Annotated in this window: 55 protein-coding genes, 1 pseudogene and 1 riboswitch (2 of these 57 only partly in view); of the genes and pseudogenes, 29 read left to right on the top strand and 27 right to left on the bottom strand. The window is 51.5% G+C overall.

Features of this window, described 5'->3' with window-relative positions; genetic code table 11:
* Both KT71_RS16890 and KT71_RS16885 read left to right on the top strand, forming a co-directional pair.
* Nucleotides 1-562, top strand: partial view of a hypothetical protein gene (locus KT71_RS16890; RefSeq protein ID WP_008294128.1) — the 3' portion only. 113 nt of this gene lie to the left of the window's left edge; the window shows 562 of its 675 coding nt (coding positions 114-675); its start codon lies beyond the left edge, outside the window; its stop codon occupies nt 560-562.
* A gap of 112 nt (nt 563-674) precedes the next feature.
* Nucleotides 675-1,592, top strand: coding sequence for a hypothetical protein (locus KT71_RS16885; RefSeq protein WP_008294129.1), 918 nt, complete (start codon nt 675-677; stop codon nt 1,590-1,592).
* Between the two features lie 165 nt (nt 1,593-1,757).
* On the opposite strand, the gene KT71_RS16880 is transcribed toward KT71_RS16885, so the two are convergent.
* The 5 genes from KT71_RS16880 to KT71_RS20635 all read right to left on the bottom strand — a co-directional run bounded on the left by KT71_RS16880 (nt 1,758) and on the right by KT71_RS20635 (nt 7,747).
* Nucleotides 1,758-2,969 (bottom strand): IS256 family transposase, encoded by a 1,212-nt coding sequence (locus KT71_RS16880; protein ID WP_008294130.1) that lies wholly within the window; start codon nt 2,967-2,969, stop codon nt 1,758-1,760.
* 339 nt (nt 2,970-3,308) lie between these two features.
* On the bottom strand, nt 3,309-4,601 hold the full coding sequence (locus KT71_RS16875) for an LlaJI family restriction endonuclease (protein ID WP_008294131.1): 1,293 nt from the start codon (nt 4,599-4,601) through the stop codon (nt 3,309-3,311).
* A gap of 60 nt (nt 4,602-4,661) precedes the next feature.
* Nucleotides 4,662-6,185, bottom strand: a complete 1,524-nt coding sequence (locus KT71_RS19860; protein ID WP_008294132.1) for an AAA family ATPase — start codon at nt 6,183-6,185, stop codon at nt 4,662-4,664.
* 82 nt (nt 6,186-6,267) lie between these two features.
* The gene (locus KT71_RS16865; protein WP_023660264.1) at nt 6,268-7,542 is read right to left on the bottom strand and encodes a DNA cytosine methyltransferase; all 1,275 of its coding nucleotides are present in this window, start codon (nt 7,540-7,542) and stop codon (nt 6,268-6,270) included.
* A 16-nt stretch (nt 7,543-7,558) separates the two neighbouring features.
* Entirely contained in the window at nt 7,559-7,747 is a 189-nt protein-coding gene (locus KT71_RS20635; protein WP_152025270.1) for a hypothetical protein, read from the bottom strand.
* Nucleotides 7,748-8,807: 1,060 nt separating this feature from the next.
* Nucleotides 8,808-8,917: riboswitch (SAM-I-IV-variant riboswitch) on the top strand.
* A gap of 2 nt (nt 8,918-8,919) precedes the next feature.
* On the opposite strand from KT71_RS20635, the gene KT71_RS16855 reads away from it, so the two are divergent.
* The 5 genes from KT71_RS16855 (at nt 8,920) to KT71_RS16835 (ending at nt 11,998) form a co-directional block, all read left to right on the top strand.
* Nucleotides 8,920-9,132 carry a hypothetical protein gene (locus KT71_RS16855; RefSeq protein ID WP_023660262.1) on the top strand — a complete coding sequence of 71 codons (213 nt, stop codon included), beginning with the start codon at nt 8,920-8,922 and terminating at the stop codon, nt 9,130-9,132.
* Between the two features lie 762 nt (nt 9,133-9,894).
* The gene (locus tag KT71_RS16845) at nt 9,895-10,242 is read left to right on the top strand and encodes a hypothetical protein (RefSeq protein WP_202962370.1); all 348 of its coding nucleotides are present in this window, start codon (nt 9,895-9,897) and stop codon (nt 10,240-10,242) included.
* A gap of 98 nt (nt 10,243-10,340) precedes the next feature.
* Nucleotides 10,341-10,499, top strand: a complete 159-nt coding sequence (locus tag KT71_RS20810) for a hypothetical protein (protein ID WP_023660259.1) — start codon at nt 10,341-10,343, stop codon at nt 10,497-10,499.
* A 237-nt stretch (nt 10,500-10,736) separates the two neighbouring features.
* Nucleotides 10,737-11,444, top strand: coding sequence for a hypothetical protein (locus KT71_RS16840; protein ID WP_008294139.1), 708 nt, complete (start codon nt 10,737-10,739; stop codon nt 11,442-11,444).
* Nucleotides 11,441-11,998, top strand: coding sequence for a hypothetical protein (locus KT71_RS16835; RefSeq protein WP_008294140.1), 558 nt, complete (start codon nt 11,441-11,443; stop codon nt 11,996-11,998). Before KT71_RS16840 ends, KT71_RS16835 begins: the two co-directional genes overlap by 4 nt.
* 41 nt (nt 11,999-12,039) lie before the next feature.
* Here KT71_RS16835 and KT71_RS16830 read toward each other — a convergent pair whose 3' ends face one another.
* Nucleotides 12,040-12,690, bottom strand: coding sequence for a HEPN domain-containing protein (locus KT71_RS16830; protein ID WP_008294141.1), 651 nt, complete (start codon nt 12,688-12,690; stop codon nt 12,040-12,042).
* Between the two features lie 103 nt (nt 12,691-12,793).
* Here KT71_RS16830 and KT71_RS16825 point away from each other — a divergent pair, with 103 nt between their 5' ends.
* From KT71_RS16825 to KT71_RS16785, 10 genes and pseudogenes are all read left to right on the top strand, one after another.
* Complete coding sequence (locus KT71_RS16825) at nt 12,794-13,051, top strand: hypothetical protein (RefSeq protein WP_008294142.1); 258 nt, start codon at nt 12,794-12,796, stop codon at nt 13,049-13,051.
* 184 nt (nt 13,052-13,235) lie between these two features.
* Nucleotides 13,236-14,222, top strand: a complete 987-nt coding sequence (locus KT71_RS16820; protein WP_008294143.1) for an ARPP-1 family domain-containing protein — start codon at nt 13,236-13,238, stop codon at nt 14,220-14,222.
* 49 nt (nt 14,223-14,271) lie between these two features.
* Nucleotides 14,272-14,733, top strand: coding sequence for a hypothetical protein (locus tag KT71_RS16815; protein ID WP_008294144.1), 462 nt, complete (start codon nt 14,272-14,274; stop codon nt 14,731-14,733).
* A gap of 51 nt (nt 14,734-14,784) precedes the next feature.
* Nucleotides 14,785-15,051, top strand: a complete 267-nt coding sequence (locus KT71_RS16810) for a hypothetical protein (protein WP_023660257.1) — start codon at nt 14,785-14,787, stop codon at nt 15,049-15,051.
* 308 nt (nt 15,052-15,359) lie between these two features.
* Entirely contained in the window at nt 15,360-16,028 is a 669-nt protein-coding gene (locus tag KT71_RS16805) for a PD-(D/E)XK nuclease family protein (protein WP_238549436.1), read from the top strand.
* Nucleotides 16,022-16,978, top strand: coding sequence for an ADP-ribosylglycohydrolase family protein (locus tag KT71_RS16800; protein ID WP_008294149.1), 957 nt, complete (start codon nt 16,022-16,024; stop codon nt 16,976-16,978). Before KT71_RS16805 ends, KT71_RS16800 begins: the two co-directional genes overlap by 7 nt.
* A gap of 116 nt (nt 16,979-17,094) precedes the next feature.
* Entirely contained in the window at nt 17,095-17,553 is a 459-nt protein-coding gene (locus tag KT71_RS16795; RefSeq protein WP_008294150.1) for a phosphatase domain-containing protein, read from the top strand.
* A gap of 412 nt (nt 17,554-17,965) precedes the next feature.
* Nucleotides 17,966-18,274: pseudogene (locus tag KT71_RS21460) on the top strand (DUF262 domain-containing protein); the annotation flags it as partial.
* A gap of 567 nt (nt 18,275-18,841) precedes the next feature.
* Nucleotides 18,842-20,512: a hypothetical protein gene (locus KT71_RS16790; RefSeq protein ID WP_008294151.1), complete on the top strand. Its 1,671-nt coding sequence runs from the start codon at nt 18,842-18,844 to the stop codon at nt 20,510-20,512.
* 281 nt (nt 20,513-20,793) lie between these two features.
* Nucleotides 20,794-22,647: an ATP-dependent nuclease gene (locus KT71_RS16785; RefSeq protein WP_008294152.1), complete on the top strand. Its 1,854-nt coding sequence runs from the start codon at nt 20,794-20,796 to the stop codon at nt 22,645-22,647.
* A 765-nt stretch (nt 22,648-23,412) separates the two neighbouring features.
* Here the strand turns inward: KT71_RS16785 and KT71_RS16780 are convergent.
* The 14 genes from KT71_RS16780 to KT71_RS19855 form a co-directional block, all read right to left on the bottom strand.
* Nucleotides 23,413-24,624, bottom strand: a complete 1,212-nt coding sequence (locus KT71_RS16780) for an IS256 family transposase (RefSeq protein ID WP_008294130.1) — start codon at nt 24,622-24,624, stop codon at nt 23,413-23,415.
* A 100-nt stretch (nt 24,625-24,724) separates the two neighbouring features.
* Complete coding sequence (locus KT71_RS20630) at nt 24,725-25,039, bottom strand: hypothetical protein (protein ID WP_023660251.1); 315 nt, start codon at nt 25,037-25,039, stop codon at nt 24,725-24,727.
* A 26-nt stretch (nt 25,040-25,065) separates the two neighbouring features.
* Nucleotides 25,066-25,599 (bottom strand): thermonuclease family protein, encoded by a 534-nt coding sequence (locus tag KT71_RS16775; protein WP_008294154.1) that lies wholly within the window; start codon nt 25,597-25,599, stop codon nt 25,066-25,068.
* 96 nt (nt 25,600-25,695) lie between these two features.
* Nucleotides 25,696-26,946 (bottom strand): hypothetical protein, encoded by a 1,251-nt coding sequence (locus KT71_RS16770; RefSeq protein ID WP_008294155.1) that lies wholly within the window; start codon nt 26,944-26,946, stop codon nt 25,696-25,698.
* Nucleotides 26,947-27,344: 398 nt separating this feature from the next.
* Complete coding sequence (locus KT71_RS16765; protein WP_023660250.1) at nt 27,345-28,952, bottom strand: hypothetical protein; 1,608 nt, start codon at nt 28,950-28,952, stop codon at nt 27,345-27,347.
* A 46-nt stretch (nt 28,953-28,998) separates the two neighbouring features.
* A complete protein-coding gene (locus KT71_RS16760; protein ID WP_008294157.1) occupies nt 28,999-30,093 on the bottom strand; it encodes a hypothetical protein in 1,095 nt (364 codons plus the stop codon).
* Nucleotides 30,094-30,220: 127 nt separating this feature from the next.
* A complete protein-coding gene (locus tag KT71_RS16755) occupies nt 30,221-33,616 on the bottom strand; it encodes a CHAT domain-containing protein (RefSeq protein ID WP_008294158.1) in 3,396 nt (1,131 codons plus the stop codon).
* Entirely contained in the window at nt 33,613-34,068 is a 456-nt protein-coding gene (locus tag KT71_RS16750; RefSeq protein ID WP_008294159.1) for a hypothetical protein, read from the bottom strand. Before KT71_RS16750 ends, KT71_RS16755 begins: the two co-directional genes overlap by 4 nt.
* Nucleotides 34,061-34,651, bottom strand: a complete 591-nt coding sequence (locus KT71_RS16745) for an RNA polymerase sigma factor (RefSeq protein WP_008294160.1) — start codon at nt 34,649-34,651, stop codon at nt 34,061-34,063. The genes KT71_RS16750 and KT71_RS16745 overlap by 8 nt, the downstream gene beginning before the upstream one ends.
* 185 nt (nt 34,652-34,836) lie before the next feature.
* Complete coding sequence (locus tag KT71_RS16740) at nt 34,837-35,127, bottom strand: hypothetical protein (RefSeq protein WP_023660249.1); 291 nt, start codon at nt 35,125-35,127, stop codon at nt 34,837-34,839.
* Nucleotides 35,128-35,508: 381 nt separating this feature from the next.
* Nucleotides 35,509-35,871, bottom strand: a complete 363-nt coding sequence (locus KT71_RS16735) for a hypothetical protein (RefSeq protein WP_008294162.1) — start codon at nt 35,869-35,871, stop codon at nt 35,509-35,511.
* Nucleotides 35,872-35,873: 2 nt separating this feature from the next.
* Nucleotides 35,874-36,662: a hypothetical protein gene (locus tag KT71_RS16730; RefSeq protein ID WP_008294163.1), complete on the bottom strand. Its 789-nt coding sequence runs from the start codon at nt 36,660-36,662 to the stop codon at nt 35,874-35,876.
* Nucleotides 36,659-37,426, bottom strand: a complete 768-nt coding sequence (locus tag KT71_RS16725) for a hypothetical protein (protein WP_008294164.1) — start codon at nt 37,424-37,426, stop codon at nt 36,659-36,661. Before KT71_RS16725 ends, KT71_RS16730 begins: the two co-directional genes overlap by 4 nt.
* Before the next feature lie 249 nt (nt 37,427-37,675).
* On the bottom strand, nt 37,676-38,608 hold the full coding sequence (locus KT71_RS19855) for a hypothetical protein (protein WP_008294165.1): 933 nt from the start codon (nt 38,606-38,608) through the stop codon (nt 37,676-37,678).
* Between the two features lie 824 nt (nt 38,609-39,432).
* Between KT71_RS19855 and KT71_RS16715 the strand changes: the two genes are divergently transcribed.
* Nucleotides 39,433-40,116, top strand: coding sequence for an IS6 family transposase (locus tag KT71_RS16715; protein ID WP_008294166.1), 684 nt, complete (start codon nt 39,433-39,435; stop codon nt 40,114-40,116).
* Nucleotides 40,117-40,425: 309 nt separating this feature from the next.
* Here KT71_RS16715 and KT71_RS16710 read toward each other — a convergent pair whose 3' ends face one another.
* The 3 genes from KT71_RS16710 to KT71_RS16700 are packed head-to-tail and all read right to left on the bottom strand — an operon-like array spanning nt 40,426 to nt 43,764.
* On the bottom strand, nt 40,426-41,424 hold the full coding sequence (locus tag KT71_RS16710; protein WP_084567015.1) for an IS110 family RNA-guided transposase: 999 nt from the start codon (nt 41,422-41,424) through the stop codon (nt 40,426-40,428).
* 12 nt (nt 41,425-41,436) lie between these two features.
* Entirely contained in the window at nt 41,437-42,714 is a 1,278-nt protein-coding gene (locus KT71_RS16705) for an ISL3 family transposase (RefSeq protein WP_023660030.1), read from the bottom strand.
* A 12-nt stretch (nt 42,715-42,726) separates the two neighbouring features.
* Nucleotides 42,727-43,764, bottom strand: a complete 1,038-nt coding sequence (locus tag KT71_RS16700) for a permease (protein WP_023660248.1) — start codon at nt 43,762-43,764, stop codon at nt 42,727-42,729.
* Nucleotides 43,765-43,869: 105 nt separating this feature from the next.
* On the opposite strand from KT71_RS16700, the gene KT71_RS16695 reads away from it, so the two are divergent.
* Nucleotides 43,870-44,184, top strand: coding sequence for an ArsR/SmtB family transcription factor (locus tag KT71_RS16695; RefSeq protein ID WP_008294170.1), 315 nt, complete (start codon nt 43,870-43,872; stop codon nt 44,182-44,184).
* 103 nt (nt 44,185-44,287) lie between these two features.
* On the opposite strand, the gene KT71_RS16690 is transcribed toward KT71_RS16695, so the two are convergent.
* Together KT71_RS16690 and KT71_RS20625 are read right to left on the bottom strand one after the other, a co-directional pair.
* Nucleotides 44,288-45,109 carry a multicopper oxidase domain-containing protein gene (locus KT71_RS16690; RefSeq protein ID WP_023660247.1) on the bottom strand — a complete coding sequence of 274 codons (822 nt, stop codon included), beginning with the start codon at nt 45,107-45,109 and terminating at the stop codon, nt 44,288-44,290.
* 72 nt (nt 45,110-45,181) lie between these two features.
* Nucleotides 45,182-45,541, bottom strand: coding sequence for a hypothetical protein (locus tag KT71_RS20625; protein ID WP_008294172.1), 360 nt, complete (start codon nt 45,539-45,541; stop codon nt 45,182-45,184).
* A gap of 347 nt (nt 45,542-45,888) precedes the next feature.
* Here KT71_RS20625 and KT71_RS16685 point away from each other — a divergent pair, with 347 nt between their 5' ends.
* The 7 genes from KT71_RS16685 (at nt 45,889) to KT71_RS21455 (ending at nt 51,933) form a co-directional block, all read left to right on the top strand.
* Complete coding sequence (locus KT71_RS16685; protein WP_023660246.1) at nt 45,889-46,668, top strand: outer membrane lipoprotein-sorting protein; 780 nt, start codon at nt 45,889-45,891, stop codon at nt 46,666-46,668.
* 2 nt (nt 46,669-46,670) lie between these two features.
* The gene (locus KT71_RS16680; RefSeq protein WP_023660245.1) at nt 46,671-47,891 is read left to right on the top strand and encodes an ABC transporter permease; all 1,221 of its coding nucleotides are present in this window, start codon (nt 46,671-46,673) and stop codon (nt 47,889-47,891) included.
* Nucleotides 47,891-49,114: an ABC transporter permease gene (locus KT71_RS16675; protein WP_023660244.1), complete on the top strand. Its 1,224-nt coding sequence runs from the start codon at nt 47,891-47,893 to the stop codon at nt 49,112-49,114. The genes KT71_RS16680 and KT71_RS16675 overlap by 1 nt, the downstream gene beginning before the upstream one ends.
* On the top strand, nt 49,107-49,838 hold the full coding sequence (locus tag KT71_RS16670) for an ABC transporter ATP-binding protein (RefSeq protein ID WP_008294176.1): 732 nt from the start codon (nt 49,107-49,109) through the stop codon (nt 49,836-49,838). The genes KT71_RS16675 and KT71_RS16670 overlap by 8 nt, the downstream gene beginning before the upstream one ends.
* Nucleotides 49,813-51,072 (top strand): hypothetical protein, encoded by a 1,260-nt coding sequence (locus KT71_RS20805; RefSeq protein ID WP_023660243.1) that lies wholly within the window; start codon nt 49,813-49,815, stop codon nt 51,070-51,072. The genes KT71_RS16670 and KT71_RS20805 overlap by 26 nt, the downstream gene beginning before the upstream one ends.
* An 11-nt stretch (nt 51,073-51,083) precedes the next feature.
* Nucleotides 51,084-51,680, top strand: coding sequence for a TetR/AcrR family transcriptional regulator (locus KT71_RS16660; RefSeq protein ID WP_008294178.1), 597 nt, complete (start codon nt 51,084-51,086; stop codon nt 51,678-51,680).
* A 103-nt stretch (nt 51,681-51,783) separates the two neighbouring features.
* Nucleotides 51,784-51,933 (top strand): helix-turn-helix domain-containing protein, encoded by a 150-nt coding sequence (locus KT71_RS21455; protein ID WP_084567013.1) that lies wholly within the window; start codon nt 51,784-51,786, stop codon nt 51,931-51,933.
* A gap of 42 nt (nt 51,934-51,975) precedes the next feature.
* Here KT71_RS21455 and KT71_RS16655 read toward each other — a convergent pair whose 3' ends face one another.
* Both KT71_RS16655 and KT71_RS16650 read right to left on the bottom strand, forming a co-directional pair.
* Entirely contained in the window at nt 51,976-53,253 is a 1,278-nt protein-coding gene (locus tag KT71_RS16655; RefSeq protein WP_023660242.1) for an ISL3 family transposase, read from the bottom strand.
* A gap of 12 nt (nt 53,254-53,265) precedes the next feature.
* Nucleotides 53,266-54,300, bottom strand: coding sequence for a permease (locus KT71_RS16650; RefSeq protein ID WP_000098298.1), 1,035 nt, complete (start codon nt 54,298-54,300; stop codon nt 53,266-53,268).
* A gap of 111 nt (nt 54,301-54,411) precedes the next feature.
* Here KT71_RS16650 and KT71_RS16645 point away from each other — a divergent pair, with 111 nt between their 5' ends.
* The 3 genes from KT71_RS16645 to KT71_RS16635 form a co-directional block, all read left to right on the top strand.
* A complete protein-coding gene (locus KT71_RS16645) occupies nt 54,412-54,726 on the top strand; it encodes an ArsR/SmtB family transcription factor (RefSeq protein ID WP_008294170.1) in 315 nt (104 codons plus the stop codon).
* Between the two features lie 220 nt (nt 54,727-54,946).
* Complete coding sequence (locus KT71_RS16640) at nt 54,947-56,149, top strand: efflux RND transporter periplasmic adaptor subunit (protein ID WP_008294933.1); 1,203 nt, start codon at nt 54,947-54,949, stop codon at nt 56,147-56,149.
* 19 nt (nt 56,150-56,168) lie between these two features.
* Nucleotides 56,169-57,671, top strand: the 5' portion of a protein-coding gene (locus tag KT71_RS16635) for an efflux RND transporter permease subunit (RefSeq protein ID WP_022960604.1). The gene runs 1,665 nt beyond the window's last position; the window shows 1,503 of its 3,168 coding nt (coding positions 1-1,503); the start codon lies at nt 56,169-56,171; the stop codon falls past the right edge of the window.

Raw genomic sequence — 57,671 nt, 5'->3', positions numbered from 1 at the left:
CATCTATACGAACATGGTCGACCGTTTCGATACGATGGTAGATTCGCTCATTTTAGACAATTGTAGAGAGAAGGGGTTCTTTGAGTCTTCACTATCCGATATGTCTGGCGTGGTAACGGAGTCCGATCTGGTTAAAATTTTAATCCAGGGCGACAATCTTCAGGAAGCGCTCGACGAAAAATTGAAAAGTGGGCTAAGAAATACACTTCTTCGAAACCGCCACTCGCGCAAGTTGACGGCCTTGTTCTTAGTGTTTCAGCCTGAAGTCAACTGTGTCGGGGTGCAGAGAGTTAATCCGCCAGATGGAAAAATCAAGGCAAAAGTAACGCCCCAAAACGCGGTAAAAATTCCATACTCTATCTCCGGTTATGCCGATTGGTTGTATTCACGCAGAAACTCAATTGTACATGGCGGTGGGACTAACCGTTTCTTAGAAAACGACAGGGCTCAGCTAAAGAAGCTGTACAAAAGAGAACCCGCGCAAACATTCAGCATAAAGCTTGGCTCTCTAACGGTAGCAGCGGCGTTTTATAAAGATGTTGTCGACTTGCTGGAAGCCTAACAAGGTTTTTAACTGCCGCGTTGCCTCGCATCGCTCGGACCTTCAAACCGGTGCGCGGTTCTCCGGTCCGTTACGGCAGCGTTACGTGTGAATATCGAACTACCTAAGAAACATGACGTTAATCATCACTGGCCATAACTTTGAGAGAGGATTTGCCTGGGGCGAGAAAGATCCTCCGCTCGAACCAAAAGGTCTTTTCATCGCTTCAGATAGCGCAATTACCGATTCAAATGGGAAAACCTTGCTTGGTGGCTTCAAGAAGGTTTACGCCATTCCAATTAGAGTATGGATGCCATACTTTATTGGACAACATTTTCATAACTATCAGTCAATCCACTATCAATCCGAGTGCTTCGTCGCCATTGCTGGTAGCACCCTCACGGCTCAGCATGTGGTTAACCTAATTACTGAGCATTTGGGCAATCTGCAGATAACGCACTTTCAACCTAGGGATGGAAAAAAGGAAGGCTATTGCGTCGTACGTCATTGTGCGGAAAACCCTTTGAAAATTCGCCCGGGAACAGATGCCTGGGATGAGGGTATGTTTACCGACAATGACCTTACTAATGTGGTGGAAGGTGTAGTAATTGATGAAGCCATCGAGCACTCAATAAATGTCGCCCTAAAATCCGCAAGAAAATACAAACTTGATGAAGATTCGTTTCGTCAAATGTACACGGAATTAGCGATCGGCTATCACTGTCCTAGCTCGCACGAGCACAAGCTTTTCGCTTATAAAAACAAGCACGAGTTGAATGAGGAAGGCGTGTACGAGGCATTTGCGCAGAAGGAAGAAGTTCTCCAAGGAAAAGTTGCAGTCTTAGGAATGGCTGCTAGGTTCAGCGATAGTGCTCAGCAGTGCTTTGATGAAGCATTGGTGTCCAGAAAGACTCCCGCACAAGCGATGTTTGAGTATCTCAATTTCGCAATTGATGAGGTTCGTTCAGAAGGTCCCTCTGCGATTGATAGGCCGTCAGTACTACGGCACTTTCAAGATGGAAAACTTAAAAGAGCAGATTTCCGCGCATGAAGAAACACATAACAAGCGAATCATGTCGCTGCCATTTCGGGAAGCTGGGACGTCTCACCGCTGTGCGGCGAGCCGCCCCATATTCTTGGCGGTAAATACCCCTTTGAATACCTACCTCTTGGTAGTGTAAATATTTTTTCGCACTTTTCTTTGGGACGGTGCCCCTCAAGCTGACTGCTGAGTTTCCATATCTTGCTGCCGCAACCAGTCCATCGACATGTACTTGCGGGTTCCCCATTTGGTGCTGGCGATGTGCCGCAGCCTAGCGCCGACCAGCATCACTGCTGACTCTCCGTCAGGGAATGCACCCACGACGCGCGTGCGGCGCCGTATCTCCCGCATGATGCGCTCCAGCGGGTTATTGGTGCGGATTTTTAGCCAGTGAGTCTGAGGGTAGCTGTAGAAGCCCAGCGTCTCGTCAATACAGCGCTCCACCAAGTCAGCGGCTTTCTGGAGCCGCATGGCTCTGAGTGATTCCACAACCTTCACCGCCTTGTCCTGCGCGGCCTCTCGACTCTCCTGAGCATGAATGGCTTTGAGCATGGCTGACACCTGCGGCATCTTCGCCCGTGGCACATGGCTGAAGACGTTTCGATAGAAGTGAACGGTGCAGCGTTGCCAGTCTGCTTCCGGGAAGTACTCTGCGGCTGATTCACTGAGCCCCATGCAGGCATCGGAGATGATCATACGCACTCCCTTCAGGCCGCGGGACTTCAGGTGTTCAAGAAAGCTTCCCCAGCCCGATTTATCCTCCTTGTGACCTTCCTGAACGCCGAGAATATGGCGGTAGCCATCCTGGTCAACACCAATACCGACCAGTACAGATACGTTGCGCACCTCGCCCGCCCAGCTGCGCTTCAATACGATCCCGTCCAGGTAGACGTACGGATATTCACCCTGAATCGGCCGATTCCGCCAGGTCTCAATATGTTTGTAGACCTTTTTGTTCAGCTTGCTGACCGTGCCGGAGCTGACGCGGGTGCCCCATAGGGCTTCGGTGATATCCTCGACCCGGCGGACCGAGACGCCAGCCAGGTACATCTCCATCAGGGCTTCCTCGATAGAAGTCTCTCGCCGCTTGTAGCGCTCAATGATCGCCGTCTCGAAGGTCTGCTTGCGCAGCTTCGGCATCTTCAGCTTCACTTCGCCGGCTTTGCTGTGGAAGGTGCGCTCGTAGTGACCAGCGCGGGTATCGACCCGGTCGGGGCTGCGCTCATAACGCTGCGCTCCGCACATGGCGTCTGCCTCTGCGTCCAGCATCGCGTTCAGCGTCTCCTCAACGGTGCCTCGAACAAGCTCACCGAGGTGATCCTGTATCCTGGCATCATTGATCTGAACGACTTTACCCAAGTCCTTTGTCTCGCTATTGTTGCTCATGGTGGTGATCTTCCTTTGTTGTCGGATTAAGCATCGCAACTCAATCTTATCAACTCGGGGGATCACCGCCCCTCTTCAAAAGTGCGAAAGATAATTTACGTTATCTACCTCTTCGAGGGAAACATTCACCCCGAAAGGGCACAGATCAGCCTCTTGTGCTCATTGTCACAAAAAACTCCAATTAACGATGTCTCAGATTCGGGGAAGTGGACAAGCGTACCCGTCACCGTAACGCAAGTGCGTTTTACAGACTTCGAGTGCATGGTTGCCTGTTGCGAAAAACAAAGAGGACATAAGTCGATGTTGGTTAACACCCGGAGGCCGGAGCGTGTTCAGTTTTTAGTTAGCCACCTCTGAATCGGGTTCTACGAGTTCTTCGAATATTGTGCTTATACTGTCGAAACTAAGCTCCTGAGATGATACGTAAAACCTCATGACTTCTATTGGGCAAAAGTAGCCGCAACCAATGGGAGGAAAAGCTTCATCCAGATGCTGCCCTGTTGAGGGATTGGTAATTCGAATCTGCCTTACAGGGCCTTCGTCGATCTTTTTTTTTGTTAAACCGGGAAAGGCAAACCAACTGAACACCTTGTCTCTGGGGAATAAAAGCTTGAGTGCGTTTGCATAATAGACTTGCTTCACAATATCGGGCCATCCAGGGACGCTTTCGGCTCCTGTAGCCCGGTAATATTTTGCATCAATTACTGAAACTTTGCCTTCTCGTTTGCTTACGATGTCAGTGAGCATCCCTTTTGTATAAATCAAGGATTTGCCATCTTCTAAGTACACTGACGGTTTAGGCAAGATTTTATTTACATCAATTACGCCTGGCAAAATTGCACGTAGCATCTTTTCCCATATTGAATGAAAGAAACTCACCCCAATCAGGTACTCTCCGGCTACGCCATTAAATCTAGATTCGAGAAAACTTATCATAGCTCTTATCAGTGCTGTGTCGCGATCCCCATAAGTTTGTCCAAGCTCTCTTTTTAATTGATAAATTTTTAGATCATGAGGCATAGCAGAATAAGTTGCGAAATCCAACTCTCGTGCTATCCGAGTTGATTCTTTTCCAGTGATTAACCACCCGAAGGAAATATCTATCTCACGTACAATTTCGGCGTGTATTTGAGAAATGACCGACTCACTGCCAATTCTTAATCTGTCCGAATGCAAGCTCAGATATACGGGAACACCACCCATGCCCTTTAAGGCTGAACCCTTGGCAATTGTTCTATGCCAATTGACCCTTCCTTTGTTTATTTCACGAGTCTTCGCGGGCTTGGTGTACAGGCCATTGTGGGAGTAGTCCTTTAAAAGCCACAAAATACTAGAAAGAATGCCGAGCCCTTGGCTTCTTACGTCGAAATCGTCTCCCTCTTTAATAGCGTTTTCTGACTGAGTAGTGTACGTGTTCAGTGTGCGAATAAGCAGAAGCGCAGTATCGCAAGTCGAAAGCTCTAACTGTTTAACTGACTTTAGTGAGTTTGTCGGAGCAACCACGAGCACTAAATCATCAAATGTCGCAACGCCGCAAAACGTTATTCGCCCATTGTCAGAAAGGTCTGAATCAAGAAAAAATGCGGCAATTTTCGGGTCTAGTTGAGAAAGGCTATCCCTGTCTTGGAGCATTACGAAATTCATAGTGAGGCAGTTGAGTCTTTACTCCGCTCACTGCAGAGACTTACTCGCTCAGTTGGCATTGTCTAATTCATTTTCCATTGAAGGAAGTGATTGCCTCAGCTGCAGTAAGAGTGCATCGCTGAAAATCCGCTTCCTGTCTCCCCATTGTGTAACGAGATGGCCGTAGGTTTTAACACTGGGGTGGAATAGTGTGTTACGTAGCCCATGGCGCAAGACATCGTCCCACAAATACATAAATAGCTTTCCTGTGAGCAGTCGTTCAGTTTCCTTCAAGTCATTGACAGAAATAAAATACGGGCCCAGATGCCTATCTTCAGGAATATCAATATCGGATAGCAAGACGTTTATTGCTTCGGCTAGACGACGCCATGGCACGACTTTTAAAACGTTATCCTCGAAGACTATCTCTAAGTCACACTCGGTGCAGCCTTGATCGAAATCTAACGGTATATAGTGAAAAATCCACCTGCGTTTAAACGCTGTGTCGAGAGGTAGCACTCCCTGGTCGCTGCTATTCATGGAGGCGTATAAACTAAGGTTTGAGGGGATATAAAGCCGATCAATTGAAGTGCTCAGTCGGGAGTTCACATACTTTTCACAAAGCGCATCTGGAAAGTCGATTTCGTACGTGCTGCGGCCATCTAAACGCCTATCGAGTAGTTGGAATATTTCTCCAAAAACAGCAGCTGCAGGTGCTCTGTTAAGTTCTTCAATAACCAGCCAATAGTGATTTTCGGGGTTTTCGATTGCACTAGTTAGTGCACGCAGAAATGCCCCAGGCATATATTCATAGGTCAGCAGTTGACTCCCACTACTATCCTCTCCCATTGTTGGTTTTACTGATCCTAAAAAATCTGCGTTCATTGTCTCAGCGTGAAAAACCGTCTTGAACGCAAACTCTGCTATCACCGATTGGTCAATTGTATAACTCTTCCCTGTGCCCGGAGCCCCATAAAATATTATGTTACTTCCGGCCATGGCCTGTAATCCTATCCCAGGGCTACCCTGCCCATCATCAGCTGATCCACTTTTGTTGGTTGGTACGAACGATAGTTTTGTAAGTAATTCAGGCGCATAGCTACCTATGTGATCGGAAAACTCGGGAAAAAGTAAGTTTAGTGCAGTGAGCAAGGCGGAGGTGTTTTCTCGTCGGCTCTCGTTTACTTTCTGAACGGCGTTGTTTCGATATGAGGTGACACCGATAACGGGGTATTCGGAGAAGTGGCTGTATAGAGCAGGCTGGGAGTCGAGAAAATCCACTTTGCCATAGCTCTTGTCAAATACGGAGATGATTTCGATGCTCAACTTGCTCTCGGAGTTGAAAGTTTCTCCTAAATCTAATGACGTGATCTTCCCTAGGGCACGAAGCCCTTGTTCCCATGATGTAGCAATGCCTTTGCTGTTGTCAGAGCCTAGGTAGATGAGTGCGTATGAGTCAGGCGGAATAGATTTTTCCACCTGCTTGCAGGTAAATTCGATGGAGAATGGGGTGAATGGTGCGATAGATGTTGAGTCGATTTTTTCTATGTCGTCGACGCTGTCCTTTCCCAATCGAACTAAGATGAAGCTCATGTAAATTCCTTTTGATTAGAACCACGCGTCTAATTCCAAGGAGTATAAAGTTGTCCTCAAATTCTGCCAGCTCTTGTTTTAGCTAGACGCTGCTTTTGTCGATAAGCCTTTCTAAAGCCGAGTGCATCGGCTCAAACAGGGTGCGATTCTGGCTGTTGACGCGGCGCAGTATCCCCGCAGCAGCATTCGGGCTCAAATAATACTTTGTTTCTGGATGTCGCTTTTCGATGACGTCAATCAGTTTTTTGTGGATCGGTTGGCTGGGTGCTTGTGGCGCGGGTATGTCCCAGCAGTCATCGCCAATTACTAAACCTCCTGATTGCCATTTCAAATATGATCCATTGGCCTTGGTGGACATGTGCAGATCCGAAAGCTTCATATGTCGAGTGCGAGAAGCTTTAAAGTCGGCAAATTCTACTGTCGGATCAGTAATATCGGGCCTAGTGCGTCTTTGCAGCTCTGTTTTCAATCTTTTTCCGATCCAGCTTGCTACCGGCACCGAAACGGCGTTCCCAAGAGCCTGGTAGCGCGGTGTATCCATATCTGCGACATCTATAGCTTCAGTTTTACTTAATTCAGTCCAGCCAGGAGGAAAACCCTGTAAACCCTCGCATTCCACGGGAGTGAGGCGACGCACATCTGAATCATACGACACATATGTCCGACTCCAGTCTGTTCCTGTGTGTCTTCCTGATGTAGCTGCTAGGCAATAAGCAACTTCAGCTACCTTTGCTCCAGTGACAGTACATTCACTTGAGTTCAAGAATCCCGCTCTCTGATTCGCCGGTTTGGAGCCAACGGCGTTTTCGTAAAGGGTTGAAACTGCTGCTCTCGCATTATCGTGAAAAGCGCAAATAAAAACTCGTGGCCGGGACTGGGGTGAGCCAAAGTATCTGGAATTCATAACACGCCAGGAGATGCTGTATCCCATAGAAGATAGTGTTTCCAACACTATTCGAAAGTCTTGCCCATTGTGAGAGCTTAAAAGGCCAAGCACATTTTCGATCAGTAGTACTCTCGGTTTTTTCTTTTCAATAAGCTCGGCAAATGGGAAAAACAATCCGGAATTTTTCCCTTTCAGTCCATGTCTTGGCTTAGAGCCGCGAGCAACAGAAACGTCTTGGCAGGGAAAGCCACCACACCAAAGATTTGCATCAGGTATCGAGGCAGGCCCCAGGGTAGTGATGTCTTTCTCTAGAGCGGTGTTTGGCCAATTCTTCTTCAGGATTTTTTGGCAATAGGCATTAATTTCGCAGTGCATCTGTGGTTGAAATCCGTGGCGCTCAAGTGCCAAGTCGAAACCACCTATCCCTGCAAAGAAAGAATTAAACGAAAGGTTTGATTTAGCAATCTTCATTGCGATCTCTAGTCATCTACTTGCCTGGAGTGTCTCGATCACGATCTTTCACGATAATGTGACCTTGAATTGCAAATTGTTGTTTTTCAGAGTGTTCTTTTGTGAGCCGAGCAATAAGCGTGAACTTCTTGTGCCCTTTGTCCTTGCAATACTGCTCAAAGCGTTCGGCTTCGATTGCTGACAACAGCACTGACACTCTTTCCACTTTTCACTACTCAAAGTCCTTACTAACGATATCAGTGAGAGGAGGCAAAAGCCACGTAAGTGCACACAAGTACGCATAATACGTGTAGTCAAACTGTACACATCAGAGGGAGTGCCAACACTCTGCTATGTAGTGTTTTTGGGTAAGGCTCGCCGTAGCGAGGGTTTTTTTGGACATGAAGCCCCTGAGCCAAATGTCAGTCCAATGCCCCTTGAATTATCGATAGATGTATCTCCGCTGATCAATGGGTCGTCAGCACGGCAGATTCAAAAAGAGCATAGGCGTTACGACTTAATTGTGGATGGCGACCCGTCCCAACACATTTCCTTCAAGCTTGGAGGGCTTCTCGGTACATTACTTATCAGTGATACTCTTAGCATGAAGGCAAGAATACGCTGAAGTTGCGTATCAGGGATGGAGGGTGATTTAAACAAAGCTCTCGTTGGGGGTTGCGCTATCTTAGATAGGGATAACTTGATGGTCGAGTGGGAGAATGTGGTGGTGAAGCTCTGTTCAAAGAACAGAGTCGAAATATTTATCAATGAGAGGCAGCTGGGAACCTTCGAGCTTCATCAGACTGAGTTACTGGATGACCGAACAAAGAAACTTAGCAAGGCTGGTGCAGTTCTACTGCAGTTAGCGTCTAAGCCTCGTTATTCCCGAAGAGGTGGCATGAAGCCTACCATTGCCGATAAGAACGTTATAAGTAAGCTGAGAATAGCCCTGAAAGCATTTGTTGGGTGCTCTTCAGATCCTTTTCACCCACTTTCCTATGCGAATGGATGGGTGGCTAAGTTTCGAGTAGAGGACCATTTAAAGGGATAAAGTCACAGACGACTGCTACGGCTCCGTCCGCTAGCTATGCACATTGGTATGGATTGCGGTCCGAAGTTAACCACTGCACAGGCCTCACGCGGATTCATGTAAGAAGCTCGCGTTTGGCACGCCCTCATTGGTTTTATAGTTGGGTTGCAAAATTGCTTTAGACTGAAATTTTGTGATCGAGATCAGTCCTTAAGTCCGTGAGGGTTTACTTTTCCCCGTAAAACTGTAACTCTCCCGACTGCATCAAGAGGGGCATAGCCCCACCAACCGCCCACTCCGGGAACGGTGGTCCAAATGATGCGCCAATGGCTCTGCATTGCAGACATGGAACATAAAGGAGACCTGCCATGAATACCCCTTTGCCTGTTGTTATTGCTCAATCACCCTTCAGTGATGACGAGCTGCAGTCCTTAAAAGCCTTTTACGCAGGGGAGCGTGTTCGCTCCATCCGCAAGCGTTTGCCCAATCCATGGCCGTTGATCGCTCGGCACCGTGCTCTTGCGCATAGTGAATTCGCCATTGTGATGGACGCGCCCGCTGCATTGGTTTGTGAGTTATGAGGCGTCGTGATTTTCTTAGGGGTAGCGCTTTCTCTCTCGCCGCCCCCTCTGTCGTGTGTTCAGAGCAGTCGACAGATGGACCGCTGTATACACCGCCAAAGGATCGGTTTGTCACTGTTCAGATGACGCCCGATGACGATGACCCGCGTTGGGAGTTCTACCCAAAATATAGGGTGCTTTGGGCGGACGTTGATTTGCAGACGGGTCACTACGATTTGTTGGAAGCAGATGATCCTATGTATGCCTGGCCCCTAGCGAACTGGTGGTGCAACGAAATCGAATTCGATGACTCCGAATGGGATGGTATCGGTGCGCCATCTGGAGTTCTTGATGGGTACCCTTGGAAGGAATGTTACGGACGCATATTTTTCTTGGCGCCCGGCATGCGCGGCATCATCCCGCGGTACGTGAAGGCCCCAAGATCTTGGGATATCTTTCACGGGTTGGTGCCGAGATATAACCGAGACCGACGGGATGACCTTAGTATCAAGTGGGTCAACGTTGACCTTCTCACAGGTCATTATGTCGAATGCGCCCCGGACGATCGTATTTACGACGTGTATACAACCTGGGATGTCTGGGCATGAGGTGCTTTGTGGGATGCTATGAAGGCTGCTCATCATGAACAGTCGCATTTCGAAGCCACTTTTGGGCTTACTGCGATCGCGATTTGAGTTGGATTGGCACGGTATTCACGGAGTTCGTCACTGGGCACGAGTCAGACGCAATGGGTTGCTACTTGCGCAGAGCACCGGAGCCGACGTGGCTGTCGTGGAGTACTTCGCGTTTGTTCACGATGTGGCTCGCGTCAATGACGACTATGACCCATGGCATGGCGAGCGGGCCGCAGAGTTTGCTTTTTCGCTATGTCCGCAAACTATTGACTTGAAACGATCTCAGCTGAAAAAACTGACCGATGCGTGTAGAGAGCATAGCGAGGGGTATACAGAAGCCGACATCACGGTGATGACTTGCTGGGATGCAGATCGACTCGATCTTGGGCGTGTTGGAATCAGGCCCAACCCTGAATACCTCTGTACCTCAGCCGCTAAAGATCCTGGCGTATTGGAAGCGGCCTACCGGCGATCGCTGCCGGACTATCACGTTTAGAAAAACGCACTAACTCGCATGGCATCTGACCCTAACTCCAGAGGTTTAGCGGCCGTAAGTGCATTGGCGCGGTGCTGAAACGAGTAAAGGGTAATTTTATGCAGAATCAAACAGAAGATGACAGGGCGCAGATCGTCGATCCGTGGGTGAAGCAGGCCGACAATCGACTGCGGAGTCCAGAAAGTGCGCAGTTGATTACAGCTATCTCCTTTAAGTCCAACGGGATCGTCGAGATGACTTTTCTTTCCAATGGATGAATGTGGAGCTGCTGATTTTCTAAATGGCTGAATGCCTCAGATGACCCTGTTTATGACTTCGAGTTAGCGAATGGTTTGTACCGTACTCAACGCTCAACGATTCACAACATTGAAGTACAGCCGCCGATTTAAGCACCAACTTGCGGGCGGGATAAAAATGCAGCTAAAGCGGCTGATCTGGCTCCTGATCCCCGAGCTGATTTATGCCGATTATCCTTGGGGAGTAGGAGATTTGACATGTCTAAAGAGAATCACGCGTTCGAAGTCGTGTACGTTGACCCGTGGGTCAAGCGTCATGGGGCGGCAGTCCCCCGGGGCGCTTTACTGGTCTGTGTATACAGCCTCAATTTGGGGGTCGCCTCCGTTAACGAGGCGCTATATGTAAGACAACTCGGTGATCATGCCGAACTCTGGCTTGCGCACCCCGACGCCCTCGATTTTGAGCCGGCATCGCCAGCAACCCTGCCGGTGTCCTGTAGGCAGGGCCTGACAGTGCGGGCGCTTTGTTCCACCAACACAGATGACGTTGCGCAGAACCTATTCATTACGTTGGTACGTTCCCGCTGGGGGCATGCTTGGCCCGGCAGGTTGTATCTGGCGGGTGTGTTTTCAGAACAAGTTTATGAGGAGACCGTTGCAGGGCTGGAGCGAGAGGGCGATGCGATGGCTATTCAGGCGTCTGCTAAGGAAACCTCGGTGGTGCGCGCTGCCCGGGAGCTACGTCTGCAGCCTGAACCCACAGGCACCGCCCCAACTGCGTGGCGGGCCCGTTGTCCGGAGACAAACCATTCGCTCTACATCAGCACGGCGTCCAACTCTTTTGGTTGCGGCTACTGCCGTCGTAAGGGCGGAGAAGACGAACTGCGCACCTTTGTAGATGAAAGGAGGGGACGGGGTAGAGCGTCGGAGGACGCTGGCAAAGGCTGTGAGGGTGAGACGCCATGATCTCACGACGACAGTTCCTTCTCGGCACCGCGACAGGGTTTGTGTTGCCACGATTCTTTGAACGGGCATTGAGTGTATTCGAAAATCACGGCGAGGCGCTGCTTCAGGCATCGACAGAGGCGCATACGACGGTCATTGCGTCCCGTGACTTCACCGACAATTTCACGCTTTACCTGGGTAACCCGTCCGAGGAGCCGCCGGAGATGACGCTACGGGAGTTTGTCGAGCGCTATTCTTTTGAGCCGGTTGAAGAGGCGTTGGCGGAATGGGCGGACACTGGCATCGAGCCTGATGACACGCTGGATTGGTCTACCGTTTGCGACGCTTGGTGTCTGCATGACAGCCCTAATGCCCGTGCGTATGAGTTGCTGTGTGATCTGGATCTAGGTCCAAATTCATCAATCGATTCACCGATAGGAGAGGTGAGGTTTATTAATGGTCCATGCCCAGGCAACGACTACAAAGGTGTTGAGTTACCGACGGCACTGGATGTCAGCCTGTTGCAGCATCGACTGAACCGCCTTCAGACGGGCGTGAGAATAGTTATGGGCTAGCGGTCAGTGCGAGGGCGACAAAGTATCAGCACCTGGACATGCTAGCTCTCAACCACGGGATAGCACGCATCCCCCCACAAAGTATTCGGGTGCTCCATCATTACCAATATCATCGTGGGCACTAGTTCACCCAGAAACTTTGAGCAGTCCCGCAGCTGATCGCGATTAATGCTGCCGTTCCAGGTGGCGCCGCCGTGCATTAATTGGTTCCGCAGTGTGTAGAGTCGAGTCAATACAATGCTCAAAACCGTAGCCGTGTCACTACGTGCCAGTGCTCTATGAGCACCTGACTTTGATTCGACGAAGCGTGTTTCCCAGTCAGAAGCTGATTCATCCCCATGGTGCGCATCCCAGAAGGGCTGGAACACATACTTATTGTCGAGCAGCACTCGCACGGTGCCGCTATAGGTGTCCCAAAGGAGTTGATGAAGCCTGTTGCTAGTGTCGAGTTCTACAAGTTTCGCCAGAAAGAGACCAAAACGCTCTCGCTCCGTGCCGCCATGCAGTGACCCCAATTCCTGAGCATAGGCGCCATTGAAGGCTATCCACAAAAAGATAAACCGCCCGTCCGCATCGTCGCACTGCTCTGACCGTTCAAGCCAGCTAAGGGCTCGGTGGACCCGAAGACTCAGATTGTTGGGCCAGCTATCGCGTTCCTGCCGGTGACGGGCCTTGAGTGTCGTGTAATCCATGTCTCGTCCCGATCGATAGTTTGCAGGTCGATAACAAGTATGCCCCAACTAAAAGCAGGCGTGCACGTGTGTGTAGCCAATAACGATCAAAGGAGAGCATCGTATGTTTCGACACATTAAAGGTGGTGAGCGCAAGCAACCGCAGTTCATTGGTGAGGCGCGTCGTCAGTTGTCCGACACCTATTTTCTGCTTCGAGAGGTTTTCCCGTCTGATATGCCTCCTGCGGTTCTGCGTGACCAGTTACTCACCCTGGCGGAAGAGGTGTGTGGGACGGCGGAGGCTGATTGCGATCTCGTGACAAATGTCTGGGCGTCAAGTTCTGAGTCAGTTGATGACGCTCCCCGCCGGCATCGGCGGTAAGCGCTTGCACCCCCAAGCCTGATTGACGGATGTTTCTGTGATCGATAACACACTCTTTGGTCACTTTTTCAAAAAACACGCGTAGTGAGGCGACATGTGAATCCATACACGATGGCGCTTATTTTTTTTCGGTCTAGGATTGATTCCCCTGCTCAAACGAGTGGAAAGAATATGGTGGGACCCTATGACAGTATTTCAAGAAACGCTTCAGCACATCAGTGTGGGGCAGGTACAACGATCAGGACGGCTGAGTGTGTTTCCGCTGCTGTCGTCGGTTTCTACGATCGCGGATTACACGCTGCTCGACAGTGCGCAGGCCGAGGGCCTGGCGACCGTATCGGAGATCTCCGAGGGCGGGAGTGTGCCGGAGTTGCTGCTCGATAACGCCAGTGAGCTGTCACTGTTTTTGCTTGATGGCGAAGAACTGCTCGGCGCCAAGCAGAACCGCATTGTGAACCTGTCGTTGCTCGTGCCGGGCGGTACCAAGCAAACCATTCCCGTGAGTTGTGTGGAAGCGGGACGCTGGAATTATGACAGTGAGGCCTTCAAGAGTTCGGACCGCACGTTTTTTGCCAGCGGCCGCGCCAGAAAGTCGGCCGATGTCACAGGGCATATGGGTACCAGCGGCTCCCGACGAACAGATCAGGGTGCGGTTTGGGATGACGTGTCGTTTGCACTGAGTGATTTCAAAGTGGCGTCTGAGACAAGCGCGGTATCGGCCCTGTACGACAGCCAGTCAGGGTCGCTTGATGAGTTTGAGCAAGCGTTTGCTATTACCGAGGGTCAGGTGGGTGCGGTCTTTGCCATTGATGGAGAAGTTCGCGGTATGGAGCTCTTTGATGCGACCAGCACCTGGCAGGCACTCATGCCCAAGGTGCTGCGAAGCTATGCCATCGATGCGCTGCGCGCTGACAGGCTGGATGCGCCAGCGGGTGATTCCGCTGACGCCCAACCCGAGTTGGCTGCACGTGAGTTTCTGGACCGCGTGGCGTCGGCGCATGTTGAGCGGTTCGAAGCCTTGGGCGAGGGCAGTGACTTACGGGTCGTGGAAGACAGTCTCAGCGGCGGTGGGCTGTTCGCCAAAGATCGGATTGTGCACTTATGCGCGTTTGCGATGGATACGGGCAGTTCCACCCGACAGCGGCAGCAAACTATGGAACTGGATTTCTGACAATCGGTAAATGTATTGATCGACGATGATATTCACGAGGAAACGACAAATGACGATGAACAACGATATACGCCAGGAAGTGTTAGTTACCCTGGTACTCACGGCGCTTCTGGCGGCCAGTACAGTTGGTGCCCAAACGGAGCTTGGCAACCTGAGCGCCAATCCCTTTGATCCAGATTCCGTGAGTAACCCTTACGGTGCGGGAAGTCCTTACAAGGCTGACGGCATTGCCAACCCGTACGGTCGCTATGGGAGCCCTTACAGCAATCAGTCGGCCACCAACCCGTATGCAACGGATGCGCCCAAGTTGTATGACAGCAGTGGCAACTACCGCGGCAAGTTGAGCACGAATCCTTACGATGCCGATTCAGTAAGCAACCCCTATGGGCGCTACGGCAGTCCCTATTCAGCAGACTCTATTAACAATCCCTATGGCGCCGGTAACCCTTTCTCGCCCGATAGTCCGACCAATCCCTTTGGGCAGGGGTTAAAGATCATTGGCGAGCAATAGTTTTGGGTTGCGCAGCCGTGAAGCTATGAGCAACAACAGAGGGAGAAAGTGATGCCAGTACAAAGTCCTGACCTGATCGAGTGGAACCGGGAAGCCAGCGAATTCTTGTGTCTCTCTGCCTGCGATCAGGAACTTTACATCGCTGCAGTCAACGCGGGGGCTAACCCGGAAGCCGTGCTTGCTCTGCTCACGAACGAGTGTTCGCTGGAGGCCTTGTCGCAATTGGCCGACCTCGACCTGGCCGCATTCTTGATGGCGCTGCCAAGCGACACGATTGAACTGGCCGGCGAGCTTGCCTGCAGCGTGTTTGGATTTTAGGGAGTGGCTATCGACAAGCGGGTTCGGGCACAAAATTTAAGAGCATCCCTTGGCGGCGCTAGAGGGCGCGCCCACTGGATAGCAGACGATAGGGCGTTACCACCGCTCATCGGCATGCTCCCACGGGTTTCGCTTGAGCTAGCCAGTAACATTCGCCCGCTTAATTTTTACAAATTGGGAGAGGCGTGATGCCGCGGCACCGCGGGGCTTTTGACCCCAACAATCCAGAGCCCTACGAGCTCTCACGGTCGAAGCTGGAGTCGTTCATACGATGTCCGGGCTGCTTTTGGCTTGAGAAGGCCGGTGGCGTGAAGTTTCCGAGCATGCCGCCGTTTAACATCAACTCCAACACGGATCGGTTGCTTAAACGGGACTTTGATAGCGTTCGAGGATTTGGTCCTCACCCGTTTATGGTTCATCACGGCTTGGACAACCTGAAGCCATTTGAACACCCCGATCTTGAACGTTGGATGAGTTCGCTTCACTTCGGGTCGGGCGACGACTACTTCAGCGTCGTCCACGACGAAACGAATATCCGCTTTGGCGGTGGCATCGACGATATCTGGGAGCATGTGACCACGGGACAGCTTCACATCGTCGATTACAAAAGCACCTCCAATCAGTCAAAGGATCCAAAGCCAGTGTCTCTGGCCGGAAAATGGAAGGAGGGGTATAAGCGCCAGATAGAGATGTACCAGTGGATCCTGCGACGTAAAGGATTCGACGTGTCAGACACGGCCTATTTTGTATACGTCGATGGCCTGCATGTGGGTATGAGTGGGATGCTGGAAGAGAATCCGCGCTATGCATCGATGCGATTCGCTACATCGTTATTGGTGTATGTGGGTGACGACAGCTGGGTCGAAGATACCTTGACGGAAGCCAAATTCATTCTGGAAGGCTCGGAATGTCCAGATCACGATGTTGACTGCGAGTACTGGCCTTTTATCTCGCAGGTATACGATTGCCTGTGCTAATAAGCGTCGATATCAAAGACCGTGGTCTGGGCGCGTTACTGGGACTCGCGGTGGGCGATGCGCTGGGGACAACCCTGGAATTTAAGTCGCCGGGTACCTTCGAGCCCATCAGCGACATGATGGGCGGTGGGCCTTTCGGTCTTAAGCCAGGGCAATGGACTGACGACACGTCGATGGCGCTGTGCCTTGCAGCGAGTCTGATTGAGAGTGAAGGCTTTGATGCTACCGATCAGATGCAGCGGTACTGTCGTTGGTGGCACGAAGGATATCTAAGCAGCACCGGAACCTGTTTTGATATTGGCAACACCGTACTCGGCGCGCTTTTTAAGTTTGAGCAGACGGGGGATCCTATGGCGGGGTCTGTAGATCCACAAACCGCTGGCAATGGCAGTTTGATGCGCTTAGCGCCAATACCACTGTTCTATGCGAACTCCCCCTCGGCGGCGATTGAACGCGCAGCGCAGATGTCTCGTACCACCCATGGCGCGGATGAAGCCGTTGATGCCTGCCGTTATTACACGGGACTAATTGTGGGTGCCCTCAATGGACAATCAAAAGATGCCTTGTGCGGTAGCTATTGGCATCCCTCAAAGGATTTCTGGGACCCGGCCGACCTCGCAAGCAAGGTCGCTGAAGTGGCAGGAGGCTCCTTCAAGCGCAAACCCGCCGGCTCCATCCGTGGGACAGGCTACGTTGTCGATGCCATCGAAGCGGCGCTTTGGGCTTTTTGGAGCACCACAAACTTTCGAGATGGAGCCTTGGCCGCTGTGAATCTTGGAGACGATGCTGATACGACCGGTGCTATTTATGGACAATTGGCAGGAGCCCACTACGGATGTGCGGGTATTCCTCTGGAATGGGTAGAACGACTGCATGCGTGCGAGCACCTGACTGAACTAGCCGAGAGGCTACTTGTGGCTGGGGAGATGCATAGGTCGCTATCACTATGACGCGTCTGTCTGCTAGATCGAGTCTGAGTGATCCATTAGTCATCGCGGCTGTGCAAACCCCCATAGGCGGAAGGCTCGGGCTCACGTTCTGCCCGGGAAAGTGTGACCCCAATGCCATGACCGGCGCCTGGGCTCGCGACCTTGATCAAGACTTGCAGGCGATCTGCGACTGGGGCGCATGCGGGTTGATCACATTGATGGAAACCGATGAACTGGTTTCTCTGGGCGTGCCGGACCTTGGGGGGCGTTCTAATGCTCATAGTCTGAGCTGGTGGCATATGCCGATTGTTGATGTTTCGATACCAACGAAAGAATTTGAGATGATTTGGCATGAATCCTGGTGGCAGATGGTTAATTTATTGAGCGCTGAAGAAAATCTTGTCATTCACTGCCGGGGCGGTTTAGGCAGAACAGGTTTAGTCGCGGCACGCATTCTTGTCGACCTCGGACTGTCACCCGATGTGGCAATAAAACGGGTGCGTTCGGCGCGGCCAGGGGCGATAGAAACAACCGAGCAAAAACGCTATGTCCTTGATAAAGTCTGGGATCGATTTACTACGATTGCACATGATTGAAGGTTGTATTGGGGGCTCGATGAGAAAATCAAATGCAGAGTACGAATTAAGAAATTGTTCTTGGGGGTTTAAGTGCGAGCAAACATGGGATTCGCTCATAGTTACCGATAGCTCGGTCGAAAAATACTGTAGTAAGTGTGATCGCTCGGTGCATTTGTGTGACACGCTGGATGATTTGGCCATCACCGTGGCCAATAATCAGTGTGCCGCGTTTCCTTCGGGTTTTGTTGACCCTACGGAAGGCAAGGCGATGGTGGTCGGGAATGTGGAGTCTGGGATGTACCTACACGTAAAGCCAACCTAGTGGTTCTGAGCGCTTCTTGCGCGAGACAAATCAAAGTGTCATTCCGATGTTGCGTCGGTGAGGGGATCAATGAGTTTCACACATACAGCCGACTGGCAGTGAGGCGCTATGAGTCTCGATATCGAACCTAGTTGGTGGTCGTGGGCTGACGTCGTTCGCCGGTCAGATCAGCTGGGCGTGCCCAATTTTCAGCGAGGTGCTGTCTGGAGCGCGGGCAATCGCACTGCTCTTTTGGAGTCGGTTTATGAGCAGTCTCCCTGCGGTTCGTTTGTGTTGTGGGTGCCAGACGAGGTTTCGGAAGACCCTCGCAGTCATGGCGTCCCAATCAGAGAGTTCGCGTTGGAAAAGCAACCTATGTGGCTTGTGGATGGCCAGCAACGTACGCGCGCATTGCTGGATACGTTCCAGCAAATTATCGCATCTTCTTATGTAGCAGAGGGCATGGTACTCACCCGTCTTGCGGACCTAGAGGCTTTGCGGTCAATAGGACCCGAAATGCCTGACCATACTAGTCGGGGATCTAACGATGAGATCAGTGTCGAAGAGCCTACGGGTATATGGCTGGCTGTTCTTCCAGCGTTGCGCGAGTTTGACAAGGAGCGGCCATACTTTGGGCGTCACAGTGAGGCTCAAAACATTCGGCGTGGGTCGGTTTTTAGGAGACTTACGCCTCTGGCGCGCACCCGCATTGACTCGAAGGGCCAAAGTCGGCCCGTACCGCCTAGTCCCTTGGGATCAATTCCACTTGCGGCCTTGCTCTCTCCTTCGAGCGTACTTAGCCCGGGTGACGAAAAAATCCGAGCCTTATCTGCGTTACGAAGATTCTCTGTTGACTCGCTACCAGTGTTGGACGAGTTGCTGCCATGGGGGCCTCACTTCGTTACCGGTCATGCTTTCGACGGTGGAGTAGAGGCCGGAAAGTCATCATCGCCATTGCGTTGGGCCGATGTCTTTTCTCGCAGAGATGAATGGTTAGTCCGAGAAATGATCGATTTGCTCACGGGACTGTTTGAGCCCGAATGGCTTTCCGTGTTTATGCGGTTCCGTGGAATGTTCACAGGCAATCGCTTTGCGGTTGGATGGCTCCCGCCGAGTAATGTGAGTGTGGCGATTGATGCCTACGTCCGAATTAATCGTGCAGGGATACGAGTGCGCGCCGAAGAGCGAGCTCTCGCGGTGCTTTCCCGGGCGCGCCCCAATCTTCTGGATGACCTGGCTAAATTTTCAAAGGACAGAGACGGAGGGGAGGAACATCCGGATCAAAGGGCTCTGTTGACGCACGACTCCGAAAAGCAGATGGGATTCGGGTTGTGGATGGCAACATTGACTCGCTACACCGCTCTGGCACTTTTGGGAGATTACTGTCGCAAATGGCTAGGTACCTCGCCGATCGACAAGGAAACGTTCGTTTACCGGCTGGATCGAGTTGGTCCACGAGAATCAGAGACCGGTAAGGCAACCTGGGCGAAGCCGGACTACGACGACCCCGCCGAGCTGATTCAGGAGGCGGCTGCGAAGACTTCGGCGGCGCTGCTTCTTCTTGACCGTGCATTATCCGAGCACCTAGGATTCGACCACCGAATGGCGAGACCAGCTCCACGGTTCCTCCTGCCTCTCATTGACCTTTTTTATCGTATTCCTGCGACTCATCTGAAAAGGCTGTCAGAAGACTGTTCATTTCTTGAAGCCGTCGGACAGTTGCTGCATTGGACTATGTTAGGCCCCTATATTGATCAGCCTGATCTGGAGCAATTGATTGTCGAAGTGCATGGTATTGATGAGGAGCGCGCACGGGAGCGTGCCGCGCCTATTGGCGACTGGGGTCCCCATGCTTCAGGTATCGATGCTGCTCTGCGCGATGCTTTCCAGAGGTATCAAAAATGCTTGATAAAAATCTGGGGCGGTTCACGTTCTTCTGGTCATGAGCAGGTAGACATAGGCGCCAAAGAATTAGAGGGCAAAACACTTGTCGACATCTTAAATCAACTGGCACTTGATTCTTTCTGGCGCGAAATCAACAGCGCCAGATCACTACAGCATCCGGCGGTGGGGTGGGTTTACGCCATAGAGCGACGAGGGCGTGCTCGAGAATTTTCTTGGCATGCCCAGTCCGAAGGCTACATTCAGTCTAGCGCGGCGTGTGGAGTGCCCCCCGCGACGGCGTCCGATCGAAGGGAGGAGTTGCTGAAAAGCTGGAGCGGAGACTTGAGAGCTAGCCTGTACCCAGAAAAACAGCACATTGTGCCGTTTGCAGTTGCTCGACAGGTTGTAGGAAAAGGTGGCTCAAGGTCTACGGCTTCCGCGTCTAACGCAATTGGAAATTTGACCTGGTTGAGTCGCCGTCAGAATGGCTTGGATGCACTCTCTGATAGATGGGCAGTCATGGATAGGGAAACGGACGCCGAGAATCTGCAGGCGCGTGGCTTTCTTGCCAAAACAGTTGAGGGCAGTAGTTCTAGCGATGTGCTTGAGCTTTACGAAGATCTACGAGAAATCATGAGTGCCGAATCGTGGCGTGACAATCAGACTGACGCGCTTGGGCTCTACAGCGCGTTCTGTGATAGCAGGCTTTTCTGGCTGCATAGTCAGATGCAGGGCTGGCTGGAATCGCCGGTCAGTACCGAGGCCGGCAATTGGCTTGGCGTTAGCATGTAATCCCCCCCCCCCACACCCAAAAAAGCAATCGAGGTTTTGAGTAGAGGTTTTTATCATGAAGTCACGAGCAGCGGCGTCTGTATGAAGAAGTTTCGATTTACCGCCAGAAAGACCCTGACGTTGCATCAGTGGTGCTATTAGTGAAAATATAGCCCAAGAATTGAGGTCGCTGGGGCGGCTCCTTGTGCATGCGGATATTGGTGCGGCAACGTTGCTTTACGGTCTCCTGTTCAAGACGTGCTTATTGAGTCATCCGAAAACGGAGTTGCCTTCTAAATCACATGCGAATAACAAATCTGAAGATAAAGAACTACAGATCTATTGAGTCACTGAATACAAGGCTTGATAGCCTGACCATGCTATGTGGGCCAAATGGTTCAGGGAAATCCAATATTCTGAAAGCGATTACTCTCGCTTTCAGTGATATTTCATTAGATAAAAGGGTCGTTGGGCAATTCGTTAGAGATAACATAACTAAATCCAAGCTAAATAGTTCCGCTTCTATTCAGGTGGAACTATGGTTTTCGGACGCACCGATATCGGTTTTAGCAATCGCGCAAGAGACCAAAGTCAAGCCGATCGTATACAAGTTTAAGCTGACAAAAAGCGGGAATGTCACTCGCAAACTAGGACGCATTGAGCTAGATGACGAGTCCTTCAAAAAACTTTCCGAAAAATTCTCCATCGTATACATACCTACGATAAGAGATTTAGAAAATGATGGCTTACGGCCATTTTTGGAGCTCTTTAAAAAAACGATACAAACCGCCCGCGGTGGTAGAGAGCTAACCAGGCACCTTACGGATATTAAAACGACTCTATCGAAGAAGGCCGCATTAATACTTGGGGAGCAAAAGGCGGTTGTGCAAAATATACTCAACGCTCGGGCAATAGAGCTAAGCACCGCAGAGATCGAATTGGACGATCTCTACGACAACCTGAAACTGCAAATCAAAGACAGCTCCAGAAATACGTTACCAATGGAGTATCTGGGGACAGGGCATCAGAGCGCTGTAATTATTAACCTTTACAAACAGTTTGGCGAAAACTCACCAGGTCAAACAACTTATCTTTTCGAAGAACCTGATGCGCATCTGCACCCGCCCACTATTCGGGCAATTGGCTCGCAACTGGATCAAATATCAATCAGTTCTCAAGTGGTTGTTTCCACGCATTCACCTATTCTGCTGAGCCAACTTGGACTGGAAAAAGCGCTCCATCTCAAGATTGATAACAATACAGGAACCAAAGTTGCCGATTCGAATTTGTCTGGCCTTTCTCAAACACAGTTAAATCACCGTTTATTAAAGTACGGCCTTAGGGTGACAGAGGCTCTGTTCTCCAAACTGGTTGTCATAGTCGAGGGCGGGACAGATGCAATTGTAGTTGGGCGTTTGATTGAGATTAGATCAGGGAAATCATCAGACCAAATGGACTTGTTGTTAGTGCCTGCAACTGGAAAAGAAAACATCGTAGACATTGCTGAAATATTGCAGAAACTTGGCGTAAAGTGGATTGCGATTTTCGATTTTGATGCGGCTCTCACTACAAGCTCTGTGCCAATTACCCTAGGAGGGATGGGTTTCCCCGAAGTTGTTGATGCTCTAGATGCAATCGATAATATCCTCGCGGATATTGACACTCATCAAAAGCGGGGTCGAAAAGCAAGAACCCAGTTTGAGTTAATAAAGAAGGAACTTGAGGACGGAATTCCGAAATCCGAGTTTTACGACAACTCCACGTTGCAAGACATGATGGAGAGAGTGCATAAAATATCGGGTCGAAGCGCAGCAGCACTAAAATCGGCGATACGTAATGGAAGGATACAAGTTATTCGACAGATTTTAAGCGCTAGAGGCATATGGTTGATAAGGCCAGACTTGGAGTACACACTGGTCGGGAGAAACAACGGAAATCTGCCAGTTATTGATCCTATTCTTAGGCGGTTTAACAAACTTAATGCGCTACCGGGTTCTCCTGGCTATGAAAGAGCTGTTGTAAACAGTCTCCACAGTTTATCGAGTGCCCCTGAAATTTTAGTTGACGTGGTTGATGCTGTAGATTCAAACGGGGGGTTCAGCAGGACAGACATCAACTTGGCGGTAAAACAAATATTGAAGATAGCCAGATTATGAAAGGCTATTTATCCAAAGAGGCAGGGTGCTTACGAGGACCCGATCAATCCTTTCTTCGGTGCCATGTTTATCATGACTTATCCTCACAAAAGTGCGTCATCTTCTTAAATCTATCGCGATCCGGATAAGGCGGAGGACGTCAGATGTTCGCAGTGATTTTGGGATTCTTAAGTTTTTTTTACCGGCATTTTTAAGCGGGTCGCGAGACCGTTAGTATGATCACGTCGGATCTCGGTGCTTTTAGAGTTCCATCGATAGATATTCGACGTTCTGATTGGAGGCCTTTAGGATGCTCGAACAAGGAGAGTGAGATGACAGAAGGGACCGCAATAGTATTTACAGAAGACCTTTGGGAAGCACTCGAAGTCTTGAGCAACATTCAGGAGTTTAGGAACACTGATTGGTACAAGCGTCTCGAGAGCGCTGCCGATTTGGCCACACAGCAAATGGCATTGGACAATGGAGTTGGTATTAGACACTAGCGTCGATTCCCGAATCCTCGATCTATTCCCAGACTAGCTACAGGTTTTCCCCCAAGCGCAAGAAAGATCAGTTAGTGAGCGACGAATACGGCCTGCATAGGTGCTCGCACCTTCCATTTGATCCGCTGTTCGCTCGATCGCCACTTTATAAGTCCCATCACCGACTTCTATCACATCTACGGTTTTCGATACGGCCGACTCGTAAAGTGCTGAGCCTACGTCGATGGCCACTGGGGTGGGTAGTGTAAATATTTTTTCGCACTTTTCTTTGGGACGGTGCCCCTCAAGCTGACTGCTGAGTTTCCATATCTTGCTGCCGCAACCAGTCCATCGACATGTACTTGCGGGTTCCCCATTTGGTGCTGGCGATGTGCCGCAGCCTAGCGCCGACCAGCATCACTGCTGACTCTCCGTCAGGGAATGCACCCACGACGCGCGTGCGGCGCCGTATCTCCCGCATGATGCGCTCCAGCGGGTTATTGGTGCGGATTTTTAGCCAGTGAGTCTGAGGGTAGCTGTAGAAGCCCAGCGTCTCGTCAATACAGCGCTCCACCAAGTCAGCGGCTTTCTGGAGCCGCATGGCTCTGAGTGATTCCACAACCTTCACCGCCTTGTCCTGCGCGGCCTCTCGACTCTCCTGAGCATGAATGGCTTTGAGCATGGCTGACACCTGCGGCATCTTCGCCCGTGGCACATGGCTGAAGACGTTTCGATAGAAGTGAACGGTGCAGCGTTGCCAGTCTGCTTCCGGGAAGTACTCTGCGGCTGATTCACTGAGCCCCATGCAGGCATCGGAGATGATCATACGCACTCCCTTCAGGCCGCGGGACTTCAGGTGTTCAAGAAAGCTTCCCCAGCCCGATTTATCCTCCTTGTGACCTTCCTGAACGCCGAGAATATGGCGGTAGCCATCCTGGTCAACACCAATACCGACCAGTACAGATACGTTGCGCACCTCGCCCGCCCAGCTGCGCTTCAATACGATCCCGTCCAGGTAGACGTACGGATATTCACCCTGAATCGGCCGATTCCGCCAGGTCTCAATATGTTTGTAGACCTTTTTGTTCAGCTTGCTGACCGTGCCGGAGCTGACGCGGGTGCCCCATAGGGCTTCGGTGATATCCTCGACCCGGCGGACCGAGACGCCAGCCAGGTACATCTCCATCAGGGCTTCCTCGATAGAAGTCTCTCGCCGCTTGTAGCGCTCAATGATCGCCGTCTCGAAGGTCTGCTTGCGCAGCTTCGGCATCTTCAGCTTCACTTCGCCGGCTTTGCTGTGGAAGGTGCGCTCGTAGTGACCAGCGCGGGTATCGACCCGGTCGGGGCTGCGCTCATAACGCTGCGCTCCGCACATGGCGTCTGCCTCTGCGTCCAGCATCGCGTTCAGCGTCTCCTCAACGGTGCCTCGAACAAGCTCACCGAGGTGATCCTGTATCCTGGCATCATTGATCTGAACGACTTTACCCAAGTCCTTTGTCTCGCTATTGTTGCTCATGGTGGTGATCTTCCTTTGTTGTCGGATTAAGCATCGCAACTCAATCTTATCAACTCGGGGGATCACCGCCCCTCTTCAAAAGTGCGAAAGATAATTTACGTTATCCTGGGGTGTTGCAGTACGCATTCAAAAAAACGAAAACACCACCTGCTCCTATAACCGCATACCCGGAAGCTGCAGCAACGGCAGGTGAGGCTATGACGAGGGCGGTATTTTCAGCAACGATAAACGGCACGGAGGTGCCAGCCACATGGGCGGTAATGTTTGCTCCGGATAGCGCTTTATTGACGTAGCGGACAAACTCGTCCGAATTGGCTCGGCATATATCGAACCCCTCAGCCGAATCTGCCCAGACAGTTGGTGCAGCAAGTAATGCAGCGAGTAAGGTTAGGGCTGCGATACTATGCTTTTTCATGAAGAACTCGACTTGATATTGGGGCGTTAGTTGCGCTTTCCCTTTCGCCAGTCATAGGGGTTGATTGGATGGGAGTCAGCCCACAACCCTTGCTTCCTGGCTTTTGCCTGATCTTCAGCGGATTCATAGCGCCCGCGGTCTTCGGGCGACTGCTCCTTTGCGTAGTACCGATACCACCAAGCCATTCCCGATAAAAGTTGCGCATGATTTGCGTCAAGTGTTTTGCCGCAATGAGTGCAATCTACAGGCTGCACCCATACTTTGCCGAGAGTTCGGCCATATCGGTCGCTTTTGTCCGACTCTACGCGAACCTCTTTGCCGGCCACTAGTGAAGAAAGATGATCTCGTGATTTGGTGCCGAAGGCCTGGCCTCTTTCGGGGGCATCTATGCCCGTCAGGCGAACTTTATGCTCTGTTTTGGAGCCGTCTAGAACCTTGATCGTATCGCCGTCAGTCACAGAGACAACCTTCCCAATAATATCGGCCTGGGCAACAGCAGCTTTTGAAAAGGCTATAAATAGGCAGAGAGACAAAAGTGCAATGGTAGTGTTGCGTTTCATAAAAGATCCTGGCCGTCATTGGTTGCGCTTGAAACCCTCGCACAGTCTCAACATATTTTATCGCTATCTCAAACAAATGCTAACGCATAGGTTCGATCAAGCATCGCTGGAGCGATCCACCTTGGATGACACAGCAGAAGCCATCGGAAGTGAGAGGACTAGATTTTCACCTTTTTGCAGCGTTAGACCTGAGATGTCTTCGCTGCATGAATTTTCTAGCTTATGCAAAAGCAGTGACTGATAGGCCTTTAGTTCGTCAATAATTGGCGGCGTCTCGGCCGAGTCGGGACGGCTTGATCGCATGAACGCCAGCAATGACGTTGTTTTTTTGAACTGCTCATGGGTATCAGTCAATTCGTGAAGGAACGCCTGCAGCTTTAGGGCTCGATTCTGTGTTTCCTGCCTTGCGATTTGTTGCTGCGCTTCGTCTTGCTGGCGTGCTACTTCAGCTTCAAGTTCAAGCCGACACTCGCGCGCTGATACCTCGGCTCCAGCGAGCCAGATAAATACGTCCACCAATTTTGCCTCAAGCGCCGGGCCAGTTTTTGGCTCAGTCCAATGTTTTGCGATTTTTGGCGAGCCCCATCGAGAGTTGGTGTCGCTCAGCTTCAAGGCTAGTCGACCGGATGGGAGGTAGTCCCATGTTCGATAGGTCTTTCGCGTCGTTGAGTATTCGCGACCAATCTTTTGGTCCCATTTCTCCCGCCTAGCTTGTTCTTTAAGCTCCGTTGCCGTTGGTGTGTGCTTTTGTTTATCTACGAGTTCATAGATTCGAAGTTCAAACGGCTCGTCGCCAATCTGCCAGAGAAAACGCCCCTCAGCCCAAATCAGTTGCTGCCCGAGGGCTTTAGCTGCCGACGCAATTGTTTCCACTATTTTGGCGACCCGATTTACAGAGTCCTTGCCGAATTCGAGCTTTTTGACATAGAGATTGCCGGTTCTGACGAAGCCATGAATATCTGGGGTTAACTCTCGCAAAGCGCGACGCATGTCGACGACAGCGGGCTGGCAGCGACTTGGCAGATTCTCCGGCACTTTAAGCAGACGTTCGATTTGCTCCCTTCGCGCCTCAGCTTCTCTGCTCGCTTCCTCGGCATAGACAGAAGTTTGAATGCGCTCAACCGCTTCCAGATACACAATTTCGTCTGCTGATCTTTTTCCAATTGGCAGTCGCTGTTTAAGTGCTTTCTTCCCATGCGAGACTTTTGCCCAGTATCCGACAGGTGGCTTTGGGATGTCGTATTTCTTACATTGTTTGCCAAGCGCAACGTCAGATATGCCGAAGTCTTTAGCGACGCGGGTGATTGGTCGACTCCAGACCATGTCGTAGAGTTCTTGTCGGGTCATCGGTCCTATTCCTGCTTGGCTTTTTATTTTTCGGGCGATCTATAAATGCCGTAAACGGAGCGTAACGTATAGTGAGCTAATCGAGGCAGGCTACGAAACGACTAAGTGGCGAGTCGTTGTCTTTAAGAACCCCCGCGACTTGTTGCCATTCAGCGTGCTATTTTGAGAAACTGGAAGCCTTGGTCAGTATGCTGCCATCTTTTGTGATCAGTTGTTTTCGAAAAAAATGGAAGCACGCCACTGATCCAGCGCATCGGAAATTGTCTGTTTTGATAGGTGTCGACCGGTACTTTTGTATCGGCAAAAGAGGTCAGATGTAGGGATGTGAATGGTATGCGATCACATGTATTCAATTTTCAGTCTCTCATGCCGCGGCGATATGATCGTCTCTGGTCGACCTATGTCTCCATCAACTTACTATCCAGCTTTATCGCGACGTTCTTGATCTGTCTACCGATAAAACGGCTGGGACGAGACATAACGGCCTTGTAGCCTAACTCTGCCAGATCAACGGATGCCTTGGCGGTGCCCGTTATTGCGACGCCGAACCCTTCAAACGCTGCTTCAACCTTATCGCCACCGTGCTCAACCTGTTTTGCAAAGTGATCGATGCCAGCAATACTCGCGAATAGCCCCATTCCTCCGAGGCCAGAAATTATGGCGTCAGCGGCAGAGTCGGCTGCGTCAACGACACTCCCGCCCACAGCGAGCTCGACGGATCTGGTCAGTTCCTCGTTTGATACGCCACCGTCTATCGCGCCTGTCTGTTCTGCAACTTCGGTGGTTGCTATTACTGGTATGTGGTCTGGGACACTCTCAACATAACTGAGGGAGTTCGTAGCCTTGATCTGAAACTCGATTCCGTCGATCGTGATGTCCGTAGTCGGGTTGTTGAAGTGTTCAAACAACTCACCGCCTGTGTTACTGGCGACGATTTTTTCAAAGTATGCGCCCTTGGTAAGTGCAACCAGGCCGGCAAGGCTTTCGGTTTGCATGAACATTGTCTCCCACCAGATCTCGCTATCGCTCATACCTTGGAAGTTGACATTGACCGACCGTAAAGCATCGTATACCGAGCCCGCGTTTGTTAGGTCATTCCAAATGGAAACTGGGATTGACATAGCGGCACACCACATTGCTTGCGAAAGAAGTTGCTTTGGAAGGCGCTCGTCATGACTGACCTGCTCTATCCATGAAAGTGAATACTGCACACTATCGTCAAGTCTTCGCTTTGCGAGTGTCTCAATGACATCCAAATCTTTACAAATAACTTTGACGCTTTCGCCATACTCGACTTCGAACTGGGCACTCGCCGACTTAAGAATCTGAATATGCTTGTCCAATTCGCTGAAATCTGGGCGTTCTGCCGTTAGTTGCGTCCACCAAGATGTTTGCCGTATGAAGGTATCCCATTGCGTCATCATTTCTTGGCGTTTAGATTTCAAATGCAGCAGATTACCCTCAAGGGTCGATTTGGCCTTCAGGATCGGGTGATTGTTCCTCCTCGCGTGGAGGTTTTCCTTTAATGCAATGTCTGCCCTTTGCTTTTGTGCGATCAAGGTCTCACGCAGCGCTCTCTTTCGTGATTTGGCCAGGCGCCCAAGAATCTGTGGCAAATGCTCACGCAGAAACGCTGCGGCGAGGAGGTCGTTGCTGGCCAGCGCATGCATATTCGTCAGCGCCTTATCGATGCGCTCTGGCTTCTCATATTGGCATGCATACAAGATCATATCTTTATGGTGTTGGAACCTCTCAAGTTGCCCTTTTGCCTCTCTGAAATCCGTCAGTTGGCGTAGAGACCATGAAATCGATAATGCTAAAAGACAGTACAGAAAAACAGTGGTCCATATAGGAGGTATTAGATACGGCAAGACGGGCGTCCCATCACCCCGTTGAAGCAATGCAATTACTGTCAGTAACGTAGCGAAGCTACTGAACCGTAGCCACCTTTGAGATGATCGATGACGGGCTTGTGAGTCGTCAAAAATTTCGTTGAAGGCCAGCATTAAATATGCTCCTCGATGCAACTTTTAGGAATGTTTTCAAACGGAACTAGGCGGCGCTTCGCAGGCCAGGGGGCAGAACCATCCCGTACATACCGTCGCGATTCACTCGAGTATCTATAGTTAACACTTTCTCGAGAGAATCTTCCGCTACTCTGGTTCCGAGTTCTGTTAACAGCGTTCGGTCTCGCGGAGAGATGGCCTTTTCGTGGCTACCCAGCCAGGTCAGAGCCTGCGAAAGCGCCCACTCATTGGTTCCTACATCATTAGCTTCTGTCTTAAGCCTACGCCCGATTCGGGTTTTTGAAGCTTTGGCGAGTGATAGACGACTAAGAAGTTCGACGAATCCTTCTTCAGGTAAGGTGCGAGACCGCGCCGCTTCAATTCTTTCTTCTAGCCATGCTTGATGGCCCAGTCCTTCATTAAGAGTGCATTCAATGAATTCGCTCAGGTCGACTTCATGTGTATGTTTCCACCGAAAACGACTTCCTTTCCATGCTGTCATGCCGTTACTGCAAATGGTGACAAGGCGCTTCCAATCCACTTTGTAGGACTGATAACCACTATTTCTCGCATAAACTAATCCATAGTGATAATTCGTTTGGAATCCATGCTGATCCATGTCGAAGTACTCAATAACATTTCCGTATCGGTCACATTCGATTCCCCGACTCTGAAGATTGATCCCATATTTCTGGCGAGTTTGCTCCGTGAATCGCTCTCGAAAATCAAACTGATTTAGCTCAATGAAATTTGCAGTTACGATCCCATAGAGTTCGTGGCGTCCGCCTAATCCTTCGTAATGTCGCGCTATTAAATCGAATCGGTTGAACACCTCACTTAATTCCGCCTCCAGGTCTTTTCTGCACCTAAGCCCTTTTACCCACAAGGCATTAATTTCCTCGAAACTCTTGTCATTACCCCAGGCACGACTCCCGATTTGATGAATAATCGGGCGTCCCACAGTGGTTGTAAGTTCCATATCGTTTACAAAAATTCCCATCTTTTTTGCATCGGCGGACAGTTTGACCTGTACAGGGCTGTCCAATGGTGTGTCGTGCAGGCTTGTTTCAAACTCTACAAGCTTATGGAGAGCGCTTCCTTGCGCGTGGGTAGTGCCACCTTCAAAAACTAGTGCGTTCATAACTATTTCTCCTGCGTCGTTACGCGTGATTTACGAATGCAATAACGAAGCGCAGAAGCACTGGGGTGAGTTTTTTGATCACCTATAGATTAGAAATTTGAAGTACAGAAGAGCGAGGGGTGAGGGTTCAAAAACCGTACGTCGCAAATCCACCCCAAAACACCGGATGCGCATATAGCTGATTCTTATTCTGACGTAGAAGCTCTATTCGAGCGCGCTGAAGATGGTCTGCGGAATTCGTGTTCGGGGCTGCTTCTCTGTGCTGCGCGAAGGCGTCAAAGAGTCGAGCTGTGGCGTTCACATCCACCGCCCAATGCGACGCCACGACTGATGCCGACCCCGCCGTGAGGAAGCTATTTGCCAATGACACTACCCCATCAATCCGAGCCTTCGTGGCTGAGTTGCAGGCCGCAAGCACAATTAGGTTTGCTGATAGATTCATGCGGATAACTTCTCGGGAGGTGAGAAGTCCATCGAACACTGATCCGCCGCTGGTATCAGGCTCATAGCCGAGCAAAAGGGCAGGTTCTGGAGAAACCGTAGCGTCGAGGAGGCCATGAGTCGCAAACGCAATCGTGGAATATTGGGATAGATCCAATTGAGATATCTGAGACTCCGTCGCTGACGCACCGGTAAGGACGGTAGCGAGTGGTCCGTATCGTCTCGCCATTGAATCAATAATCAACTGAGATTCTGGCAGACTCGAAGCGACAGACCCTTCTGCCGACAGAGACTTGTAGTCACGTGCTAATACACGCTCAAGGGCAGTTGAGGATCGGGAGTCGGAGGAGTCGCGCTGGGAAACTGTTGGTGACATAGCAGGCGGGGAGAACTCGGGGTTACCAATGCCTAAAAATTTTGAATCGCTGGCGTTGGCACTATTGTTTCTTCGCCCAAGCATTCGTGGCGATGATAAATAGCTAATCGAGTAGCGATCATTCATCCAGGAGACTTCCCGGTACTTTCGAAAGTCGACAAAGCTCCGTACAGAGGGCAGTTCATTGCTGATGGGAAGGAGCTCAAAAGGAAGTCCGGCGAGAGACGGAGAGGTGACTATGAATAGCCGTTGGTTTGACTCGAGTGATTTCATGCCTGGCTTGACTAAGGTGTCAAAAACATACTTCGCAGCCTCTAGGTCGAAAGGCGAAAGGTTAGAGGCTCTGCTGACGCCTTGGTCAAGTGAGCGCCGCATCCGCTGTAGGTTACGTGTAAGATTTTCTGGAGAAGTCAGCCGCAGTGGTAGAAGATGAAAGTCTTGATTCGTAGCGATAAAAAGCAAGTAATATATAGATTCGGTTCCACCGGCCTTTTGATTTCCGTCGACAGCCGGGATTTCAGTGTAGTAGAGCAGCGCCTCACCGTCTGCAAGGCTCTCCTGAGTCTCCGATACTGACATCCCCTCTGCAACCATCAGAGACGCGACGTCAGGAGATCTTGCCCGCACCTGTTCATAAATCGCAGTTTTTTCAGCTGTGTATTCCAGAAAGTTTTCGAGCATGCTGTCCGCTTCGACTTTCCTGTCAGGGGCGTTGATGTTCTTTGACACCTGGCCATAGTCCGCCAATCTCGCCAAGAGATCGGGGTCGTCCGTTCTGAGTTTCTCAATGCCGAGTTCAGTGGAAATAAGTAGGTCGGAAATTTCGGTGACCTGGGATAGTTTGTAGATCATCTCTAGGCTGCGGCTCTGACCGTCAGTGATGAAGAGATACTCTGATAGCAGCTGCCTAACTGATTGCATGCACTGGTATTGTTTTTCTATACCGATGAATTTTTTGGCGTTTGCAAGATGAACTTCGCCCTCAGACAAAAACCAGTCTTCAATTTTCTGTTGATCCAGAGCGCGCGTTGCATAGTCAAAAGGGTAGCTGAAGCGGAACGGCCCCAGGTTGCACTGGCCAGTGGTAAGAAGCCCATTCGCTTCCAGCGACTTTGCACGGGAGAACGTGCCCGTAAACGAATCTGCGTTACCTAGCGCGGAAGCGCCATGCGCGGCTGATGACAGTGACGCTAGCAATTGGTAGCTTTGGTGCCCGAAAAGCGACTCTCTCACGCTCAACTGTTCCATCGAGAGTTCGAGTTGCTCTTGGTTCAAGCCAAAGGTTGCAGCTCTTAGCTTTGCCAGATCGAGCAAAACGACATACTCGTGTAATTCGAGATCGTAGGCGTCTTTAGCGACAAGCTCTTTCCTTCGATATTGTTGCTGAAGGGCGCTCAGACGATCTGCGATTTGGAAATAGCCGTCAGAGAGGACTTGATCTCTTGTCTCTTTTGTCGGCGCACCCATAGCTAATGCAATAGTGGCGCCTGCATACCGTGCAGGATCGCTTTCAATAGCTGCGGATGATTGAGAGTCCCATACTTGTGCGAGGCGGTAGAATGCGGATTTCGAATCGGATCCACTGGTAGAAGCCTCTCTAAGCACCTCTGTCAAAGCTTCAAGCGACCCGTCTGGTTCGGAAGTTGAAGCAGCATCTAACGACAGAGTGCCAAGTTTGGCGAGATTTCGTCTGCGATCTGACTCCGTGGCCGTTAGGCCTGATTCTCGGTACAGTTCTGTGGCCAGTCGTTCCTTACCAGACTTTATAAGAGCAAGGTCGCCGGCTCGTTTTAGCATACGCGATCGAACCTCGCCGTCTTCAAGGCTGCTTGCGTCTATAAGAGCTTGGACAACATCTTCAATACCGGTATTCAAGTTTTCTAGTGACGCGAGGAGCAAATCGAGTGAATATATTCTGTCTTGCGAAGAGGAGCCGGCTGGCAGGGCGGTTAAAAATCCGCCGTATTTACGACAGGTTTCGAAAAATCGCACAAGCTCCCCACTCAGTTCCTGTGACTCTCCTGCGTTGACTAGCCAGCCCAGATAGCGGAGGTAGTTGTCCACGGGGCGGAACGGTCTCAATTTGCGAGCCTGAACAAGGTCGCGTACTTCGGCAACGGCCGCTTCAGAATTGTAAAATGCATAGACACCGGCAAGGTCCCAGCGGTACTCGATCTGATCTTTTTCGGGTAGTGCGGTGGCGAAACGGCGGGCCTTCGAAAGTGCGGCCGATGCCTCCCTAAATTTGTTGATTTCGACAAGCTCTTTTACATCTTTACGCACTGCCATCAACTGCATCGTATTGAGAAACCAATCATGCTCTTCTACGCACCCGTCAGCCTTGAGGAAAACGCAGCGTGGCTCTAAAGGCTCCATAATTTTCACGGCTCCAAGGTAATCGCCGGTGCGACTTAGAGTCCATGCATTTTCTCGAGATAACTCGTAAAGAAAGTCTCCTCGAATTTTCGCAACGTGGTCTGGGTCGCATGTGCCGTTCTCACATAACGTCTCAAGCTGCGCAGTAATTTCGTACGCCTCTTGGTTGCGGCCATCTCGCCCAGTTTCGAAGGCCGCCTCCAGGATCGCGTTGAATTTTTCCGCTAGATCTTTGTGAGTTTTTTCTGGCTCAGATGAGTATGAAACGCTTGTGAATAGTAGAGCGCAGAAAACCCAGATCGTCAGACGAAGAGTTTTTCGGCTGGTCATTCTGTTGCGCTAAAGTCTGGATATCTTGATCTGAAATAGTCCAAAAGGGCGTCCGCGTTGTCGATCTCGCCTCTGAGCACCAATTCAGCAATCAAAGTCTGGAGTTCCGAGGCATCAAGATCATCTAAAGCGACCTGTGTGCGTTGTGGGCCATCGCCCATATACAACATTTGCTCATTAATGGGGGAGGCCGTGCTGCTGTCTGGTTCGCTGGTAATGTTCAGCATGATGCCGATCAAAAGACCTGCGGCAATTGAGAGCCCTGACCAGGCGACCCGGGCCCTTCTATACTGCGCGATAGAAACCACTTTTGTTTTGTCACTACGATCCAGATGACTTCTTGCGACGTTGAGTATTTGCTGGTCTTCTTCCTCACTGATAAAGATCGGTGCTTCGGGCATGACCTGCTTGTATAACGACTCTAGGCCTTCCAGTTCTTTGTCTTCATGCATTTTTGTGGCCCTCAAGGCACGGTTTAATGCCCAAAAGCACTGCCTTCACTCGACTGCGGAGTGTTTCCACGTTAACTCCCATCACCTCGGCGGCTTCGCTGTAACCAAGGTGGCCATCTCGCGTTAGACGAAAGGCCTCGATAAAACCTTGTTTGAACTGCATCAGCTTTGACTCTACGCAGGCAGTTAGTTCCTGCAGAGATATTAGGTCGACTACTGGAGCACTATCGGACTCTACAGTTGAGACCAGGTCGTACTCAGAAGTACCAGAGAGTGAGGATATTGGGACCACCCTGTCGGATCGCCACACATCGGTGATTAAATTTTGAGCGATGCGATAAAGATAGGGTTTAAACGAGAACGCCTTGTTCGCCTCAGAATGCTCTGCTTTTAGTCGTGTCGCCGACTTGATCACCTTCTCCCAAACGAGTTGCGTAATGTCGTCTGCCGACGCTTGGCTCCTTGTTTTGCTATAGATATACCCTTTTATGGGCGACTTATAGCGATTATAGAGAGTTTCAAACGCGGGCATATCCCCGTCCGCAAACGCAAATAGGAGTTCTTCACTTGTCCGTTCACTCATAACGCCCTACTAAGGTTTTATGCAATCAAATTTATCGCCTTGGTCAGCAATGATTCTTTACTTGTTGACTGCGTGAGATGGTACACGCAGCGGAGAGGCTTTGCAGTCTAGTAATGCTTGTTGCGATGACAGAGTTGATCGAACGACCGGGACTTGAAATTGGGGGGGCGAGTGCACTCCCAAAGTTAGTGCGCACGGCGGTTCTTCTGAAAACGAATTTTCCTGTGCCCAGTCGTTACGACTACATCCCCTTCTTTTACGACTAGATAACTGCTAACTACGCCCTCAAGATCAAAGTCTCGGCTGTTTTGCCAAAGGCTTTCGATTTCTTTGCGTGTTTGCTTGCTGTTGACGCAAAAGATCGTGGCCTTTGAGCCTCCCTGAAGCTCGTCACCAAAACGCATCAGTATCTGCATTTCTTTTTGTGCTATGCCTCGTTGCTGAGAACGATTGCATGCATGATTAGATAATTTCATTTTTCGGCACCCTATTTTGTTTGGAAGTTCTCCTATAACGAAGTGGCCTAGGGATAGGGTGGAAAATATTCGTCCAGAATAGGGAGTCAGATTGCGCGTAAATTGTTGCTTCTATCGATGATGGGAGTACTCAGGTTTGGGGCGCACTCGAACCAGTCGGTGTTCCTAAGCACCTCGGTCTTTCGTAGGTTTATTTGCGGCGTACTTTTCCCTGCGCGTGTCCCGCGATGTCCGATTCGAGCGACCTTTGCGAGGTTGTTGAGAGCGGATGGCAAGGCGGGTATCGACTGTCTTTGACGATCACGTTGGTGGCGATGGGAATCATGATTTGTAATGGATCATCCGTTACCCTGAAGTCTGGCAGCAGACTAGAGTGATTGATTAGTGATCATTAGCGAGGTGGTCTATGATTTCCCGAAGCGCTTCGAATGACTCAATGGTTGCTTTGTACTTTGCGGTATGTCCTTTCCCGGAAAAAACTCGGCGCAATGCGGTGCTTTTGTTTTTACTGCGAATGTCTTGTAGATCTGCCACGCCATTCAGTATGGGAGGCCTCCGGTCAAACCAGATGTTTAGTGTTGTTGTCGTTTTTGGGTCAAACGCAAACTCGCTATTAGATTCTCCTTTGATTTTGTAGCTCCACATTTTGTCACTTCCATCCTTGAGGTGGGGCTCTACTAGATTGCCTAAACTGTTCAGAAATTCCACCGCGGAGATTCCCGTGACTGTGTTGCTAATTTTCATTGTTAGTCTCTGTCTCGGTCGGAGGTCTGTACGACTGAGATAGTCGTTTCCCGCGCAAATTTGTAAACGCGCTCGATTTGCTTCATACCCACGCCGCTTATCATTTTCCGGGCGGTTGACGGTCCGGTTACCCATGGGCGGTGTTCGATCTTCATGTCTGGAGCTAGCCATGTAGTTAACGTCGTCTTTTGTCCATTCGTGACTCCTGTGAATGTGCCGGTTTCTCCTTTAAGTAGAATCTTGATATCTCCGATGTCAGTTTTTATCGTCCCATATGTCGCGGTGTAACCCATAAGTGCTGTCTCTATTTCTCGCTTTATTGCTTCAAGATTAGTGGTTCCCATTCTCTCTGCGATTCGCTCGATAGCATGGTCACTCACGATCACCTCATTTGAAAAAGATACATTGCGCGTAAAAAAGGTGATTTTTGCCCCGAGCTTTCCCTCCTCGAATATCCATAAGCTGATTAAGGCAGATTCAGCTTTGCGCCGACGGACAGGTTTTGTGTAATAGCTGGCAATGAAGCCTTCGTGGCTTATTCCTAGTGCAGTAAATATCGCGAGAATTTTGGTGATCGCACAATTTTTCGCGCGATTGATTCCCTTTAATTCGCTGGCCGTGAAGACTGCGTTTGGCGAGCCTTGATCGTTCACTGAAATACTGTCGAGTTTGCGGTGCATCTCTGCAACCCGCGCACCGAAGCGGCGCTTGAGTGCCTTTCTTACGACGCGGGCAGCTGTGGGATTTACAGATGAGGGTTTCTCGCTCACGTTTTCTAGTTGGGTTCTCACTGAAGACTCAGTTTCTTCAAGAGCCGCGATCGGCCATCATCGATGGTATCGGCGTTTACTTTGTTGGAGAGCTGATCTTTTTGTTTCGTGCCCAAAAAGTACGCGATTCGCTCTGCATTGGCGCCTGACGCATGTGGCATGCCAGACAGAACCCTGCTGTCTGCGATAACGCCTTCTCTAACTAGAAATTCGAATAGGGTGATGACAGCTGATCCGAGGGGCAGCCATAAAGCCTCTGGGAGCGCTTCTTGCTCTTCAGTGATATAAGTGATGCTTTGATCACGTAGGTAGGGTGTGTTCACCATCGCTGAGCTCCCGCTATAGTTTTCACCGTTCTTGAATACGGGATACCGAAGTGCGGAAGTGTAGTGCACTAGATCGCGACGAGTGGTAAATAGCTCAGCACAATTAGAGATGCCGAGGTGCTGCGCCATACCGATGTGGTCCAGCATTTTGGTAAGGTTGCTCCTCATTGCACCAGCAAAGCTCCCCGTGTTTTTTGCTGCCTTACAAGCCTCTTCGTCCGACATCCCTTGTTTAAGGTGTTTGCTAGCCTCGAGCAGGGCTAATTCGGCTTGTTGCTTGCCCGGTGTTATTCCGCAGATCACCAGTTTTGCTGAGTGATTGATGTGCTCAAATGGGGCGTAATAGGTCTCCAGTCCATTGGGTCCGTCTGATATCTTGAGCTCCGCCGGTAGACCGGTTGCGATGGGTGCGTAATGCTCTACGGCCGGCCGATATCTGGTCAGAAATGATGTATTCATTGATGTCTTCCTGTGTAATTGAGTGCGATTAAAGCCGGTTTTTTTCAAAAGTAGTGTGTGCTGAGCCGTTTGCAGTTTTCGTGAATTATTGAGCCTTTTCGTTTTAGGTCGATGGGCCGTCGCGTCCCGATCGCCGTGAGCGGTCACCGGCTGAAGTCGCAGCCTTCGGCCCCGCCAAAGCAGGTTAGGGCGCGACCCCTGGGTAAATGGTGTTGCCGGTGGAAATAGCCGTCTTTGCGGTTACCGTAACTAGGCTAGTCCTAGTTCTTCCGGGGTTCGCCACGCCCAACGCACTGCTTTGACGAGTCCCATGTTTCCAGCCGCGTTGGGTCGCCTCCAATACCTGTCCGCTACTTCCATCAATTCTGAGAGGGCGCTTTGATAATCAGTAAATTCGCGTTCGTGCCCTTTTCTGCCAATACGGTAGCCAGAACGCGGAGAACGACAAGCGATATCAAACACAGAGTTGTCTTTTGCCTGCGGAACCTTTATGAGTCCTTTTTCGTCCCTAGCAATCGACGCGGACTCGGCCCCCATATAGGTACCGCGTCCTAATAGCCACTTTCTGGCGTCCACTGGTGGTACTTCGAGCATCTTGGTTCCTGAGGTACTCATAGTCCTCGTCGTGGGGTCGCTAGTGAGGCCGCTGCGGACACTCTTTTCTTCTAAGCCAGTAAGCAAAGAGAGGTCTGTTACGGTCATGCCAGCTATGGAACCTGTGGGGAAGTAACTGTCGTAGTTCATTACTCCGATACCATCAGGGCAGAAAATTGGCGCGTACGGGAAGTTAGGGTCTTCAAAGTGTAGTTTCTCTCGAGCAAATGCTGCTTGAATCGCTAGCGAGCATGCGCTTGGCGCGTCAGCAGAGTAAAACTCGGGGAGTCCGTTATCCATGGCGTTAAGGAATGCGAGCGCATGAAATATCTCGTCTTCGGCGAATGAGACTTCATCGAGTTCGTACGCAAAACGCCTAAAACCGTCGAAGATTTGGAATAGCCGGTTTTCGCTTGGATCTAAGTATTTGTTCGCACGCTCTTGCAGTGTGAAGCGGTCGAGGTGATCCCCTGTTTCGAAGCACTCGCCCGCGTACTTGAATAGCGCTACACCGATTGATGTTTCTTCTAGAATTCTGGCTCGCGTAACTATGGATTTATTGCCAGGGTTTTGGATGGGTTTGAGCATAAGATGATCCTAATCGAAATGCGTTTAACATGGGCGCATTATGATTGATTAGATTCCAGTGTCAATCAAAATACGCCTTGATTGAACTTTTTTTGATTTAGTCTGAGGGGGGAGAGTCGTAATGGAGTAGCTGGCCTAGGTTTCTGTCCCGGGACTTTAAACAGCCTCATTCTGAGGCTCGGTCGTGTCATTGGAACTTTGGGAAGTCCACCACAGGGACATTGACTGTTGGCAGTGCCTTGATTCTGCGAACGATATGTCTAGCCGCTCTTAACTGATCGGCCGTGGATCGGGGTAGAACCCGTTTCCCTTGAGTCAGCAGAATTTCCCGATCTAGGTAGGTTGTTCTCAACGGCAAGAAATTCTCTGTAAAGGGTAGGGGGTGGCCGGTTTCCGCAGATGAGCTATGGGTGAAAAAGTAAGCAACTGCCTCACAGTCTCCGAAAGACCAGTCATCGTCGACGGCGTATTGGTGGCCGGCTTTGGTGATTTACGCGAGTCATTATGACGCGGGCGTCAGCTGTTTCCGAGATTAGCTTTTAGTAGGAAAATGCAATTAAAATTTGTAAGAAATAGCGTTTCATGCGAAGTCAAAAGCCGCTCTTCCCCTTATGTCCCATACGTACTGGAACAACAACATGAGCCAGAAAGTAATCACTGCGTTTCTTGCAACATTAGTCCTCACAGCCTGTGGTGGAGGCGGCGGAGGTGGCGAAACCAGTCCATCGACTGCTCCGCCAACGACATCTACGCCGCCTCCGTCCACTGGTGGCGGTGATACGGTACCGCCAACTTAACTGCCCCCAATTCGCTAGACTCGGCGCATGAACATCTACAAGCGCCACCGATTCCCGCCCGATATCATTTCCTACACTGTTTGGCTTTACTATAGGTTCAATCTCAGCCACCGGGATATTGAAGATCTGCTGGCAGAACGTGGCATCACAGTAAGTCGCGAATCAATACGTCTCTGGTGCAACAAGTTCGGCGCCATTTACGCTAGAAGATTGAAACGAAAGCACCGGGGCTATGGCGACACGTTCTACATCGACGAAGTCTTCGTAACGATCAATGGCAAGCAACAATATCTCTGGAGAGCCGTCGATCAGGACGGCGAAGTAGTTGATGTTTATCTGCAGACTAAGCGTGACGGCGCTGCGGCTAAACGCTTCTTCAAACGCCTATTGCGAAGCCACGGAGGGGAGCCCAGGAAAATCGTCACAGACAAGCTACGCAGCTATGGCGTTGCTCACAGAGAGTTGATCCCTGAGACAGTCCACATTACCGAGCAGTATGAGAACAATCGGGCAGAGCAATCGCATGAAACGACCCGAGCTAGGGAGCGAGGGATGCGGCGATTCAAATCCGTTGCCCAAGCTCAACGATTTGTTGCGGCGCACGCTGCCGTATTCAATCTCTTCAACCTCGGGAGGCATTTAGTTGGGGCAGGGCATTATCGAAATCTTAGGATCAGTGCGTTCAATGAGTGGAGTCAGGCAGTCGCTTGATCTCAGACAGCGGATTTCTGTGATCTGGCGAAGTTAACTTGCCATATATGAACCACCCCCTTTTGCAAGCTGATTTGCGATGGATGTCATAGGTTTGAGTTGCAGTCATATATTCGGCGTGCAAGCACAAGCTTGTGCCCTGATGTAAATCCGCGCTCCTCCACCTCATCAATACCATGGCCTCAAGGGGCCGTGACAACTTCCAGGTTCTAAAAGAGCCGGTGCAACCTATAGACCATCATTCAAATCAACTGTAGCAAACTCGTGATAATTTTCGGTTGGTTAATGGAAGCTATTTGATATTGCGTATCAAGCAGCGGTTGCGTGTTGTCCGTAGTTAAAGCTTTCCCCCGTAGCTAACATCGACCAGATAATCCTGGCATTTTTATTGGCCAAGGCTACCGCGGCCTTGTTGTGACTCAGCGTCGCCTTTTTCCTACCCACCCAGCGGGTATAGTCGTTATCCTTGTCTTTGTAGTGGCTTAATACTGCCCTTGCCCCGTGGATCAACAGCGTACGTAAATAGCGGTCACCTCGTTTACTGATCCCCAGCAGCACCCGCTTGTCTCCGCTGGAAGACTGCCTCGGCACCAGCCCTAACCAGGCTGACATGTGGCGGCCGTTGCGGAATTCTTTGGGGTCGGGGACGGCTGCGACAATGGCTGTGGCCGTCAGTTCACCCACACCCGGGACCTTCAGGATGCGCTGGCAGCGCTCGTTCTGACGGCATAATTGCCGGATCCTTGAGTCCAGGTTTTTCACTCGGACTTCGATATCGACCAATTCCTCATAAAGCCCCTGCATCGACTCGCGTGATGAGGGAGTCAGCTCGTTATCACTGTCGGCAATGGCCGCGCAGAGTGACGATTTGACGCTTGCAGCGCCAGGACGAAGAACGACACCGTACTCTACGCATAAGCCTCTGATCTCGTTGATTAGCGCTGTTCGGTTCTTAACAACCCGAGTGCGTATTCGATGAATTGATTGTATGTCCTGTTGTTCAACCTGCTTGATCGGCACAAAGTTCATTGAGGGTCTACTGGCTGCCTCCACGATCGCCTCGGCATCGTTAGCGTCATTCTTGTTTGTTTTAACAAACGGTTTTACGAACTGAGGGCTGATTAACTTCACTGAATGCCCATTGCCTTGAAACACGCGGGCCCAGTAGTTAGCTCCGCCGCAGGCCTCCATCACAATGGTGCATGCGGGTAGATTTGCGATATGGGCAGCTAGTTCGCTTCTGCTCAGACGTTTCTTATAAAGGGTATACGGATTTAATGGTTGATGGGGCACCTTCACCCCATCAATCTGATACCACCCTCAGATGGTTGATAGATCGACTCCGTAGTTGAGTTCCTCTGCGAAGTCCGGCAGTCCGTAACCGATGGTTTTCTTGTAGAAAGGAGAGACCTTCGCAGTCGGTGCCTTCTTCTTGTGCTTCGTGGTGTAGAGCATTCGTGCCCGCATCACCTCGAAGGAGTAACCGCGCCCTTCACGGTTCTTGTCCTTGGCCAGTCGGTTGATGGACTCCGTGTAAGCGTTGGTGACGGGCATGTCCGTCTCGAAGTAGGTCATGGTCTCTTCGCGCCAGTTTCCCACTGCCCTGACCAGATCGCTCCAGACTTCCTTTTGGCCCTTCGGGATGGTGGCTATCCACTCGTCCAGGGCGGCTTCTGCCTGGAGCCGTGGGGTGGCGTCCCAGATGCCGTAGAAGCGCTCCTTGTGCTCGTAGGCGGCCAGCAGTTGCGGGAACGCGCCTGTCCAGGTCTCCATGATGAGGCGCTCCCGGTCTGAGACTTCGTGAGCGCGTTTCAGCAGGATTTTCCGGTCTCCCTTGAGAGTCCGGCTCTGGGACGGTTTCAGCTCCTTTCTGAGGCCCTTGCGCACTCTCTCTAGGGCATCGTTGGCCATGCGCACCACATGGAACTTATCGACCACGATACGGGCCTGGGGCAGCACAGCCTTGACCGCTGCCCGGTAGGGGTTCCACATGTCCATGCTGACGATCTCGACCTTCTGCCGGTCTTTCAGCTTCATCAGGTAGTTGGTCACCACGTCCTGGCGGCGGGTGGCCAGCAGGTCGAGCAGGGTTCGCTCCTCAATGTTGGTCAGAATGCAGCGGTAGCGCTTGTTCAGGTATAGCTCGTCAATGCCCAGGATGCGGGGCGTCTCGAAGCGGTGCCAGCGCCCCAGGAACTCGGCGCGGGCGTTGAAGATGTCGCGCACCGTCTTCTCGTCCAGGCCGGTCTGTGCCGCCACAAAGGTGTAGGGGTGGTTGAAGGATTCCTTCTCCACGTACTCATGCAGCCGCAGTGTCATACGGAATCCGTCCACCATCTCTGGTAGCTGGGGCCTGAATGTTGTCTTGCAGGCCCGGCAGGTGTATCGGCGGCGGACCACCCAGAGAGTGACCCGCTTGCCGTGGATGGGCAGATCACGATAGGGAACGTCACGCTTGCCGAACCGTACGAACTCACCCTGCACGCCGCACCCCTCGCAGGCTACTGGTGTAGGTGCTTCAAGCCGAAAATGTATGTCTTCATTCTGCTCATCAGAATCCACCAACTGGTACCCAGGAAGGCTTAACGAATTAATCATCTCCCGCCTTGATCAGAAAAACAGGTAGGTGGCGTAACCGGCAATCATCGCCATAGCAAAAATGACTGCTAAAAACGCCGCTAAAAGCTTCAGCGTGAACAAAGAGCGCAACAGAATGAGCTCAGTCAGGCTGGCTCCGGCACTGCCGATGATCAACGCTAGCACCGTCCCGGCACCCACGCCTTTGGCCATCAGAGCCGCTGCCAGAGGTATGACGGCTTCAGCGCGAATATACAACGGCACGCCGATGACAGCGGCAACTGGAATGGCAAAGGGATTATCTGGGCCTGCATACTGCTCCAATAAGTCAGTGGGCATGAAACCATAGATCACGCTGCCAATCGCAATACCGATGAGCAGGTAAGGCAACACATCGATAAAGTCCGACCAAGCTTCCCGCCACACACCACTGTACTTCCCTTCTTTCTTAACCGTGACAGTGGGTTGACTGTCACAGCATTCGCTAGACGTAGAGACTGTTGTCTTCCTATCAGCCCCGCAAGAAGCCGTCTTCGGAGTGGTGTCGCAGCTGTTGGTGCCGCAACTCGATGCGGTCGATGTAGCACTGCACGGGCTTGCTGATGAACTACATCCACTGCTCTCTTGTGTCGCCGTCCGGCGCACATAACGCTCGAAGCCAAGCGTGTGAAGCAGCCATCCGGCACCTACCGCGACCACCAAAGCGGCGAGCACATAGATAGCAGTAAGTGTCCATCCAAACGTGGCAACCAGCAGGCCGACGACGATAGGATTCAGCAACGGAGATGAGAAAAGAAACACCATCATCGGCCCAAAACCGGCCCGTGCCCGAATCAACCCTTTCAACATGGGGATAGTCGAGCAACTACAGAAGGGCGTTATAGCTCCTAAACCAGCAGCAAGAAAATAGCCTCGCTTCCCACTGGAAGTCAGTAACGCTTCCACCTTGGATGGTGGGATGTGACGTTGAAGAACTCCGACCAGCAAGCTAATGCCAATGAATAAAACCGATAGCTCGATAGCGAGAAAGGCGAACATGCCTAGAGCGTCTTGGAGTGAGATGACATTCAATATTACTCTATATTTCTAGTATGTCGAAATGATGTACGCAGCCTACTTGCGTTTATCCGACCTGTCAACTATAATTCTAGAAACATCGAATTATTGGGGCGTGCTATGGATCACGAAAAGGTTGCAGCCAGCTTAGCTGAGCTAGGGAATAGTCACCGACTGTCCGTGTTCCGCTTTCTGGTCAAAGCTGGCCATGATGGGGCTTCGGTCGGAGATATCCAGAAGGGGCTGGGTATTCCTGCTTCGACGCTATCACATCACCTTGCGCGCATTGCCAAGGTAGGGCTGATCCGGCAGGAGAAACATAGCCGCACGATTGTCTGTATACCCGAGTATGGGCACCTAGAGAATTTGATCGGTTTCTTACAAGAGGAATGTTGTGCAGGTGTTCGGATTGCGCATGAACCAGAACCGCTTTGACGCTTGCCCAGCTCTCGCTGTCCTCCCTAGTCAGCATCGCTATGAAGACTCAGGCGAAGGTGGAAACAGAAAATTGGCAGTAGAGTAGGCTGAAGAGGATCAATCAGATAATCCGCTGAGAAAGATTTTCTTCTTTACATCTTTGGCATTTTATCAACCAGAAATTCCGGATACCCGGAAAAAAGCGTAGCCGCACTTTTTCTCCCGCCTTAAACAGTCCCGTCCAGTTCTGCTCCGGTGATTTACCGTTCATCAGGAAGGTATAGCCGGTAACATCCGAAAGGTCGGTGGGAAGCATTCGCATCTCTCCCCAGTCTTTGGCATTTTTCCAGGCAGCCGAGAAACCGTATTCGCTAACATCACTGAAAAAATCCCCCAGCGTGCGCCGGTCAAATTGGTAATACTCGGAAGACATTTTGAGATTGCCTAGAATCTGGTTGCCATCCTCTTCTTTGAAATCGGAGAGCAGCACCACATAATCCCGATCTGCCTTGATGTGGTCATTGCCTTTGGGCTTCACCACTAACGAACCATAGACACCTTCCTGTTCCTGCACATTAGAATGTGCATGATACCAGTATGTGCCTGTCTGACGAATTTTGAAGTGATAGGTAAAGGTTTCACCTGGCTTGATGCCTGGAAAGCCATTTAATCCTGGAACGCCATCCATTTCTCCTGGCAATAATATACCATGCCAATGGATAGACGTATCTTCATCCATATGATTGGTGACGGTAACGGTGACATCTTCGCCATCGTGCCAGGTTAAGGTTGGGCCAGGAATCTGACCGTTGATGGTAATTTTCTCGACCGCATTGCCGGTGATATTCACTTTCTCACGAGCAATATCGAGATGGTAAGAGCCTGCCCATGCTGTGGGAATGCCCAACAGAACAGTGCAGATTAAAAGTAAAAATAGTCTCATAATATCTCCTAATATTAATAGGTTCAGTGGCGCAGAAGCACCATCAATTAAACGCACTTGTGGCGTGAACGATTAGGAGAGTTGTTTGGGGGGCTGAAATACGCCTTCCGGCTGGCATGAGTGAACAGACTGTGTTCCGAAGGTTTGCACGGATGAGGCAACTTCACCTGCAGCAGAGGGTTGTTCCGGCATAGCGCTCATTTTTACGCAGTGCATACAACTGCACCCCTTACAATCCGCTTTCGTTTTAGTGTATTTCTCAGCCTTCTGATGGCATGGCATATCCATGTTGCTATCCGCATTATCATCCATCTGCATCTGCTTGGCAGAAGAATCCATTTTCATGCAGCAAGGCATAGCGGCATTTGCCACGCTACCCGTTACCAGCGCGAAGCAGACAAACAATAAGGATATGGCCTTCAAAATGCTCATATTTTTATTATAGGGCTATATTCTTAATATTCAACGTGATTAACGATAAATAGGCGTACGCTATCACATCGGTCTGTCAGCTGACCATGCCACGACATTCTTCAGCGCTCCTACCTCAATATCCAGACATGCGCCTTCCTCCACCTTTTCTATACTACCTCCATAATGCTTACCAAGCCTGCGTTTATTTCTTCGTAACTCGTTGACTTGCCATAAGACAGACGCTCATTTTTTACAGAATTTTTGTAAATGGCCAGGAAAATAAACTATAAATACATTGACCGACCGGACGGACTGTATTATAGTAGGCATAGTGCAATAAGCAAATAGAAAATGAGGAGAAATTGATGGTGCGTTTTTGTGTCTCCGAAAAATGGTTATCCGCAATGGCGGCTTTGTTCATCATGCTGGCCGGATTTTCCGTCCAGGCCGCCGATGCCGATCCGACGGCCCTGTTGCAGGCGGCATTTGATAACTGGCGGGGAAAATCCTCCGAGACCACAATCACCATGACGGTACATCGTCCGGAGTGGGAACGCACACTCACCATGAAAAGTTGGACGGAAGGCAATGACAACACGCTGGCTCGCTTCACGGCTCCTGCCAAGGATGCAGGCAATGCCACGCTCAAACTTGGCAGCAACACATTTGTGTATAATCCAAAACTGAATCAGGTGGTGAAATTACCTGCGTCTTTGCTCGCGCAATCATGGATGGGATCGGACTTTTCCTATAACGATCTGGCAAAAGCCGACGATCTGCTTACGCAATACACACATAAAACCATCGGCACTGAACGAGATGGCGGTCATACGATCTACACGATCGAGGCGATGCCAAAGCCTGGCGCACCGGTGGTATGGGGTAAACTCGAAGTCAAGGTGCGTGATGATGGCATCATGATGGAGCAGACCTATTTCGATCAGGATATGCACGTTGTTCGCGTGATGAAAACCGAGCGTATTGCCCCAATCGGTGGGCGGGATTATCCGGTGGTGCTGACCATGCACCCACGTGATAAACCAGAGCAATGGACGAAAGTCAAAACCATTTCCGCGACCTTTAATACGGAGATTCCAGCCTACGTCTTCACTCGCTCCAACATGCAAAATCCAAGGGGGCAATAACCATGATGCTACAACTTGCATGGCGGAATCTCTGGCGCAGACCGACACGCACGGTTTTAAGCGTTACCAGCATCACATTGGCCACGCTCCTGCTGGTGTTTATGCTGTCATTCCAGCTTGGCACCTATGACACGATGAAGTCCAACGCGCTGAAAATTTTCGATGGAATGGCACAGATTCAGCCAAACGATTATAAGGATGATCCGGATATTCGTAAGGTGATCGCCGCGCCGGAAGCTTTATCGAAAGCAGCGCTTTCCATTGGAGGAGTGACGGCGGCCAGCCCGCGTGCTTCCTCTTATGCGATTTTGGCTAACGGTGATCTGGGCTATGGTGCGGCCATTGCGGGCATCGATCCGGCACAGGAAAGCCACATTTCCACGCTTGCCGCGACCATTCGCAAAGGGCGTTACTTACGTGTCGATGATAGCGATGCCATTATCATGGGCGATGCGCTGGCACGGAACCTGAAGCTCTCCGTGGGTGATCGCGTCACGCTGCTCGGTTCAGCGATGGATGGCACGGTGGCAGCGGATAGTTTGGAACTCGTGGGAGTTTTCCAAAGCGGTCTGGCCGAGCTTGATCGCCAGCTGGCTGAGATACCTCTCGTGCGTTTTCAGGAAAGTTTTGCCATGGAAGATAAGGCCAACATAATCGTGCTTTCTGGACATGATCTGGCCTCTGTGAATGATGCACTGCCGCAGCTTGCTAAAGCTGCTAACGAAAGAGGACTGGTGGTCAGGGATTGGGGAGAGCTACAACCGGCCTTAAAAGAAGCCATACGGATGGATATGGCAACATCAAGTTTTCTCTACGCTACACTGGTGATTGTTGTCGTATTTATCATTCTTAACACCTTGCTGATGTCGGTACTGGAGCGCACCCGCGAGTTTGGCATGCTGATGGCGATTGGTATGCGGCCCGGTCTTGCAGCCCGTATGTTATGGCTTGAGCTCATTCTACTGGCACTGATCGGCACAGTGATAGGATTGATACTTGGCAGTACTGTGACGCTCTGGGCACAGAAAGCAGGTATTGTAATTGCCGGAACGGAAGGACTTCTGGCGATGTGGGGGTTGCCGGAACGCTTATATCCTGCATTGACAACGACCAGTGCGCTGGTTGGCCCGGTAGCGATTTTATTTTCCGTGGCACTGGGAGGACTGGTTCCCGTCACGCGCATTACCCGGCTTGAACCCGTAACTGCTATGAGAGAGGGATAATGCAAAATATTTCAATGTTATTGCCGCTTGCATGGCGTAATTTATGGCGCAACCCGCGCCGAACTTTCGTGACATTAGCTGTCGTGGTAGTGGGTTTATATTCAGTGCTGGTACTAGGCGCATTGCTGGATGCATGGGCAGAGTCCAGTCGGAATGTGAATTTGAATTTACTGACTGGTCACGGACAGATTCATGCGAAGGGTTATCTTGATGATCCAACCATCGCGCAGCGTATGAAGCTGCCGGACGATGCGCTGCTGGCCGAATTAAAAAAGCCTGATGTGCTGCATTGGGTAATGCGGGTGCGCGTTCCGGCGGTGATTCAAAGCGAATATAAAACTCTGCCGCTGACATTACTGGGGGTCAACCCACAAGCCGAAGCGCAGATCTCCACCATCCCGGAGCAGCTGGTCGAAGGGGATTATCTTTCTTCCTCCGATGATGCAGGAATCGTCCTAGGCCGTCATTTGGCGGATCGTTTAAAAACCCGGATCGGCAAACGGGTGGTGATTATGGCGCAGGGCAAAGACGGAAGCCTTGCCGAACGCGCCTATCAGGTGATCGGGTTGTTTGCTGGCAACCAGAATGCTGAGGATGCCTATGCTTTTACAGGCATGGCTACGGCTCAGGCCATGCTGAATATTGATAAAGATATTTCCGAGATCAGCTTTACGGTTACGGATGATGCGGCATTGGGTGGGATCATTGAGCGTTTACGTCATGCCGCACCCACACTCGATATAGAGCCATGGCAAACCTTGTCGCCGATGACCGAGGCTATCAACATATTGATGCATACGATGGTTTATATCTGGTTGTCGATTATGTGTGCGTTCATGGCGATCGGCATTGTCAATACCCAACTAATGGCGGTGTTTGAACGCACTCGTGAATTCGGGTTGCTACAAGCATTGGGGATGCGTCCACGTCAGATTTTGATTCAGGTGCTATTAGAGTCTGCCATGTTGATTGGTATTGGTGTAACGATAGCAATGGTCACAGCAACGCTTACCATTATAGCATTACACAATGGCATTGACCTAACGCTCCTTGCACGGGGGGCAGAATATTTAGGAGCCGGACACATGCTCTATCCAAAGCTGTCACTGGCTCAATTTATTTCTCTTTCATTCATTGTGTGGGTGCTGGGTATCGCCATTGCGTTGTGGCCAGCCTACCGCGCCTCACGTGCTAACCCAGTGGAGGCCATGCATTATGCCTGATAAAAATAAACATTCAATCGTATCCTGTCGCAAGGTAACAAAGACCTATCGAGTAGGAAAAGTAGAAGTCCATGCCCTGAACGGTGTTGATCTGGATATCGCCGCCGGTGATTTTGCCACGCTTGGCGGGCCGTCTGGGTCAGGCAAGACCACACTACTGAATATGATCGGTGGGCTAGATACATTAACCAGTGGCATGATTACTCTTGATGGCAACCATCTGGGTGACTTGGATAAGGCGCAGCTGACGGATTTACGTTTGCGTAAGATTGGCTTCATTTTTCAATCCTATAACCTTATTCCAGTGCTGTCGGCAACAGAAAATATCGAATTTACCCTGCAGCTAATGGGCATGCCGGAACAGGAGAGGCGTGATCGCTCATACGCCATGCTAAAGGAAGTTGGACTGGAGGGGATGGAAACCCGTAGACCATCTTATCTTTCGGGTGGTCAGCAGCAGCGCGTGGCAGTAGCGAGGGCGCTGGTAACCAAACCTGCAATTGTGCTGGCTGATGAGCCAACCGCCAATCTGGATTCCAAAACGGCGGAAGAACTGATTGCACTGATGTCACGACTGAATAGAGAATCAGGTGTGACATTCTTAATCAGTACCCATGATGCTAGAGTTATCGCACGTAGTCGCCGTCATATTGAAATGACGGATGGGCAAATCACCAGCGATACATACCAGGAGGAACATGCAGAAACTTCCTCTCACGCTTAAACTCTGTACTGCCTGTGCATTATTCATGGCATCACCGGCTTTTGCCGAAAGCCTAACCGACGATATCCACGGGCGGCTGCAGTTGACCGGGCAAATGGATGCTACCGACAACGACAGCTTAAGCGCCTCACTTGGTGAGCAGTATCGCAAGGATGCCTATGCCGATCTGCGCCTGACATGGGAACCGCGCTGGAATAACTGGGATGCGACCTTCCATTATCAGGCCACCGCCGATGGCGGGAATGATGTGGCATATAGGCGAAAATCCGGTGCATCTTTCACCAGCGCACCGCCTTCCACCTTGTTCGATCTTTCCGGCACAATGCTCGATGAGAGCAATGCACTTGTAACGCATAAAATTGACCGCATGGCTATCGGTTACTCCACGCCAGGTTTTGTCATTCGAGTGGGTCGGCAGGCACTGACCTGGGGAGCAGGTAAAATGTTCCAGACTATGGATTTGGTTGGGCCGTTTGCACCCAACACAGTGGATACGGAATATAAGCCCGGTGTTGATATGGCTTATACGCAATGGTTATTTGACGATGGTTCGGATTTACAGTTCGTCGCCGCGCCGCGTGCCAGACGGCATGGCGATGAGGTGCGGTGGGATGCCAGCACGGTGGCGCTGCATTACCGCCGGGCTTTTGGTGACATAGGCACAACCTGGCTGCTGTCTCACGATTACGATAACTGGGTGGCAGGCCTAGGGTTAAGCGGCCCGCTATACGGTGCCAGCTGGAATATTGAGGTAACACCGACTTTCGATGTGGCGGGTAATACCAAATTCTCCGGTTTGGCAAATATCGATTATGCCATGCTGCTGTTTGGAGAACGCAATACCACACTATTTGCCGAGTATTACCATAACGGCTTCGGTGTAGGCGGTGACACCCAGGTCTATGACCAGCTGCCCGCTTATCTGACCGAACGGCTGGCGCGTGGGCAGGTCTTCAACATTTCGCGCAATTACCTCTCCAGTGGCATGACGGTGGAATGGACGCCACTGCTGAAATTTTCCCCCAGCCTGATCGCCAACCTGGACGATACCAGTTTTTATGCCAGTACCGAGGCCAATTACTCGCTAGGCGACAATACCACGCTGCTGGTGGGAGCGCAGACACCAATCGGCCCTGCAGGTACCGAGTATGGGGGTATTTCACTTTCCGGCGGCACAGCGCCCTATGTTGCGCCGTCTTCTATGATTTATGTGCAGCTGCGACAATATTTTTAAGGAGTATAAGGGTGAACACACGCAAGGAACAGGCAGAACATACCAAGCAGAAAATACTGGAAGCAACGTACAGCATTGTGCGTGATGAAGGTATTCATGCGCTTTCCTCGCTCAAGATCGTGGAGATGGCCGGTATCAGTAAAGGCGGATTTTTCCACCACTTCCCGCAGATTGAGGATTTATACCTCTATATGCTCGACCAGCTCATGCAGCAATTTGATGAAGATCTGTCGCCAAAGAAATTTAAAACCGTTCGGGAATTTATACGTTCCAGCACCAACTACATTATAGAGATGCTGGAGGCATCGCCCGAAAACGTCACCACCCTGTTTTATTTCTTAAGCCAAAGCGGGCATAAGCCGGAATATAAAAAGCGGATTGAAGCAATGCTGGGCGGTATGTTCGCTCGCTGGGCGAACGATATTTCCCATTTCTGTTCGCCGAAACTCTCGCCCGCGCACAAAGATCACATCATCCGTATTCTTGATATGCATTTCATTGGGTTCAGTTTTCATTATCTGATTTTGGGCAACAAAACCCTTTACCGCAAAGTCTCCGATGATTTCGCCGATATGCTCACCGCCTTTATCGACAAGGAGGTGTTATGAATAGCGCCAGACTAAGCAATAGAAGGTGGATAATTTCGCATCAAAAACGGTTCTTTAGTGTTGTGACACAAGCCAATGAGGTAACTGAAAATGGCTGGTGATCATGACGTATTTTGCCCATTTGAGAACATTCATTCATGTATATCGATCAGGCTCACACAACAAGGCCAGCAAGGTGCTTGGCTTAAGCCAGCCCACCATCTCCAAGCAGATTTCCGCACTTGAACAACAATTTGGGGGTATACGGATTTAATGGTTGATGGGGCACCTTCACCCCATCAATCTGATACCACCCTCAGATGGTTGATAGATCGACTCCGTAGTTGAGTTCCTCTGCGAAGTCCGGCAGTCCGTAACCGATGGTTTTCTTGTAGAAAGGAGAGACCTTCGCAGTCGGTGCCTTCTTCTTGTGCTTCGTGGTGTAGAGCATTCGTGCCCGCATCACCTCGAAGGAGTAACCGCGCCCTTCACGGTTCTTGTCCTTGGCCAGTCGGTTGATGGACTCCGTGTAAGCGTTGGTGACGGGCATGTCCGTCTCGAAGTAGGTCATGGTCTCTTCGCGCCAGTTTCCCACTGCCCTGACCAGATCGCTCCAGACTTCCTTTTGGCCCTTCGGGATGGTGGCTATCCACTCGTCCAGGGCGGCTTCTGCCTGGAGCCGTGGGGTGGCGTCCCAGATGCCGTAGAAGCGCTCCTTGTGCTCGTAGGCGGCCAGCAGTTGCGGGAACGCGCCTGTCCAGGTCTCCATGATGAGGCGCTCCCGGTCTGAGACTTCGTGAGCGCGTTTCAGCAGGATTTTCCGGTCTCCCTTGAGAGTCCGGCTCTGGGACGGTTTCAGCTCCTTTCTGAGGCCCTTGCGCACTCTCTCTAGGGCATCGTTGGCCATGCGCACCACATGGAACTTATCGACCACGATACGGGCCTGGGGCAGCACAGCCTTGACCGCTGCCCGGTAGGGGTTCCACATGTCCATGCTGACGATCTCGACCTTCTGCCGGTCTTTCAGCTTCATCAGGTAGTTGGTCACCACGTCCTGGCGGCGGGTGGCCAGCACGTCGAGCAGGGTTCGCTCCTCAATGTTGGTCAGAATGCAGCGGTAGCGCTTGTTCAGGTATAGCTCGTCAATGCCCAGGATGCGGGGCGTCTCGAAGCGGTGCCAGCGCCCCAGGAACTCGGCGCGGGCGTTGAAGATGTCGCGCACCGTCTTCTCGTCCAGGCCGGTCTGTGCCGCCACAAAGGTGTAGGGGTGGTTGAAGGATTCCTTCTCCACGTACTCATGCAGCCGCAGTGTCATACGGAATCCGTCCACCATCTCTGGTAGCTGGGGCCTGAATGTTGTCTTGCAGGCCCGGCAGGTGTATCGGCGGCGGACCACCCAGAGAGTGACCCGCTTGCCGTGGATGGGCAGATCACGATAGGGAACGTCACGCTTGCCGAACCGTACGAACTCACCCTGCACGCCGCACCCCTCGCAGGCTACTGGTGTAGGTGCTTCAAGCCGAAAATGTATGTCTTCATTCTGCTCATCAGAATCCACCAACTGGTACCCAGGAAGGCTTAACGAATTAATCATCTCCCGCCTTGATCAGAAAAACAGGTAGGTGGCGTAACCGGCAATCATCGCCATAGCAAAAATGACTGCTAAAAACGCCGCTAAAAGCTTCAGCGTGAACAAAGAGCGCAACAGAATGAGCTCAGTCAGGCTGGCTCCGGCACTGCCGATGATCAACGCTAGCACCGTCCCGGCACCCACGCCTTTGGCCATCAGAGCCGCTGCCAGAGGTATGACGGCTTCAGCGCGAATATACAACGGCACGCCGATGACAGCGGCAACTGGAATGGCAAAGGGATTATCTGGGCCTGCATACTGCTCCAATAAGTCAGTGGGCATGAAACCATAGATCACGCTGCCAATCGCAATACCGATGAGCAGGTAAGGCAACACATCGATAAAGTCCGACCAAGCTTCCCGCCACACACCACTGTACTTCCCTTCTTTCTTAACCGTGACAGTGGGTTGACTGTCACAGCATTCGCTAGACGTAGAGACTGTTGTCTTCCTATCAGCCCCGCAAGAAGCCGTCTTCGGAGTGGTGTCGCAGCTGTTGGTGCCGCAACTCGATGCGGTCGATGTAGCACTGCACGGGCTTGCTGATGAACTACATCCACTGCTCTCTTGTGTCGCCGTCCGGCGCACATAACGCTCGAAGCCAAGCGTGTGAAGCAGCCATCCGGCACCTACCGCGACCACCAAAGCGGCGAGCACATAGATAGCAGTAAGTGTCCATCCAAACGTGGCAACCAGCAGGCCGACGACGATAGGATTCAGCAACGGAGATGAGAAAAGAAACACCATCATCGGCCCAAAACCGGCCCGTGCCCGAATCAACCCTTTCAACATGGGGATAGTCGAGCAACTACAGAAGGGCGTTATAGCTCCTAAACCAGCAGCAAGAAAATAGCCTCGCTTCCCACTGGAAGTCAGTAACGCTTCCACCTTGGATGGTGGGATGTGACGTTGAAGAACTCCGACCAGCAAGCTAATGCCAATGAATAAAACCGATAGCTCGATAGCGAGAAAGGCGAACATGCCTAGAGCGTCTTGGAGTTGAGATGACATTCAATATTACTCCTATATTTCTAGTATTGTCGAAATGATGTACGCAGCCTACTTGCGTTTATCCGACCTGTCAACTATAATTCTAGAAACATCGAATTATTGGGGCGTGCTATGGATCACGAAAAGGTTGCAGCCAGCTTAGCTGAGCTAGGGAATAGTCACCGACTGTCCGTGTTCCGCTTTCTGGTCAAAGCTGGCCATGATGGGGCTTCGGTCGGAGATATCCAGAAGGGGCTGGGTATTCCTGCTTCGACGCTATCACATCACCTTGCGCGCATTGCCAAGGTAGGGCTGATCCGGCAGGAGAAACATAGCCGCACGATTGTCTGTATACCCGAGTATGGGCACCTAGAGAATTTGATCGGTTTCTTACAAGAGGAATGTTGTGCAGGTGTTCGGATTGCGCATGAACCAGAACCGCTTTGACGCTTGCCCAGCTCTCGCTGTCCTCCCTAGTCAGCATCGCTATGAAGACTCAGGCGAAGGTGGAAACAGAAAATTGGCAGTAGAGTAGGCTGAAGAGGATCAATCAGATAATCCGCTGAGAAAGATTTTCTTCTTTACATCTTTGGCATTTTATCAACCAGAAATTCCGGATACCCAATTTTATCAACCGGGTTTCGCCATCCCTTCGAGACTGAAAACAATGAGCACATTGCCTTACCTTGCGGTCCTGCCTTCCTGGCGCCGCGCCTTGCCGTTAGCTGCGGCGAGCTTGCTGGCGCTGTCCCTGGCTGGCTGCAATAGCGACGCCGCCGACGCGGTCGCCGCCCCTCCACCCACGGTCAGCGTGGCACCTGTGTCGGTGCGCAAGATCGTCCTATGGGATGAGTTCAATGGCCGCGTCGAGGCGGTGGAAAGCGTTGCGCTGCGGCCACGTGTGAGTGGCTACATCGACAGGGTCAATTACGAAGAGGGCCAGATCGTCAAACGTGGCGACGTGCTGTTCGAGATTGACGCTCGCAGTTACCGTGCTGCTCTGGCTCGCGCGGAAGCAGACTTGGCCCGCGCCCGCACGCAGGCCGCACTGGCACGTAGCGAAGCGGCCCGTGCTCAAAAGCTGGCTTCGTTGCAAGCAGCCTCCACCGAGGAGTTGGAGCAGCGCCACGCCGCCGCCGATCAGGCCCAAGCCAACGTGCAGTTCGCCCAAGCCGCAGTCGAGACCGCCAAGTTGGATCTGTCGTTCACCCAGGTACGTTCGCCCATCACAGGCCGCGCCGGACGTGCACTGGTCACGGCAGGCAACTTGGTGAGTGCTGACGGCCAGGCCAGCATCCTGACCACCGTAGTCTCGCTGAACCCGGTGCACGTGCATTTTGATAGCGACGAGCGTACCTATCTGCGCTACGCCCACATGGCTCGCAACGGAGAGCGCCCCGACCAGCGCAGCGAAAGTATCCCGGTGCAGGTGGGCCTGGTCGGCGAGAACGGCTATCCACACGCCGGAAACGTGGACTTCGTGGACAACCGTGTCGATGCGGCCACCGGCACCATCCGCGCACGCGCCACCCTGGTCAATCCCGACGGCCTGCTTACGCCGGGCCTCTATGCCCGAGTGCGCCTGCCGGGTAGCGGCAGTTTCGAGGCCATGCTGATCGACGACAAGGCCATCCTGACCGACCAGAGCCGCAAGTACGTGTATGTGATCGATGAGAACAACACCGCCCAGCGCCGCGACATCACGCTGGGACGCAAGGCCGAAGGCCTGCGCATCGTCGAGGAAGGTCTAAATCCCGGCGACCGCGTGATCGTCAACGGCATCCAGAAGGTTTCTGTCGGCATGCCAGTGACGGCCCAGGACATTGAAATGGCGCCTGCAGGCCGACAAATCGCCCAGGCGAGCGAATGAGCGCGGAGAGCCAGCCATCATGAACTTTGCCCGCTTTTTCGTGGACAGGCCGATTTTTGCGGCCGTGCTGTCCATCATCATTTTCGTGGTTGGGTTGATCGCGATCCCGCTCTTGCCCGTCAGCGAGTACCCGGAAGTCGTGCCACCCAGCGTACAGGTTCGCGCCACGTATCCTGGCGCAAATCCGCGCGAAATCGCCGACACGGTAGCCGCACCACTGGAGGCATCCATCACCGGCGTGGAAAACATGCTCTACATGAAGTCCGTGGCCGGTAGTGATGGCGTGTTGGTGCTGACCGTCACCTTCCGTCCTGGCACCGATCCCGACGACGCCCAGGTCAAGGTACAGAACCGTGTCGCCCAGGCAGAGCCGCGTCTTCCCGAAGCGGTGCGCCAGCAAGGTGTGGTGACCGTCAAACAGTCCCACAACGAAACGCTGGTCGTGCAGTTGCGCTCGCCGGGCGATCGCTATGACGCGCTGTACCTGCGCAACTATGCCGTGCTCCATGTACGCGACGAGTTGGCACGCATCCAGGGGGTGGGCGATGCCAAGATCTACGGCTCTGGCGACTACGCCATGCGCTTATGGCTGGACCCCGACAAAATTGCGGCGCTGGGTATGACCGCCGGCGATGTGGTCGAAGCCGTGCGCGAACAGAACGTCCAGGTCTCGGCCGGTCAACTAGGTGCGCCGCCCAACCCCTCGGGAAGCGACTTCCTCCTGTCCATCAATGCGCAGGGCCGGCTGGTGACGGAAGAAGAGTTCGGCGACGTCATCGTCAAGACCGGATCGCAGGGTCAGGTCACCCGGCTGCGAGATGTGGCGCGCGTGGAAATGGACGCATCCAGCTACTCGCTGATGTCGTTGCTCAACAACAAGCCTGCTGTCGCGATCTCTGTCCTTGAAGCCCCGGGCGCCAATGCCATCGAAATCTCGGATCAAGTCCGCGCGAAGATGGACGAGTTGGCCAAGCGCTTTCCCGAGGGAGTGGAATGGTCGGTGGAGTATGACTCAACTGTCTTCGTGCGTCAGTCGATCAAGGCGGTCGTCAACACTCTGCTGGAAGCCATCGGACTGGTGGTGCTGGTGGTGATCTTGTTCCTTCAGACTTGGCGTGCCTCCATCATCCCACTGCTAGCCGTGCCGGTGTCGGTGGTAGGCACCTTCGCCGTGCTGCTGATGCTGGGCTTTTCCATCAATACGCTCACGCTTTTTGGACTCGTGCTTGCCATCGGGATCGTGGTGGACGACGCGATCGTGGTGGTGGAAAACGTCGAGCGCAACATCGCCGAAGGGCTGGCGCCGCTGGCTGCGGCCCATCAGGCCATGCGCGAAGTCAGTGGCCCCATCGTCGCCATCTCGCTGGTGCTGTGCTCGGTATTCGTGCCTATGGCATTCCTGTCCGGCGTGACAGGGCAGTTCTACAAACAGTTCGCCGTCACCATTGCGATCTCCACGGTAATTTCGGCCATCAACTCGCTGACGCTGTCGCCTGCGCTGGCCGCGCGCCTGCTTCGCCCG

This window comes from Congregibacter litoralis KT71, assembly GCF_000153125.2.
In the GTDB taxonomy this organism is placed as follows: Bacteria; Pseudomonadota; Gammaproteobacteria; order Pseudomonadales; family Halieaceae; genus Congregibacter; species Congregibacter litoralis.
This window is presented reverse-complemented; position numbering and strand designations above follow the sequence as displayed.

Bases quoted from the DNA above. Each gene is read 5' to 3' on its own strand.
- KT71_RS16770 (WP_008294155.1), bottom strand. From the start codon at position 26,946: ATGACCCGACAAGAACTCTACGACATGGTCTGGAGTCGACCAATCACC.
- KT71_RS16740 (WP_023660249.1), bottom strand. From the start codon at position 35,127: ATGAAATTATCTAATCATGCATGCAATCGTTCTCAGCAACGAGGCATA.
- KT71_RS16675 (WP_023660244.1), top strand. From the start codon at position 47,891: ATGCAAAATATTTCAATGTTATTGCCGCTTGCATGGCGTAATTTATGG.
- KT71_RS16745 (WP_008294160.1), bottom strand. From the start codon at position 34,651: ATGAGTGAACGGACAAGTGAAGAACTCCTATTTGCGTTTGCGGACGGG.
- KT71_RS16825 (WP_008294142.1), top strand. From the start codon at position 12,794: ATGTTTCGACACATTAAAGGTGGTGAGCGCAAGCAACCGCAGTTCATT.
- KT71_RS16880 (WP_008294130.1), bottom strand. From the start codon at position 2,969: ATGAGCAACAATAGCGAGACAAAGGACTTGGGTAAAGTCGTTCAGATC.
- KT71_RS16705 (WP_023660030.1), bottom strand. From the start codon at position 42,714: ATGATTAATTCGTTAAGCCTTCCTGGGTACCAGTTGGTGGATTCTGAT.
- KT71_RS16875 (WP_008294131.1), bottom strand. From the start codon at position 4,601: ATGCTCCAAGACAGGGATAGCCTTTCTCAACTAGACCCGAAAATTGCC.
- KT71_RS16835 (WP_008294140.1), top strand. From the start codon at position 11,441: ATGATCTCACGACGACAGTTCCTTCTCGGCACCGCGACAGGGTTTGTG.
- KT71_RS20630 (WP_023660251.1), bottom strand. From the start codon at position 25,039: ATGAAAAAGCATAGTATCGCAGCCCTAACCTTACTCGCTGCATTACTT.
- KT71_RS20810 (WP_023660259.1), top strand. From the start codon at position 10,341: ATGCAGAATCAAACAGAAGATGACAGGGCGCAGATCGTCGATCCGTGG.
- KT71_RS16765 (WP_023660250.1), bottom strand. From the start codon at position 28,952: ATGCTGGCCTTCAACGAAATTTTTGACGACTCACAAGCCCGTCATCGA.
- KT71_RS16830 (WP_008294141.1), bottom strand. From the start codon at position 12,690: ATGGATTACACGACACTCAAGGCCCGTCACCGGCAGGAACGCGATAGC.
- KT71_RS16685 (WP_023660246.1), top strand. From the start codon at position 45,889: ATGGTGCGTTTTTGTGTCTCCGAAAAATGGTTATCCGCAATGGCGGCT.
- KT71_RS21455 (WP_084567013.1), top strand. From the start codon at position 51,784: ATGACGTATTTTGCCCATTTGAGAACATTCATTCATGTATATCGATCA.
- KT71_RS16650 (WP_000098298.1), bottom strand. From the start codon at position 54,300: ATGTCATCTCAACTCCAAGACGCTCTAGGCATGTTCGCCTTTCTCGCT.
- KT71_RS16755 (WP_008294158.1), bottom strand. From the start codon at position 33,616: ATGACCAGCCGAAAAACTCTTCGTCTGACGATCTGGGTTTTCTGCGCT.
- KT71_RS16715 (WP_008294166.1), top strand. From the start codon at position 39,433: ATGAACATCTACAAGCGCCACCGATTCCCGCCCGATATCATTTCCTAC.
- KT71_RS16780 (WP_008294130.1), bottom strand. From the start codon at position 24,624: ATGAGCAACAATAGCGAGACAAAGGACTTGGGTAAAGTCGTTCAGATC.
- KT71_RS19855 (WP_008294165.1), bottom strand. From the start codon at position 38,608: ATGCTCAAACCCATCCAAAACCCTGGCAATAAATCCATAGTTACGCGA.
- KT71_RS16640 (WP_008294933.1), top strand. From the start codon at position 54,947: ATGAGCACATTGCCTTACCTTGCGGTCCTGCCTTCCTGGCGCCGCGCC.
- KT71_RS20805 (WP_023660243.1), top strand. From the start codon at position 49,813: ATGCAGAAACTTCCTCTCACGCTTAAACTCTGTACTGCCTGTGCATTA.
- KT71_RS16790 (WP_008294151.1), top strand. From the start codon at position 18,842: ATGATCGATTTGCTCACGGGACTGTTTGAGCCCGAATGGCTTTCCGTG.
- KT71_RS16670 (WP_008294176.1), top strand. From the start codon at position 49,107: ATGCCTGATAAAAATAAACATTCAATCGTATCCTGTCGCAAGGTAACA.
- KT71_RS16645 (WP_008294170.1), top strand. From the start codon at position 54,412: ATGGATCACGAAAAGGTTGCAGCCAGCTTAGCTGAGCTAGGGAATAGT.
- KT71_RS16815 (WP_008294144.1), top strand. From the start codon at position 14,272: ATGACGATGAACAACGATATACGCCAGGAAGTGTTAGTTACCCTGGTA.
- KT71_RS16810 (WP_023660257.1), top strand. From the start codon at position 14,785: ATGCCAGTACAAAGTCCTGACCTGATCGAGTGGAACCGGGAAGCCAGC.
- KT71_RS16725 (WP_008294164.1), bottom strand. From the start codon at position 37,426: ATGAATACATCATTTCTGACCAGATATCGGCCGGCCGTAGAGCATTAC.
- KT71_RS16655 (WP_023660242.1), bottom strand. From the start codon at position 53,253: ATGATTAATTCGTTAAGCCTTCCTGGGTACCAGTTGGTGGATTCTGAT.
- KT71_RS16820 (WP_008294143.1), top strand. From the start codon at position 13,236: ATGACAGTATTTCAAGAAACGCTTCAGCACATCAGTGTGGGGCAGGTA.
- KT71_RS16735 (WP_008294162.1), bottom strand. From the start codon at position 35,871: ATGAAAATTAGCAACACAGTCACGGGAATCTCCGCGGTGGAATTTCTG.
- KT71_RS20625 (WP_008294172.1), bottom strand. From the start codon at position 45,541: ATGAGCATTTTGAAGGCCATATCCTTATTGTTTGTCTGCTTCGCGCTG.
- KT71_RS16865 (WP_023660264.1), bottom strand. From the start codon at position 7,542: ATGAAGATTGCTAAATCAAACCTTTCGTTTAATTCTTTCTTTGCAGGG.
- KT71_RS16775 (WP_008294154.1), bottom strand. From the start codon at position 25,599: ATGAAACGCAACACTACCATTGCACTTTTGTCTCTCTGCCTATTTATA.
- KT71_RS16885 (WP_008294129.1), top strand. From the start codon at position 675: ATGACGTTAATCATCACTGGCCATAACTTTGAGAGAGGATTTGCCTGG.
- KT71_RS16840 (WP_008294139.1), top strand. From the start codon at position 10,737: ATGTCTAAAGAGAATCACGCGTTCGAAGTCGTGTACGTTGACCCGTGG.
- KT71_RS19860 (WP_008294132.1), bottom strand. From the start codon at position 6,185: ATGAGCTTCATCTTAGTTCGATTGGGAAAGGACAGCGTCGACGACATA.
- KT71_RS16785 (WP_008294152.1), top strand. From the start codon at position 20,794: ATGCGAATAACAAATCTGAAGATAAAGAACTACAGATCTATTGAGTCA.
- KT71_RS16695 (WP_008294170.1), top strand. From the start codon at position 43,870: ATGGATCACGAAAAGGTTGCAGCCAGCTTAGCTGAGCTAGGGAATAGT.
- KT71_RS16760 (WP_008294157.1), bottom strand. From the start codon at position 30,093: ATGAACGCACTAGTTTTTGAAGGTGGCACTACCCACGCGCAAGGAAGC.
- KT71_RS16855 (WP_023660262.1), top strand. From the start codon at position 8,920: ATGAATACCCCTTTGCCTGTTGTTATTGCTCAATCACCCTTCAGTGAT.
- KT71_RS16795 (WP_008294150.1), top strand. From the start codon at position 17,095: ATGACCGGCGCCTGGGCTCGCGACCTTGATCAAGACTTGCAGGCGATC.
- KT71_RS16690 (WP_023660247.1), bottom strand. From the start codon at position 45,109: ATGAGACTATTTTTACTTTTAATCTGCACTGTTCTGTTGGGCATTCCC.
- KT71_RS16750 (WP_008294159.1), bottom strand. From the start codon at position 34,068: ATGCATGAAGACAAAGAACTGGAAGGCCTAGAGTCGTTATACAAGCAG.
- KT71_RS16680 (WP_023660245.1), top strand. From the start codon at position 46,671: ATGATGCTACAACTTGCATGGCGGAATCTCTGGCGCAGACCGACACGC.